Origin of the sequence: Streptomyces sp. WAC07094, assembly GCF_036320405.1 — a bacterium.
GTDB classification, from domain to species: Bacteria; Actinomycetota; Actinomycetes; order Streptomycetales; family Streptomycetaceae; genus Streptomyces; species Streptomyces lannensis.
The window spans coordinates 8,000,252-8,055,904 of sequence record NZ_JAVMJZ010000001.1 but is presented as its reverse complement, the minus strand read 5'-3'; the positions used below and the strand labels follow the sequence as shown (position 1 = coordinate 8,055,904).

The following is a 55,653-nucleotide window of genomic DNA, read 5'->3' as shown; positions in this document are numbered from 1 at the left end:
GACAGTAGCGGCACTCCAGAACGTGCTGTTGGACTTCCGGAAGCAGGGCGCTGCCGCGGCGCATGGGGACGTCGAGCAGCCGGTTGTGATAGCGGCAATCGTCGGTGGGGGCGAGTTCACGGTGCGAGCGCACACAGGCCGCCCGGAATTGCTCGCGCGCCTGTTCCAGTGCGGCCGCCGCGCTCTCGGAGTCCATGCCCAACAGGACGGCCGGCACGGATATGTGCTCGGCCTCGACCTCCCCGTGCCACAACAGACACCGGGCAAGTCCGGGCAGCGATTGGAAAGAGCGTTCGGCGAGGGCCCGATTTTCCCGTGTCAGCGACTTCGCGGTGCGCATCCCGCGGCCCCCCGCGGGTTTTCTCAACGCGGGCACCACGCCGGATATCCGGTCCTCCGTCGACCATTCCCGGACGGTGTCCCGTACCGCCACGAGGAGTTGGGGACGCAGCGCGGCCGCGGAACCGGAGCGCTGGAGATGGCCGAGTATGCGGTGGAAGGCGGTGGCGGTGACCATCGAGGCGGCATCCGACGTGGAGGCGAGGCAGATGGCTGCGTAGTCGTGAGCCGCCTGCCAGTGCCGCGCCATCAGCAGCGCGACGGGCTGGGTGTCCTCGCCCACGGGACGGCCTCTGAGCCGAGTGGCCAGGGTCTCGTCGGATTCCCCGGGTGGCATGCCGGGACGGGGAGGATGAAGCGGACGTGGCGGGTGGGGGGTGTGCACTGAGCGGTTTCCTTCCAAGGCGCAAGGTGGCACACGGAGTTCTGCGTTCGCCAAAAAGGAGCGGTATTGGTGCGGACCTTTTTGACGGGCGCGGGAAAGAGCCGCGTGCGAGGGCCGCGCGACGACCGTCGGAGCGTGAGCCTTTTGAGCCCGCCGACGATCCGTAATGACGAGCAGCGGTTCGGACCCGGCCATTGCCCATGCCTGGGAAGGCTCACCCTTGCACACGTCACTCATGACCAACAAGGCACTTGGACAACATCGGTGCCCAAGGGAAATTCGGTTAGACACCACGTCAACTACGGTCCTTCGCACCGGCATTCGAAATTTCCCGCGCCGCCTGGCCGGCCTGCGCACTCGGGCGCCACTCGCGTACATCCGAACATGTACGCGACCGCGATGGCGCGGGCGAATCGCGCGTCGGCCGAGCTGTCCGACCAGTCCGTGGTCACCGACCTCTCCGCCGGGTGCGAGCGGTACCGCAAGTGTCGCCGCGGCCCCTCGGGCAAGTACCGCCGCGGCGGCCGGCGCCCGGCTCCGCGACCCACGGAGGCAACCGGCGGGTGAGATCTGCGTCACGTCGGGCCGTGTCGTGTCACATTCGGCCCCCTTCCGGGAGTCGCACTGGAGGAGCGCACCTCAGGGAGGACCGTCATGCCCGAAAGGACCGATCACCCGGCAGGCGACCAGGCCGGCACCGCGACCCAGGTGTTCGTCGACCATCGCGAACTCGTCTTCGCGATCGTCTACAACATGCTCGGCAGCGTCGCCGACACCGAAGACGTTCTTCAGGAAACCTGGCTGTCGTGGACCGGCCGCACGGCTCACGCCCAAGCCGACCGCATCGACAACCCACGCGCCTATCTGGTCCGCATCGCGGTCAACCACGCGCTCGCGCGACGTGCCGCCATCGCGCGCCGCCGCGAGACCTATGTGGGCCCCTGGCTCCCCGAGCCCCTGCTCGACGAGGCGGCACCCGACGAATCGGCCGAGCGTGCGGTGCGCTCGGAGTCGGTCTCGATGGCGCTGCTCGTGGTGCTGGAGTCCCTGACCCCTTTGGAACGGGCGGTGTTCGTCCTCCACGAGGTGTTCGGGTACGCCCATACGGAGATCGCGAACGTCCTGGACCGCAGTCCCGCTGCCGTTCGCCAGCTCGCGCACCGCGCCCGAGCACACGTCCACGCCCGGCGCCCGCGCTACCGGGCGCATCCACGAGTGCGTCAAGAGGCGACCGAGCGCTTCGTCCGGGCCTCGCTCGGCGGGGACATCGTCGCGCTGATGGAGATCCTGGCACCGGACGTCACCGTATGGGCGGACGGCGGCGGTAAGGCGGCGGCCGGCCTGCGGCCCGTGCGCGGCCGCGACAAGGCCGCACGTCTGCTGGCGGGTTACGCCACCCGGCGCGGGTCGGGCCTCGACATCCGCTACCGCCGGGTCAACGGCGACGACTCCGCGGTGGTGTTCGACGGAGACGCCCCGTACGCGGTGATGGTCATGGATCTGACGCCCGACGGCGAACAGATCTCGGACGTCTTCATCGTCACCAACCCCGACAAGCTCACGCACGTACGACGTGACGCGGGTACCACGGCCGAGGAGGTGTCGGCATGACGACAGACGGACGACGGTCCGCACCTGCCTCCTCCGGGCAGCGCGTCGCGGACTGGTTCGACGGGCGGCTCGGCATCCACTCGCTGGGCCGGAAGTACCTGCGCAAGGTCTTCCCCGACCACTGGTCGTTCCTGCTCGGCGAGATATGCCTCTACAGCTTCGTGGTGCTGGTGCTCACCGGCATCTATCTCACGCTCTTCTTCCACCCGTCGACCACCGAGGTGACCTACCACGGCGGTTATGTGCCGTTGAACGGCATCCGCATGTCCGACGCGTACGCCTCGACACTCCACATCAGCTTCGACGTGCGCGGCGGTCTGCTGATCCGGCAGATCCACCACTGGGCGGCACTGATCTTCGTGGCGGCGATGCTGACGCACATGATGCGTCACTTCTTCACCGGCTCGTTCCGCAAGCCGCGCGAGGTGAACTGGCTGTTCGGCTGGCTGCTGCTCGTCCTCGGCATCTTCGAGGGGCTGTTCGGCTACTCCCTGCCCGACGACGCTCTGTCGGGGTCCGGACTGCGGTTCGTCAACGGCGCCCTGCTGTCGGTGCCGATCGTGGGCACGTATCTGTCGATGTTCGTCTTCGGCGGGCAGTTCCCCGGCCACGACATCGTCTCCCGCTTCTACTCCCTCCATGTGCTGCTCGTCCCGGGGATCATGGCGGCACTCGTCGTCACCCACGTACTGCTGGTCGTCTACCACAAGCACACGCAGTTCGCCGGTCCTGGGAAGACGGAACGCAACGTCGTGGGCGCCCCCTTCTTCCCGGTCTACCTGGCGAAGGCGGGCGGCTTCTTCTTCCTGGTCTTCGGGGTGATCGCGCTCGTCTCCGCGGTGGCCACGATCAATCCCGTCTGGACCTACGGGCCCTTCCGCACCGACCAGGTGTCCACGGGGGCCCAGCCGGACTGGTATCTGGGCTTCGCCGAGGGGCTGGTCCGCATCATGCCCGGCTGGGAGATCACCGTGGGCGGACACACGCTGATCCTCGGCGTTCTGATCCCGGTGGTGGTGTTCCCCCTGTTGCTGGTCCTCATCGGGGTCTACCCGTTCGTGGAGGCATGGGTCGCCAAGGACACACGCGAACACCATCTGCTGGACGGGCCGCGCAACCGGCCCCTCCGCACGGCGCTGGGCACCGCATGGCTCAGCATCTATCTGATCCTTCTCGCGGGTGGCGGCAACGACATCCTGGCCACGCATCTGCATCTGTCCATCAATGCGCTGACGTGGACCATCAGGATCGCGGTACTGGTCGTCCCGGTCCTGGTCTTCGTCGTGACCCGGCGTATCTGTCTGGCACTCCAGGCCCAGGACCGCGAGCTGGTGGAGCACGGACGCGAGACCGGCATGGTCAAGCGGCTGCCCCACGGCGAGTACGTCGAGGTACGGCAGCCGCTCTCCCCTGCCCGGCGGTACACGCTCACCGCGCACCGTCGTGACGGTGCGTCAGCCGACGGGCACCTCCAGCCTGCTGATGCGCACCGCGCCGTCGGAGGCACCAGGGTGGGCGCTGGTGAGGAGGAGACGGACGCGTGAACCGCGGACCGCGTCGAAAGTGATCACGGTGGGCGAGTCGGACGCCGTGGCCCAGTCCACGACCGCACCCTCGACGGGTGTGTACCGCCTGCCGTCCCAGACCGACACCTCGACCGAGGCGGGAAGGCCGTGGGTCGCGTCGAGCGTGAAGGACACCTCGACGCGGTCGAAGCGCCGGGTCCGGCCCCAGTCCACCGAGACCCAGTCCTTCGCCCGGGCACCGTTGAACGCGGGCAGCAGGGCGGTGGCCGACTTGGCGAAGGCGTTGGACCAGCCGGTGGCCGGGTTGCCGTCGAGCATGGCGGCGGGCAGCGTGTCGGTGCGGCCCGAGTAACCGGCGTCCGCCAGGGGGTAGGTGGCGGCCGCCGGGTGGTCGGGCTCGAACACGGGCGCCGGGGTGGTCGCCCTCGAGGAGGCGCTGGTGGTGCGTACGGTGGTGGTGGCCGTACGCAGCCCGTCGGCACGGGCCGTCACCTTCAGCCGGCCCTCCTCGGTGCCGGTCCGCACGATGGCAAGTGCCTTGCCGTGGAAAGCGGTTCGGGTACTCGCCTGGTACCGCTCGGCGCTCTCCTCCCGTCCGTTGTCCAGGCCCGCGAGGGATCCGCCGGTGACCTCGAAGCTGATCAGCTGCTCGGCGTCGGGCACCACCACGCCATGGGCGTCGACGACTTCGGCCGTCACGAAGAGGAGCGAGCGGCCGTCGGCGGCGAGCGACGAACGGTCGGGCGTGAGGCGAAGTGCGTGCGCGGCACCCGCCGTTCGCAGGACGTCGGTGGCGACGACCTTGCCCTTGCGTCGCCCCACGGCCTTCAACTCTCCGGGCCTGTAGGGCACTTTCCAGGTGAGGTGGAGCTTGCCCGCACCGCCGTTGGGGCTCGTGTAGCTGCCGGGGTGGGGACCGTCCGTGAAGGTCTTGTCGTCGCCGGTCTCCTCGGTGGTCTCCAGGTACGTCCGCCCGTCCGTGGTCGTCTTCGTGTCGAACGTCCGCGTCCCCAGCGACTTTCCGTTCAGGAACAGTTCGACGGTGTCGACGTTCGCGTACGCCCACACCTCGACGGTTTCGCCCGCCTCGTGGTTCCAGCTCATCGGCACCAGATGGACCATGGGCTCACTCGTCCACTGGCTCCGGAACAGGTGGTACATGTCCTTGGGGAATCCCGCCGTGTCGACGGCACCGAAGAAGGAGGCCTTGACCGGGAAGACGTTGTACGGCGTGGGCTCGCCGATGTAGTCGATGCCCGACCACAGGAACTGGCCGGCGAACCACTTGCGGTCCCGGTCCTTCTTGTGCCCGTACTCACCGCTCATCGTCCAGGAGGCGAGGTTGTTGTCGTAGGAGGAGGTCTCACGTCTGCCGGGCGTGTGGTTCTCGCCGGTGTTGAGGTGCTCGGGCTCCTGGTAGGCGCCCCGGGTCGAGGTCTCCGACGACGACTCCGACTCGAAGAGGAACAGGTGCGGATAGGCGGCGTGCAGTGCGTCCACGGACTTGGCGGTGTTGTAGTTCAGGCCGAGCCCGTCGAGCTTGGCGAGCATCAGATCGGCTGCCGAGCCCTTGGCCGGAAGGCTCCGGTATTTGTCCGAGCCGATGACAAGGGGCCGGGTGTCGTCCGCCGCGCGGATGGCGGTGATGATCCGGTCGGCCATGGCGAGCCCGGCGGTGGAGGTGGAATCGGGGACCTCGTTGCCGATCGACCACAGCACCACGGCCGGGGAATTGCGGGCCGCCAGCACCATCTCGGTGGCGTCCCTCTCGCACCAGTCGTCGAAGAACCGGTGGTAGTCGTAGGTCGTCTTGCCGGTGTGCCAGCAGTCGAAGGCCTCCACCATCATGACGATGCCCAGCTCCTCGCAGACCTGGATCATCTCCGGTGAGGGCGGGTTGTGCGAGGTGCGGAAGGCGTTGACGCCCATCGACTTCATGATGGTCATCTGCCGGCGTACGGCGTCGATGCTGATCGCGGCGCCGAGGGCGCCCAGGTCGTGGTGGAGGTCGACGCCCTTGATCTTGGCGTGGGCTCCGTTGAGGTGGAAGCCCTCGTCGGGGTCGAAGCGGTAGGAGCGGATGCCGAAGGTGGTGCGGTAGGTGTCCGTGCTCGTGCGGCCCACCCGCAGCTCGGTCTCCAGGGTGTAGCGCCGCGGGGTCGAGAAGTCCCACAACCGGGGCTTCGGGACGGTCAGTTCATGGGTCTCGGTCGTCGTGCCGGTGACGGACACCGTGGACGACGTACGGGCGACGGTACGGCCGTCGGGGTCCGTGATCCTTGATCGGACCTCCACCTCCTTGGCGGCGCCCGAGTCGTTGACCACCGAGGTCCGCACCCGCACGACCGCCCGCGACGCGGTGATCTCCGGTGTCGTCACATAGGTGCCCCAGCGTGCGATGTGCACGGGCTCGGTGATCACGAGACGGGCCTCGCGGTAGATGCCGCTGCCCGAGTACCAGCGGCTGCTGGGCAGCTGGTTCTGGACCTTGACCGCGATGACGTTCTCGGTGGTGCCGTCGGTGTGCACCAGATCGGTCAGGTCGAGGGCGAAGCCCGTGTAGCCGTACGGGTGCCTGCCGGCCTCGGTGCCGTTGCAGTAGACGTACGAGTCCATGTAGACGCCGTCGAACTCCACCGAGATCCGTTTGCCGGCCGAGCCGGGCGGCAGAGTGAAGGCGATGCGGTACCAGCCGAGGCCGCCGGGAAAGAAGCCCGTGCCGCTGGTGGTGCCGTGTTCCGTGGTGGGTGTCTGCTCGGTGCTCCAGTCGTGCGGCACGGCGACCTGGCGCCACCCCGAGTCGTCGTAACCGGGGGCGGCGGCGTCCGCGTACGCGCCCGTCGGGTCGGTGACACCGCCCGGGTCCACCAGCGCGAACCGCCAGCCGTCGCGCAGCGCGACGATCCGGCGGCCCGGTGTGCCCGTGGCCGCCGCGGCCTCCTCGACGGCGGCTCCTGGAAATGCGCCGGCTGCCGGGGCTGCCGTACCGGCGATCAATATCGATCTGCGAGTGACCGTCATGGCGGCTCTCCCTCATCAGGGCCCAGAAGTACTCACAACTGATCGTGACCAAACAGATTCTGACGGTGGGGCACAGTCGTGCGTCAAGGGTCCGTCCCCACACTTCTGGCGCGCGGGTCACATCCGCTCGGTACGAAATCCGGCCACGCACTACGCTGGAAACACGAGTGATGCGCTTGGTCACTGGGAGTTCGCTCAAGGGAGTGGGGTCGATGAGCCCGGTCCATCCCTCAGGCGAGGCGGCCACGGCTCGGGCAGTCGTCGACGACAACGGCATCCTGGCTCAGTGGAACGAGCACGCCCGCCGGCTGCTCGGCTATGAGCAGGACGAGCCTGTGGGCCGTCCCGCCGCCGAGCTGCTCGTCCCGGGCAGCCCCGTGCCGCCGCACCCGCCGGGCGGAGTCCGGTGGAGCGGCACGGTCGAGCTGCGGCATCGGGACGGCCACAGTTTGTCGGTGTGGCTGCTCGCCAATCACCGCCCACCCGAGCGAGACGGCGGCTGGCTCGTGGTCGCACCGCTGGACGACGGAGCGCGTCCCGCGCAGGATGCGCTGGTCCGAAGTGCGATGACGTACCTGCCGTGTGCCATCGCGGTCTGTGACCACGACCTGCGTCTGTGCGGCGTCAACGAGGCGATGTCCGGTGTGATCGGGCTGCCCTCGGAGCGCATCCGCGGTCTTCGGATCTCCGAGGTCAGTCCTACGCCCGAGATCGAGTCCCTCGAGGACCGGGCGCGCGAGGTCCTGGAGAGCGGGCAGGGACGCGATGTGCAGACCTACCTGCGCTCGAGCGGCGAGGACAGCGCACACGCCTGGCTGGTTCGGTACGCCCCTCTGACGGACGGTGACGGCCGGGTGCTCGGTGTGTGCATCGCCTCGCACGACTTCACCGAGCACTACCTGGCACGCGAGCGACTCCAGCTGGTCAACGAGGCGAGCGTGCGCATCGGCACCACGCTCGACGTGACCCGCACGGCCCAGGAGCTCGCCGACGTCTGTGTGCCCGCTCTCGCGGACTTCGTGGCCGTGGATCTGCTGGATCCGCCGACCGACGGGTCCGAGACCTATCCGAGTTCGCTCACCGCACCGATCGCTCTGCGCCGGGCCGCCCATCAGTCCGTGACCCCCGGCTCTCCCGAGGTACTGGTCGAGCCGGGTGGGATCGGCGTCTACCCCGAGGGCTCACCGCAGACTGAGTCACTGATGGCCCGTCGGACGACGGTCGTGGCCGACGCGGCCACCATGCTCACCAAGTGGCTCGACTGGGACCCTGCCCGTCGCCGATGGGTGCGCGAGTTCGGTGTGCACTCGACCATGTCGGTGCCGGTCCTCGCCCGTGGCGGGACGCTCGGCGTGGCCGTGCTCACGCGCTACCGCCGACTGGACCCCTTCACCCCCGACGACGTGCTCCTCGCCGAGGAGATCACGGCTCGTGCCGCCGTCTGCATCGACAACGCCCGCCGCTTCTCGCGCGAACGCAGAACGGCGCTCGCTCTTCAGCGCAGCCTGCTGCCGCGCAGCCTGCCACGGACCGCCGCGCTGGAGGCGGCCTCCCGCTATCTGCCGGCCGCACGCGCCGGAGTGGGGGGCGACTGGTTCGATCTGATCCCGCTGTCCGGGATGCGGGTCGCCATGGTCGTGGGCGACGTCGTCGGCCACGGCATCCAGGCCTCGGCGACGATGGGACGGCTGCGCACCGCGGTGCGGACGCTCGCCGACATCGATCTGGCACCGGACGAGCTGCTCACCCATCTCGACGACCTGGTCGTGCAGCTCTCCAAGGAGGCGGGACAGGACAGTACGACAGGCGAAGTGGGTGCCACCTGCCTGTATGCGGTGTACGACCCGGTCTCACGCCGGTGCACGCTCGCGCGTGCCGGCCACCCCTCGCCGGTGATGATGGCGCCGGGCCAGTCGCCCCGGGACATCAAGCTGCCCGGCGGCCCCCCGCTGGGCCTCGGCGGGCAGCCGTTCGAGTCGGCAGAGATCGTCCTGCCCGAGGGCACCGTGCTCGGCCTGTACACCGACGGGCTGATCGAGACCCGCGACCATGACGTCGACGCCGGGCGCCTGCTGCTGTACGGGGCGCTCTCCGGGGCACCGGCGGACCAGGAGGCCGCATCGGCCGCGGACTCGCTGGATGACGCCTGCGACCGGATCCTGCGCGCCCTGCTGCCCGTCGACGGGACGGCCGACGATGTGGCGCTGCTGGTCGCCCGCACCCGGGAGCTGTCCGCCGAACGGGTCGCGACCTGGTCTGTGCCCTCACAGCCGTCACGCATCGCGGCGATCCGCAAGGAGGTGGTCGGCCGGCTCGCGGCATGGGGGCTGAGCGAGGCCCTGTTCACGGCCGAGCTGGTGGTCAGCGAACTGGTCACCAACGCCGTCCGGTACGGCGAGCAGCCGATCCGGCTCCGGCTGATCCATGACACCGCCACGCTGATCTGCGAGGTTTCGGACGGCAGCCACACCGCCCCGCATCTGCGAAGGGCCAGGACCTACGACGAGGGCGGTCGCGGCCTGCTCCTGGTCGCCCAGCTCACCCAGCGCTGGGGCAGCCGCCACACCCCGGATGGCAAGACGATCTGGGCGGAGCTGAACCTGCTCGAGGAGTGACGTCGCGGGACGCGCGGCTCAGTGGTGACGGCCCCAGCCCCGGTACGACCCCCGGCCGTCGTGGTCTCCGTCTCCCCACTCCCCGTGATCGCCCTGATCGCCCTGATCGCCCTGGTCGCCCTGGTCGCCCTGGTCGCCCGGCGCACAGTCCCCTGCGGGGCACGTGTCCCGTCCCGGGTCGGAGGACGGATCCACCCCCGCGGCGGACCCGGGTGGGGTGGTCGGCTCCGTCCCGATCCTGGTCATGTCCGAGGGCGCGGCGAAGGGGTCACCGCGCACGGCGGCGGAGGCCGCCGGGTCGAGCGACTGCATCTGCTGCGCGCTCGGGGTGTCGACCGCCCACCGCTGGGTGCCGTCCTGCGTGCGCGCCTTGGCCACCAACCCCACGTCGGCCGTGGGCGCCGCCGGGGCCAGGGCGAGGCCCTGGTTCCAGCGCGGCACGATGACGCCCTGGAGGGTGATGTCGTAGCGCACGTTCTTCGCCTCGGCCTGCGACTCGTCCGCGCACGCGGCGAGTTGGACCGCATAGCCGAGGTGCGAGTCCAGACACAGGCCGGGGTCGGTGGCGCTGCGCAGCAGACCGTCTGCCTCGTACGACCACTGCTGGGCCTCAGGCGAGGTGCAGGAGACGAGCACGGCCTCCGCGCCGACAACCGCTCCCTGCTGGTCGAGGCCGATGCACAGGCCGCTGTCCTGGTGGCGGAGCCGGCCCGTGAAGGCACCGGTGGGCACATCGGCGGCGGCACCGACCCAGGAGGGTGAAGCCGAGGCGCCTTCGGGCGCGTGACCCGGGTCGCCGGACGGTGCGCCCGCGCCCGTCGCGGCCTGCCCGTCCGCTCTCGAGCCGGACCACACCGCCAGCGGTATGAGGACGAGGGCGCTGACAGCGGCCACGGCGAGTGCGATCTGCCGGCGGTGCGGCGAGGGACGGGAAGCCTTGTGCGCGGCCGCGGAACGGGCGCGCACAACGGCCGCAGCGGCACCGGAGAAGCGCCGCAGTCCGCCGCCCGGGGCGTCGGGTGCCACGACGGCGGGTGCGGGCGGCTCGGGGACCGAGGTCGCGTGGACTTGGTCGATCAGCGGCTCTCCCCCCACCGGCCCGGGAGCGGACGCAGTCGCCGCCCGGGCCTGAGCGCTCTTGGCGTCCAGATAGGCCTGTGCACCCCAGCCCAGCACACCCTCGGCAAGCAGAAGCGCGAGCCGCTTGTGGAAGCCGTCCAGTTGTTCGGCGGCGTTGTGGCAGTGCGCACAGCCGTCCATGTGCAGCCGCAGATCGGGATCGAGCGGGGTGCCGTTCCGGCGCAGCGAGACGTCCAGCAGCCGGGCGTAGCGGCGGCAGCCCTCGTCGGGGGCGGACTCACGGTGGATGTCCAGACAGACCTCGCGCAGCAGTTCACGCGCCCGCTCGAGCCTCATCACCGCGTCGAGCGGGTCGATCCCCAACAGGGCGGCGGGCACGGCCGGTTCCTCGCACTCGACCTCGACGTGCCACAGCAGACAGCGGGCGGGCTCGGGAAGCCGCTGAAAGGCGCGGGACACGAGCCGCCGGTTCTCGGACGGCAGCAGGCGCAGCGCGGCGCGCTCGGCGCTGTCGGGCCGGGACCGCAGGTCCGGGTGGAGGAGCGAGCGGCGGTGGTCGGTGTCCCATTGGCCGGCCAGTCGCCGTACCGTCACGAGTAGTTGGGGCCGCCATGCGGCCGTGGGTCCGCCCTGGCCCGCCGAGTCCTCGAACAGCCGGGTGAACGCCGCCGTGGTGAGCATTCCGGCGGGATGGGCGCCGTCTGTGCACAACCGGGCGTAGACGTAGGCGGACTCCCAGTGCCGGTCGAGCAGTTCACCGACGGGATGGTGCACGGGTCTCTTCCCGGCCGACTTCTTCAGCTCGGCGGCCAGCTGTTCGTCGGTCGGGCCGTACGAAGGAACGGGGCCGGGGGAATTTTCCTGGACCCCCACGTGCACGTCCACGATCCTCCAAAGCCCACGCGGAAGTTCTTCGGTACAGACCTGAACAGGCACGGCCCGACCGCCCATGCGGGAAGTGCCCATGAGGTCATCAGCATTTCGAACATCCGCCCCGCAGAGTTGCCTCGAAGGGGGCGGCGAACGACAACGCCGGTATGCGCAGCGGAAATGGTCGAGGTCCACGCGCCGACGGTGACACCTTTTCACAGATCGGCTTGCCCCAACAAGAGACCCCCTCTCTTTCCCATTCCCACTTCCCCGGCACCTACTTGACAAAGAGTCAGTCAAACTCGGCGCCCTGAATTCCGGGACCGTCCGTCCGGTCCTCCCGGGAATTCACCTGCCGGCGCCTCGGCTCGGGACCGGTACGCATCGGCTGGGGTTCCGAAGCACTGACGGAAGAGCCTGCCGAAGTGGAACGGGCCGGCGAATCCCGAGGCACCGGGCACGCGGTCGACCGGTGGACCGGTCTCCTCCAACAGCCCCGCGGCATGCCGCAGTCGGGCCTCGCGCAACACGTTGATCGATGAGCGACCGAGCCGTTCCGTGAAAAGGTGCGCAAAACGCTACCGGGAGGCGCACCGTCGCCCGACCGGCACACGTCGGCAAGCAACCGCCAAAACGCCCGCTCGATACGGTTCCGCCCGTGCCCCGCAGCCACGGCGTACAGCCGGTCGCCCTTGCCGTACGGTGCAAGCCGGGCGCCCAGGAACCCCGGTCCCCGCAGTGCACCCACCAGAACCCGCGCGGCTCTCAGTTCACGGCCGCGGAGCCGCCCGCACCGACCCCCCTCAGGCGGTGAAGCCGAGGACGGTCTCCGCGACCGCCCTGGGGTTCTCCAGCAGCATGGCGTGCGTGGCGTCGACAGCGGCCACGGTCAGCTGGTGCCGCTCCTCGGCCAGCGCACCGAGGTCCCGTGCCAGCCCCTTGGCGTAGGCGGCCATCATCGGTTCGAACCAGCCGAGGCCGGACACGGCCGGCTCCACCCGCTGGGCGCGGACCAGCAGCAGCGGTACGGGCATCGCGCGGAACAGGGCGAAGAGGTCGAGGGAGTCGATCTCCGCGAGCATCTGCACCGCCTCGCCCCGGCCGGGCCGTACCTCCAGAACCCCGTCCTCGCGTTCGTGCACGGAGCGCAGAACGCCCGCCTCCAGCAGTTCGTAGGGAACGCCCAGCCGGTCGGACATCGCACGCTGCTCGGCGAGAAGCTCCTTCAGCCCGTCCGCGGACAGTTCCCTGCCCAGTCCCTCGGCGTTCAGTGCCCGCACCAGGCCCAGATGCCGCAGGACGTAGTCCGGATCAAGACCCATGTACTGGTCGGGGCGCCCCCAGCCGAATCCGTCGAGGTTCACGGCCCCGGGCGTCACCTCCGGGTGCTCCAGCGCGTAGAGCACGGCGAGCACACCGCCCAGCGAGTGCCCGACGGGGACGGCTGCGGGGATCCCGTGCGCCGCCAGTGCACGCTCGAGGTCCCCCAGCACCGCGGGCAGACGCCATGGCCCGGACGGGGAGCGGCCGTGGCCGCGCAGATCGACGGCCAGCACACGGTGGCGCGTCAGCAGCAGGGGTGCGACGGCGGCCCAGTCCGCGAGCGTGCGTCCGGCGCCGTGCAGGAGCAGCAGGGGCGGACCCTCGCCCCCGTGATCGTGAACGGCCAGCTCGAAACGGTCTCCGGTCATGGAACGACACTAAAGCGTCCAGTCCTGACAGATGGGATATACAGGGCGAGAGGCCCCATGGCGCCGCTGCGGCGACCGTATGCCGCGGCGGCGCCGGGTGGGACGCCCACCGCCCCTCGGGTCACCTCAGCGGCGTGAGCAGATCGAGGGCACGCTCCCACCCGAAGTCCGGGCGCCCGCCCTTCTTGTCCGTGCCCCCGGCGTAGGGCGCGCCGAACCGGACCCCCATGCCGCCCAGCCGTTCGAGGCTGGCACGGTAGGCGGGATGGGCCGCGAGCGCCTCGCTCACACAGGGCAGCGCCGCGATCGGGACGCCGAGGCCGTACGCCTCGCACAAGGTGCCCAGCGCAAGGGTGTCCGCCAGGCCGGCGGCCCACTTGTTGACCGTGTTGAAGGTGGCCGGTGCGACGACGATCGCGTCCGGAGCCGGGAACGGCCGCGTTTCGCCCGGCGTGCGCCAGGCGGACCGGATCGGGCGGCCCGTCAGTGTCTCGACCGTGCCGGTGTCGAAGAAGCGGAGCGCGAGGGGGGTGGCGACGACGCCGACCTCCCAGCCCCGCTCCTGTGCGGCCGTGATCAGTTTGCTGATGTCCTCGGCGATGCCCGAGGCGCAGACGACGACGTACAGAAAGGGCTTCGAAGCGACTTCGGTCACCCGAGCACTCTAGGGGGTGCCGGACCCTTCCCGCCGGGCCCTGAACGATCTCGGGTCCGGAATGACTGCTACGGTAGAGAACGTCGGTTCTCCCCGAGGGCGCCCAGGAGGGCTCGTACATGGACAGCGAAGTCGCCCGGGACCGCGCCCTGGACGCCGCGGAGAAGCTGTTCTACGGCCGGGGCATACACAGCGTCGGGATGGACGACATCCGCAGTACGTCCGGGTTGTCGCTGAAGCGGCTGTACCAGCTGTTCCCGGCCAAGGAGCAGTTGGTCGAGGCCTATCTGGAGCGGCGCGACGTGGCCTGGCGGCAGCGGCTGGCCACCCACGTGGACCGATGCACGGACCCTCGCGAGCGGATCCTGTCGGTGTTCGACTGGCTTCGGCTGTGGTTCCTGGAGCCCGACTTCCGCGGCTGCGCGTGGATCAACTCGTACGGGGAGCTGGGTGCCACGTCCCCCCGGGTGCTCGCCCAGGTGCGCGCCCACAAGGAGGCGTTCAGGGCCTATGTGGCCGGCCTGGTGGCCGACGCGGAACTGCCCGAGCCGCTGGGCGGCCAGCTGTGTCTGCTGGCCGAGGGTGCCATGGTGACGGCCGGCATAGAGGGCAGCGCGGAACCCGCCGTGCAGGCGGGGCTGGCGGCCGGTCTCCTGCTGGAGGCCTACCGGTAGAGCGGGACCGGTGCACGGCCCGCCAGTTCGATCACCCGGTCCCGGGCCGCCGCGAACGAGGCCTCCGCCGACTCACGGAACCGGGCCAGTGCGGGAACGATCCCGGCGAGGGCCATCTCCGCCTGTACGAAGTGCAGGTTCTCCTCGGCGACGCCGTACTCGGTGAAATACGCGCGCAGATAGGGCCGCTGGAAGTCGAAGCCCTCCCGTGGCGTTCCCGGCCCGTACGCACCGCCGCGTGCCATGACCACCACGACCCTGGTGTCCCGCAGCACGCTGCCGCCCGTATCCGCGTCGAGGAAGGCGCCGGGGAAGGTGACACGGTCGATCCAGGCCTTCAGCGCGGCCGGCACCGAGAAGTTGTACATCGGCACACCGAGCAGCACCGTGTCCGCGGACCTCAGGTCGCGGACCAGGGGCAGGGTCAGATCCCACTCGCGCCGCTCTTCGGCGGTCCCGGTCAGCCGCCCGACCGCTTCCGGGGGCACCACCCCCACTCGTTCCAGCCTCCTGCCGAGGGCCACATGGGCGGGCCCCACCGGGGGCACCGGGTCGGCGGCCAGATCGCGGTGCCGGTAACCGTCCGCGCCGTGGTGGGTGCGCCAGGTTTCCGCGAACTGCGCGGTGAGCCGGCGGGTCAGGGACTCGTCGGCGGGGCCGGCGCTGCAGTCCAGGTGCAACAGCCGGAGCCGTTCGTGGGCCATGGGGTCTCTCCTGTCACTTCGTCCCGGTCGGGTACGTCAGAAGGGTGACGGCGCACGGCGAGGAAAGGTGACCCATGAACGGGCAGGACGAGTTGGCCGGGCGGTTCGAGGAACAGCGCGGCCGGTTGCGCGCGGTCGCGTACCGGATGCTCGGCTCGCTCGGAGAGGCGGAGGACGCCGTTCAGGAGGCCTGGCTGCGGCTGGCACGGGTCGACGCCGCAGAGGTGGAGAACCTCGGCGGATGGCTGCGGACGGTGGTCGCGCGGATCTGCCTGGACATGCTGCGGGCGCGTGCGTCCCGGCGTGAGGAACTGTTCGGCCCGCAGGCACCCGCCGAGGTCCATGCCGATGGCGGCGGGCCCGGGCCCGAGGACGAGGCGCTGCTCGTGGATGCGATCGGGCCGGCCCTCCTCGTGGTGCTCGACAGGCTCTCCCCCGCCGAGCGGATCGCGTTCGTGCTGCACGACTCGTTCGCCGTGCCGTTCGAGGAGATCGCGCCCGTCGTCGGCCGCTCGACCGCGGCGGCCAAGAAGCTCGCGAGCCGGGCCCGGCACAAGGTGCGCGGCAACCCGGTGCTGGCTCCTGCCGAACTGGACGGGCACCGGCGGGTCGTCGAGGCCTTCCTGGTGGCTGCGCGCGGCGGTGATCTGGACGGTCTGCTCGCTGTGCCGGCCCCCGATGCCGTACGGCGGGCGGACGCCGCGGCGCTGCCACCGGGCGGGGCACCGGAGCTGCGTGGGGCCGGGAGCGTGGCCGAGCAGACGGTGCTGTTGCGCGCGAGGGCCCGATTCGCCCGGGTGGCGCTCGGGGACGGGGTCGTGGGCGTTGTCGTGGCCCCTCGCGGGCGGTTGCTCCTGGTGCTCAGGGTCACGGTCGAGGACGGCAGCGTCACCTCGTACGAGGCGATCGGTGATCCCGTACGACTGCGGCGGCTCTCCCTGGCCGTCCTCGACGCGTGAGCGAACTCGACTCAGTGTGCGGGAGAGGTCTCGGCCCCCTTCTCGGTGACGGTGATGGCGCTCACCGGGCAGGCGCGCGCGGCCTCCCGCACCAGCGGGTCACCGCCGCCGTCCTCCTTGCCTGGCAGCAGTTCGCTGTAGCCGTCGTCGTCCTGGGTGAAGACGCCGGGCGCGGCGAGGGCACACTGGCCCGCACCGATGCAGACGTCCCTGTCGATCGTGATGGAGATGTCGCCGGTCATGGAGTCAAGCCTCTTACCAGGTCACGGGGAGTTCCAGCATCCCCTGGATCGTGTCGCCGGGTTTGAAGGGGATCTGCTCCGCCGGGGCCGCGAGCCGCAGGCCGGGCAGCGTCTCGAAGAGGGTGTGCAGGGCGATCTCCAGCTCGGCCCGGGCCAGGTTCTGACCGAGGCACTGGTGGATCCCGAACCCGAAGGCGACGTGGTGGCGGGCCGGGCGATGCCAGTCCAGCGTGTCCGGCCGGGCAAAGGCCGCGGTGTCCCGGTTGATGACGGACGTGGAGAAGAGCACGCCCTCGTCGGCCCGGATGGTCGCACCCGCGAACTCGATGTCCTCGGTGGCCACCCGCAGCAGCCCGTCGGCGATGGACAAGAAGCGCAGCAGTTCCTCCACCGCGCCCGAGATCAGCTCCGGCTCGCCACGCAGTTCGGCGAGCTGCTCCGGATGGCGCAGCAGGGTGAACGTGCCCAGCGAGATCATGTTGGCGGTCGTCTCGTGCCCGGCGACCAGCAGCAGCGTGGCCAGGGAGACCAGCTGGGCCCGGTCCAGCGCGCCGTCGCGCAACTGCTCCTGGATCAGCTCGTCCAGCAGCCCGTCCCCCGGCTCAGCGCGTTTTTTGTCGATCAGGTCCCCGAGATATCCGTCGAGCTGGTCGCGGGCGTCCTGGGTGTCGGCCGCGGACGGGCCGCGCAGCACCCGGCGGGACTGCTCCTCGAAGAACTCGTGGTCGGCGTAGGGGACGCCGAGCAGGTCACAGATCACCATCGACGGCAGGGGCAGTGCGAACGCGCGCACCAGCTCGGCCGGCGGCCCCACGGTCACCATGTCCGACAGCAGCCGGTCGACCGTTTCCTGGATGCGCGGGCGCATCGCGGTGACCCTCTTGACGGTGAAGCTGGGCACCAGCATGCGGCGCTGGTCGTGGTGCTCGGGGTCGTCGACTCCGAGCAGCGTGAGCCTGCGGTCGCGGGAGCGGGCGAAGCGCTCGTTGGTCATCGGGAACGCGGCGCGGGTCCGATCGGAGGACAGCCGGGGGTCGGCGAGGAGCTGACGGGCGGCCGAGTGCCCGGTGACCACCCACACGTCCCGTCCGTCGTAGAGGGTGACCCGGCTCAGGGGCCTTCCCTCGCGCAACGGATCGTAGGCGGTCGGCGGGTGGTATGGGCAGGTGCGGTCCTGGGGGAATGTGACCGGTTCTGACGCGGTTGTAGCGGGTTTCATCATGAATGACCTCGCACGCGAAGATTCACCTCTTGCCGAGCTCCATTAGATGCCCAAGGCATCTACAGGGCCACCCGAAGTTCGGTCGAATGCCGCCGGATGCCCTGGGGGCCGAAACGTGTCCTCGGTCGGCCGGCTCGTGGCGCCGCGGCGCCGGGACGCGCCGCGTGCTTGCGCAAGTGCCATCGTAAACCGCTTGCCCGGGCCTTCGTCGTTCGCCAAGATCTGCGCATGCCGACGTTCGAAGCCCTGCTGCCGCCGACCTCCGCCGCCGTCTGCCCGGTGGGACGCCGACAGCAGCCCGGCCGTCCGCGGAGGCACTCGCTCTCACCATCATGACCGGCGCGCTCGTCGCGGGGCTGGTCGCGGGCTACGGCATCGCCGTGCCCGTCGGAGCCGTGGGCGCCTACCTCGTCTCCCTCACGGCCCGCACGTCCCTGCGGACCGGCGCGTGTGCCGCACTCGGCGTCGCCAGCGCCGACGGGATCTACGCCCTGGTCGCGACCGCCGGCGGCGCCGCGCTCGCCGCAGCCCTGCAACCGGTACTGGAGCCCCTGCGCTGGGCCTCGGCCCTGGTGCTTGCCGCCCTCGCCCTGCACGCGGCCGTGACCGGTCTGCGCAGGTACCGCTCCGCGGGAGACGCCGCCGCGGTCCCCGCGGCACCTCCGGGACCCGCGCGCGCCTTTCTGGGGCTGCTGGGCGTCACGCTGCTCAATCCGACCACCGTGATCTACTTCGCGGCGCTGGTCCTCGGAAGTCGTACGACCGATTCCGCAGGGCCGCTGGAGCAGGGGCTCTTCGTCCTCGCGGCCTTCGCCGCGTCCGCCAGTTGGCAGCTGACGCTGGCCGGGAGCGGCGCGCTGCTCGGCAGGGCGCTGACCGGGCCGCGCGGACGGCTGATGACGGCGTTCGCCTCCAGCGCGGTGATGGCGGCGCTCGCGGTGCGCATGCTGGTGACGCCGAGTTGACCGAAATCGCGCCCCGGCCACCGGGAGCGCCTGGCCGATCCCTGTCGGGGCTGCCGTGTCGGACACGCGGTGCGGATGAAACCGTGAGCGGCTGGTGTTGAATTTCGAGACGTGTGGTCCCAGGTATGGAACGCCCGTACCAGGACACCACGGACGTGACAGCAGTCGTACACGACGATGGGACGGATGCCATGCCTCTTGAGGGCGAGTACGAACCCAGCCCGACTCAGTGGGTGCGCGATCAGGTGGAGTTGTACGAGAGCTCCGGCGGCACTCGGGGGACGACGCTCCAGGACACGGGCTTGCCGGTGATCATCCTCACGACCCTGGGATCCAAGAGCGGCAAGATCCGGAAGACTCCGCTGATGCGCGTCGAGCACGAGGGCCGTTACGCCGCGGTCGCCTCGCTGGGCGGCGCGCCCAAGCACCCCGTCTGGTACTACAACGTCACGGACCACCCCACGGTGATGCTCCAGGACGGTCCAGAGCGCCGGGAGATGACGGCCCGTGAGGTCACGGGCGAGGAGAAGGCCGCGTGGTGGGAGCGGGCGGTCGCGGCCTACCCGCCGTACGCCGACTACCAGAAGAAGACCGACCGTGAGATCCCCCTCTTCGTGCTGGAGCCGGCCGGGAAGTGAGCACACTCACGGCGAAGGGCCGCACGGGTGCTCCCGTGCGGCCCTTCGCCGTCGCCGGAAAGGTCAGGCGGGCAAGGGCTGTTCGGCCCAGATCGTCTTTCCCTCGTTGGTCTGCCGGCTCCCCCATCGCTGGGTGAGCTGGGCGACCAGCAGCAGACCGCGGCCCCCTTCGTCGAAGGCGTGCGCACGGCGCAGATGGGGTGAGGTGGAACTACCGTCGGTCACCTCGCAGATCAGCGAGCGGTCGCGGATCAGCCGCAGCTGGATGGGCGCCCCGCCGTAGCGGATCGCGTTGGTCACCAGTTCGCTGACGACCAGTTCGGTGACGAAGGCGACCTCGCCGAGGCCCCATTCGGCCAGTTGCTCGATGGCGCACTGACGTGTGATGGCGACCTGGGCCGGGTCCGGGGGCACGTCCCAGGTCGCCACCTGGTCGGCGCCCAGCGCCCGGGTACGGGCCAGCAGCAACGCGACGTCGTCGCCCGGCTCGTCGGACAGCACCGACTTCACGACCTTGTCGCACAGGTCGTCCAGGGAGCCGCGCGAGGTCTGCAAGGCACGGCACAGCTCGGTGGCGCCGCGGTCGAGATCGCGGTCGCGCCCCTCGATCAGCCCATTGGTGTACAGGGCGATCAAGGAGCCCTCCGGCAGCTCCAGTTCCGTCTCCTCGAAGGGCAGTCCGCCGACGCCGAGCGGCGGCCCGGCGGACATGGCGACGAGCCGGGCATCGCCGTCGGGCTGCAGGACGACCGGCGCCGGATGGCCCGCGGCCGCCAGCGCGAGGCGCCGCGAGACGGGGTCGTAGACCGCGTACAGGCAGGTGGCGCCCAGCTCGCCGACCTCCTCCTCACCGCTCTCGTCGGCCGCCAGGTGCGTGACGAGGTCGTCGAGGTGGGTGAGGAGCTCGTCCGGCGGCAGGTCGACGTCGGCGAGGGTCCGTACGGCCGTGCGCAGCCGGCCCATGGTGGCGGAGGAGCGGATGCCGTGCCCCACCACGTCGCCGACGACAAGGGCGACCCGCCCCCCGGACAGCGGGATCACATCGAACCAGTCGCCCCCGATCCCGGCCTGTGATCCGGAGGGAAGGTAGCGGTGGGCGACTTCGAGCGCGGCCTGTTCGGCCAGCCCGCGCGGCAGCAGGCTGTGCTGCAGGGCCAGCGCGGTCGACCGTTCACGGGTGAAGCGGCGGGCGTTGTCGAAACAGACGGCGGCCCGGCTCGCCAGCTCCTCGGCGAGGACGGCGTCGTCGGCCGCGTAGGGGTCCGGGGTGGCGATGCGCACGAACACCACCACACCGAGGGTGGTGCCGCGGGCCCGCAACGGCACGGTCACCATGGAATGGGCGCCCCTGCGAAAGGCGGGATCACCGATGGCCTGGGCGTTGCGCTGCTGCACCCAGCGGTCGAAGTCGGGTTCCCCGGCCCTGCGCAGCACCGCCCGTCCCTCGCGCAGCGCCCTGACGGGAGGGGAGAGCGGGTGATAGCTGTCCGCGTCCCCCAGCCTGACCGCCGCTTCCGGGATGCCCTCGGTGACCGAGAGGTGGGCGATACGGCGGAGCACGATGTCGTCGCCGGCCGACTTCGGGGGTTCGTCCTTGTCGAGGACCCAGTCGATCAGGTCCACGCTGGCGAAGTCGGCGAACCGGGGAATGGCCACCTCCAGCAGCTCCTCGGCGGTCCGCACCACGTCCAGCGTGGTGCCGATCGCGGTGGCGGCCTCGTTCAGCAGCATCAACCGCTGGCGCGCCCAGTGCTGCTCGCTGTTGTCCGAGGCCGAGATGGCGACGGCGGTCACCTGGTCCGAGGTGGTGTACACCGGCCACATGTCGATGGTCCAGGCCCGCTTGCGAAGGTGCGAGGGGCTGTGGCGAAAGCTCTCGTAGTGCACAGGGAGGCCGCTCTCCGCGACCTGGCGCAGATGGCTCTGGAACCGCTGGTTGTGATCGTCGCACGGATCCGCGGTGTCAGGGAAGTACTGTCCGGCGAGGCCGTCCGGATCGACCTCCATGAGCTCCCCGGCCCTGTCGTTGGCCCTGAGGAAGCGCTGCGCCGTGTCGAAGACGGACAGCGCCACCGGCGCCTGCTGGAACGCCTGGGCCACCAGGAGGTTCTCCTCGGACGCGGAAGCGGTGACCACCACGAAACCGACCGGGTCGCCGTCCGGGCCGGTCATGGGGACGGCGCTCAGGTGCAGCGGCAGGGGCTGCCCGTCCCGATGCCGCACCACGACCGTGCCGGTCAGAGCGGTCAGCGCCGGAGGTACCGTGCCCTCTGCGAGGAGATCCTGCGCCGCGCGTCCCACGACCTCCTCGGGCGGGTAACCCGTCAGCCGCTGGGCACCTTCGCTCCATCCCGTCACCGTGCCCCGGGCGTCGACGATCGCCGCTGCGGCGACTTCCTCCATATGGTCCAGAATGATCCCTCGGATGCGTTACCTCAACCTGGCCCCCGCCTACCGGCCACTGCCCGCCCGGGGCGGAATCCGGACGGCGCCGTGTTCGATCAGGCTCTCGGCGCAGTCCAGCACCGTCTGCCGCGCGGGACGGGGCTGCCAGCCGAGGACCCGGTGTGCCTTCTCGGTGGTGTGGCGGTTGCGCCGGCCGAGGGAGGGCGTGATCTCCCGCAGTGACGGGTCCCGGAACCTGGCCAGGAGCCGTACGACCACGTCCGGCACCTGCCGCGTGGACACCTGACGGCCCTCGGCGCCGAGGCCGTCGCGCAGGGCGTGCGCCATCTGCGACATCCACAGGAACTCACCCGTGGCGAGGAAGCGCTCCCCCGCGGCCTGCGGTGCGGTCATCGCCCGGACATGGACGTCGACGAGGTCCCGGACGTCCACGATCTCCAGGCCGATCCTCGGAATGCCGCGCATCTCCCCGGTCAGCATCCTGCCGACGATGCCGACGGATCCGATGTTGCCCGTCGTGAGAACGGGTCCGAAGACCGCGCCCGGAAGCACCGTGGTCAGTTCGGTGGGACCGTCGTGCTCCCGCATGAAGTCCCAGGCGGCTCGCTCGGCGACGGTCTTCGAGCGGCGGTAGGGGATCAGGGTCGGGTCGTCGGGGTCGGTCCACAGCGTCTCGTCGGTCACGCCCTGCGTGGCATAGGACGAAGGGCTCGCGGCGTTCGCCGCCGACGTCATCACCACACGCTTCACCCCGGCCGCGGTCGCGGCGCGCAGGACCCGCAGTGTGCCGCCGCGGGCGGTGGCCACCAGGGTGCCCGGGTCGTTGGAGGCCGTGCCGAGCGGCGAGGCGACGTGGAGCACTCGGTCGACGCCCTTGAGCGCGGCGTCCCAGCCGTCGTCGTGTGTGAGGTCGGCGACGGCGAAGCTCAGCCGGCCTGCCGGGTCGACGACGGTCGAGACCGCGTCGGTGACGGCCTGCTCCCGGTCCCGGCCGCGCACCGTGGTCCGTACCTCGTAACCGCGCCGGAGGAGTTCGGCGACGCACCAACCGGCGATGTAGCCGCTTCCCCCGGTGACCAGGACCAATTCGGGCATGACTGTTCCTCCACGGTGTGGGTGGGATGTGCCAAAATGAAGCGGAGGCCCCTCCGCTATGCCCATCAACGTACCGGAGGACCCTCCGCTTAGCAATCGCACCGGACGGACGACTGACACCCGTGAACTCGCTGCCTTCGAAACCGACCCGCAAGGACGCCCTGGACAACCGGGACCGGATCCTGACCGTCGCCCGGGAGGCGTTCGCCTCCTCGACCTCCGCCTCGCTCACGGGGATCGCGAAGAAGGCCGGCGTCGGGATCGGCACGCTCTACCGCCACTTCCCCACCCGGGAAGCGCTGATCCTCGAGCTGTACCGGCACGACATCCAGCAGCTCATCGACCTCGCCCCAGCACTCCTCGCGAAGAACCCGCCCCTCACCGCCCTCCGGCTCTGGTTCGACGAAGTGGCCCGGTACGGACGGCTCAAGTACGGCGTCGCCGAGGTCATCCACGCCGCCACCAACGCCGGAGTGGACGACGAGTACTACGGGCCCTTCGTCGCCGCCATCGGCGTACTAGTCGACGCGGGCGCGGCCGAGGGCTCGCTCAAGCCCGACCTCGACCCGGAGGACGTCCTACTGCAGCTCAGTGTTCTGTGGCGCATCGATCCGGCACGGGACGGCGAGGCGAGAGCCACACGCGTGCTCGGCCTCATCATCGACGGCCTGCGGGCCGCGCCCCCGTCGTCCGGCTGACCCCTCGCGCGATTCCGCGCGGCCACCGCACCGGCGGGCGGGCCGAGTGAGGAACGAGCCGGGATCACGGACGACCGGGGCATGATCCGCCCCCGCCGGGGCAACCGTCCGTCAGGCCCCGCCGCGCTCCCCCGTCGCGGCGGGGCCCGTCGTGTCGCCGTTCGCACGGCGGCCCGCCGCATGGATGGATGCGTCGGTGATGTCGAGGAAGATCTGGTCCGCCTCCGGCACGGCGTGCATGAGGGAGTGCCGGATGCGCAGCGAGATCTCCTCGACCTCCTCGCTGTCGAGGCCGGGCATCACATCGACGCGGGCGGCGACCAGGACGGAGTCGAGGCCCAGCTGCATGGTGAGCAGTTCCTCCACGCTGTCGATCTCCGGCTGCACCTCCAGCAGCTGCCGGATGTGGTCGCTCAGCTCCGGATCGGCGGCCTGTCCGATCAACTGGTCGCGTGCGTCCCGGCCGAGGCGGTAGGCGACGTACACCAGAAGGGCGCCGATCGCGAGCGAGGCAGATGCCTCCCACACCACGTTCCCGGTGACCATGTGCAGCGCCATGCCGACCATCGCCAGCACCACGCCCAGCACCGCCGTACTGTCCTCGGCGACCACCGTGCGAAGCGCCGGGTCGCGCAGCCCCTGCGCGGCCGTACCGCCCTGCCGGTGCACCTGATGGAGGGCCCGCACCAGGGAGACGCCCTCCGACACCAGCGCGACCGCCAGGACGACGAGGCCCGCGACATAACCCTCGTGCGACTCCTTCGCGCCGCCCTGCAGTGCCTCGAAGCCCTGGAAGAAGGAGAAGCAGCCACCCATCACGAAGATGCCGACGGCCGCCAGCAGTGACCAGAAGAACCGCTCCTTGCCGTAGCCGAAGGGGTGTCGCCGGTCGGCCGGGCGGCGGCTGCGGCGCAGGGCGGCCAGCAGGAAGACCTCGTTCACGCTGTCCGCCACGGAGTGCGCCGCCTCCGACAACAGGGCGGGCGACCCGGCGAACAGGCCGCCGACGGCCTTGGCGACGGCGATCAGCAGATTCGCGCCGAGGGCCACGAGCACCGTGACCCGTGTCTTTCGGTCCGAGGAGCCGTGGCGCGCGGGAGGCCCGGGCCGGGGCTCGTCGCCGCGCCGGGGCTTGCGCCCGGGGGAAGTCGTGTCCAGCCGTTTCGCGTCCGAGGAAGTACCACTCACTTCGCCCGATTGCCCCTCTTCGCGCGTCTCACACGATGCTCAACACACCGGCGGGGGAACCGATCGGCGCGGAGTCGGCACGTTCGCGGCCAGGGGGCTCCATCAACGACACGAGCCGCATGTTCCGGCCGTGGTGAGGATGATCCGCCGGTTCGCGCCCCGGCCCCGGCGGCCGCGACGGGCTCACCGCACGCCCCCTACCCGGCGTCCGATTTCGGTGACACCGTCGACTTCGACCGTATCGGGGGCACCTGTAGGGGGCGCGGCGAGAATCGCAGTCGGCAGAGGAGAGATACGTGGCGAGGAACAAGAAGACCAAGGCGAAGCTTCCGCTCGTCTACCGGCCCGTCGGGTTCGCGCTCGGCTGGGTCGGCGGAACCCTAGCGGGAATGGCCTTCCGCAGGACCTGGAAGGCGATACGCCACGAGGACGATGCGCCGGACGCCCTGGACAGGGACCGCGGCTGGGGCGAGGTGCTGCTCGCCGCGGCGATCCAGGGCGCACTCTTCGCCGTGGCCCGCAGTGCCGCGGACCGGACGGGCGCGAAGGCGATCGAGCGGTCGACCGGCGTGTGGCCGACCGTGGGGAAGGGCGGCCGGGACTGACACCCCCTCCGGGCCCCGGGCGGCCCGCCGCTGTGCAACGACGGGCCGCCTGGGGCCTGTCCGCCCCGTTCGGGTCGGCCGAGAGAGACTGCGCTCTTCAGCCGACCCGAACGGGGCGTGGGAGGGCGGGCAGGCGGAGCGTCGGCAACCGACGCCAGCCTGATCCGGACGGCAGGCCTTAGCCCTGCTTCGGCGCCGTGTCGCGCCTGAGGCGCAGGGTGAAGGAGTGCCCGGCGGGGTCGCAGCAGCCACGCTCCTCGTACGGCCCCGCCGCGTCCTTGGCCTCCAGCGGCCGGCCCCCCAGGGCGACCACCTTGCGCTCGGCCTCGTCGAGGTCCTCGACGAGGAAGTCCAGGTGGGCCTGGAGGGAGTTCTCCGGGCGTGGCCAACTCGGCGGGGTGGCGTTCACATCCCGGCGGAACGCCAACCGCACCCCGTCGACGGCCCGTATCTCCACTCGGTTCGCGGTCGCGTCGACCTCCTCCGCATCGAGCAACTCCCTGTAGAAGACAGCGAGTTTCTCGGGTTCGGCACAGTCAAGGACCACGACGGACGCCACCACCACTGTCATGCTTCCTCCGTTGGGAATCCGGGGCGGGCGAGCCTCCGCCCGCATACGTTCCCCGGGTATCCCGGTCGCCCCGGTTCAGTCGAGGACGAGCCACTCGCCGTCCCGCATCAGATCGCGCCCGGCCAGTTCGTTCGCCTCGCGCCACGCCTGGACGCGCCGCGGCGTGATCCTGAAGTACCGGTAGACCGTGTCGAGTCGGCGGGGATCGAACCCCGTCTTCGCCGCGAAGGAGTCACCGACCTCCTCGGTCAGTTCGGCGGGTTCCAGCGCCTGCACCGCGCCGTCGATCATCACGACGTCCCGGGTGGGCCCGATCCCCAGGCGCACGGTGCCGGTCTTGAGCAGGTTGCGCCCGGTGGGGCTCTCCGCGGGGGTGGCGACCAGCAGGGTGCTGCCGTCCCAGCGGTAGGAGAGCGGGACGAGGTAGGGGCCGCCCCCGGCGGTGTCGGCGGTGGCGATCCAGGCGTCGACGTCGTGCTCCAGCCGGTGCAGGGTGTCGTGCGTGCGCTGCCGGGCGGTGCGGGCGGGCGGGTTCATCTCGGTGCGGCCTCCTCATCGCGGTCGTCACGGGAACGACGTACGGGAGCCTGCCCGTGTGACATCCGGCCCGGGCGTCAACTCCTGAACGCCGCGCCGCTATAGTGCTCCGGTCATCTTCCTGGACACCTGTCCAGGAAGTCAGTGAACCTCGGGTGGGGACGTCGACATATGGAGATTCTGGCGAACGTGCTGGTCGGACTGGTGGCCGCCCTGCACATGTACATCCTGGTGATGGAGATTTTCCTCTGGGAGAGGAAGCCCGGACGCGGACTGCACGGCTTCGAACCGGAGTTGGCCCGCACCACCGCGCCGATGGCCGCCAACCAGGGTCTCTACAACGGCTTTCTGGCGGCCGGTCTGGTGTGGGGGCTGATCGCCGGTGATCCGACCGGCTTCCGTGTGCAGGTCTTCTTCCTGGTGTGCGTGGTGATCGCCGGCGTGTTCGGTGCCGTCACGGCCAACCGCCGGATCCTGTTCGCCCAGGCGCTGCCCGGCGCCCTGGCCCTGGCGGCCGTGCTCGCCGCGGGATGAGTGTGGTTCCCGCACAGGACCCTCGAGCGGCCCGCACCCGCACACGGCTGCGGGAGGCACTGCTGCTCGAATGCTCCGAGCGTCCGCTGGAGAAGGTCGGGGTGGCCGCCGTAGTACGGCGGGCGGGAGTCGGCCGTGCCACGTTCTATCTGCACTACGCGGACCTGGAGGCGCTGGCGGTCGACGCCTGCGCCGACGTCGTACGGGAGGCGGTGGACGCGCTGCACGCCTGGAGCGGCCGCCCCGATCCGGTGCACGCCCCGCCGGCGCTGCACGCCTTCTTCGCCGGACTCACCCCGCACAGGGCCCTCTACCGAGCCCTCCTCGCTCCGGGTGGCGGCGGTCCGCTCGGCCGCGTCCTGCACCGGGATCTGCGCGCCCGCGGCCTCACCGAGCGTGAACGGGCGGGAGCGGTCGACGCGCCCCTGGTCGCGTCCGCCGTGGCCGCCGCCTTCACGGGCGTGCTGGCCGACTGGCTGCACGGGCTCATCGAGGCGACCCCGGACCGGATCGCCGACCACTCCTGGCAGTTGCTGGTCGCCCTGCACCGCAGCAGGTGAGCGGCGGTCGTCAGCGGGCCGCCTGGAAGGTGCGCCGGTAGGCCTGCGGTGACACGCCGATGGCCGCATGCAGATGCTGGCGCAGGGAGGCTCCCGTCGCGAAGCCGACCTCGCCCGCGATCTGGTCCACCGGCAGATCGGTGGACTCCAGCAGATGGCGGGCCCTGGTCACGCGCTGCTGAATGAGCCAGCGGCCGGGGCTCATGCCCACCTCCTCGCCGAAGCGGCGGGCGAAGGTGCGCCGGCTCATCCCGGCATGACCGGCGAGGTCGGCCAGTGCGAGCGGCTCTCCGAGGCGTTCCAGCGCCCACTCCCGGGTGGCGGCCGTCCCGGCGGCCGAGGACTGCGGCACGGGCCGTTCGATGTACTGGGCCTGGCCGCCGTCCCGCCACGGCGGCACCACGCAGCGCCTGGCCACCTTGTTGGCCAGTTCGCTGCCGTGGTCCTTGCGGACGACGTGCAGGCAGACATCGACACCGGATGCGGCTCCGGCGGAGCTGAGGACCCTGCCGTCGTCGACGAAGAGCACGTCCGGGTCCAGGGCGATGTGCGGGAACATGCGCCGGAAGTCCTCGGCGAGCTGCCAGTGCGTGGTCGCCTTCCGGCCGTCCAGGAACCCCGCGGCGGCGAGGACGAAGGCGCCGGTGCACACGGAGACGATCCGCGTCTCGGGACGGATGTGCGCCAGGGCGGCGAGCACCTCGACAGGGAGCTCAGCGGTGATGTGGGGTGGCGCTATGGCCGCGACCACCACGGTGTCCGCCGTGGCGAGCACCTCGGGTCCGTGCTCGACCGCGATCGTGAAATCCGCGTTCGTACGCACGGGCCGCCCGTCCACCGAGCAGGTCAGCACCTCGTACCGGTCGTCGGCGGCACCGAAGATCCGGCTGGGGATGCCCAGCTCGAAGGGGTACACGCCGTCAAGTGCCAGGACGACGACTCGCTCTGCTCGCTGCATGGCACGATCTTATCGAAGCTTGGCAATTGTGCCATTTCTCCGGAGGGCGGGCACGGGCACGCTGGGACACCATGAGCACTGTGAACACCATGCGAGCCGTAAGCCAGGACGTCCTCGGCGGTCCCGAGGTCCTGAAGGTGGTAGAGGTGGAACGCCCCGCACCGCGCACGAACGAGGTGCTGATCCGGGTGCGCGCCGCCGGACTCAACCCCACCGACTGGAAGCACCGCGCCACCGGCGGATTCCTCGGCAAGCCTCCGTTCGTCCTCGGCTGGGACGTCTCGGGCGTGGTCGAGGAGACCGGAATCGGTGTCGCCACCTTCAAGCCCGGCGACGAGGTCTTCGGTCTGCTGTCCTATCCCTTCGGGCACGGCTCGCACGCCGAGTACGTGTCCGCCCCGGCCCGGGCCTTCACGCACAAGCCGTCGTCGATCGACCACGTCCAGGCGGGCGCCCTGCCCCTGGTCTCCCTGACCGCCTGGCAGGCCCTGGTCGAGACGGCGGGTCTGCAGCGCGGGCAGAAGGTGCTGATCCATGCGGCCGCGGGCGGAGTGGGGCACGTGGCCGTGCAGATCGCCAAGGCACGCGGCGCCCATGTGATCGGCACGGCGAGCGCCGGCAAGCACGATTTTGTGCGCGGACTGGGCGCGGACGAGCTGATCGACTATCACGACACCGACTTCGCCGAAGCGGTGCGGGACGTCGACGTGGTCCTGGACACGGTCGGCGGCGACTACGTCCAGCGTTCGCTGCGGACGCTGCGCAAGGGCGGAATCCTGGTCACGATCCTGCCGCGGGGCTCGAAGGAGCTGGCCGGGCAGGCGGAGGCACTCGGTGTGCGCGCCACCGAGATGCTGGTCGACGCCGACCGCCACGGCATGAGGACGGTCGCGGAACTCGTCGAGGCCGGGAAGCTGCGCGCCACGATCGCCGGGACCTTCCCGCTGGCCGAGGCCGCCAAGGCGCATGAGCTGGGCGACACCGGCCGGACGACGGGCAAGTTGGTGCTGCTGATGGACTGACGACCGGGGCGCCGAGGGCACGTCGCCGACGTCGGTGTGTCCGCGGCGTCCGTCCGGCGTCGTAGTGCCGCCACGCACTTCATCGGACGCCCCGCCCGCATTTCGAAGACATATGTCAATCGAACATGCTGAAATTCACTCTAGCGAGGGTAACTTGCAGGGGGGCGAGGAGTCGGTTGGAGGCGATGTCGACGTGCATCACGACCCTGCACCGCTCACCCGGCACCTGCGCATCCATCGGGACGGCGGTCATCTGGTGCTCGAGTTCCACGGTGAGATCGACGTCGTCGCGGCGTCCGAGATCACACCCTTCCTCGACTCCGCGACCGGCCGTCCCGCGCCGCGGGTCGTCATCGATCTCCGCCCGGTGGAGTTCTTCGACTGCTCCGGATTACGTCTGCTCTTCCGGGCGCGGCGCCGTGTGCTCGCACAGGGCGGCACGCTGCACCTGGTCTGCACCGAGCCGCTGACCCTGCGGATCCTGCGGATCACCGGACTGACCCAGGTGCTGCCGCCGTCGGCGTCGGTGGCGGAGGCCCTCAGCCGGCCGGAGGCCGCGGGTTCCGTGGAAACGGGCTGAGCCTGCGGGAGCGGGTTCGCGGGCGCGGCAGAGGCGCACACACCCGCACACGCACAGACACGAAGGCGACGGGCCTGTCGGCAGGCCCGTCGCCTTCGTTCGTGCCGTACCAGGACGGCGTCAGACGGAACGGCGTCCGATGCGGCGCAGGAGCAGCAGGCCCATGATCACCAGGACTCCGCCGATCGCCGCAGGCCACAGCTGCGCGCCGGTCTCGGCCAGTCCGCCCGTGACCGCCTGAGGCTCGGTCTGCGCCGGAGGGACGGATGTGTCCCCGCCGCCGGCCGGTGTCGCGGCCGCCGCGGTGGCGTCACCCGTGACCGGAGCCTGCCCCGTGTTGTCGTCGCCCGAGGCGCCCTGGGGCGCTGCGGACTCGTCGTTCGGCGCGGACTTGGGGGTCGTGTCGACCTTGGGGGTGGCGCCGCCGTGGTCGACGTGCGAGCCGCCGCCCGCGCCTTCGCCGCCCGGGGTGGCGTCAGGTGCGGTGCCGGGGGTGTCCACCGGGGGCTGCTCGGTCTGGTTGCCGCCGCCGCTGTTGCTCCCGCCGCCGTTTCCGTGGCCGCCGTTGTCGTCACCGGTACCGCCGCCGTTGCCGCCGGCACCGTTGTCGTCACCGGTACCGCCGCCGTTGCCGGGGGCGCTTCCGTTGTCCCCGCCGGAGGAGGGCTGGTCGGACGGTGCGGACGTGGCCGGCGGCTGGTCGTCGGCGCCGCCGCCGCACTGCCGGCCGTCGTTGATGCAGCCGACCACCTGGTTCATCAGATCGTCGGTCATGACGTTGATGAAGTCGTCGTGGTCGGTGATCGGCTTGTGCAGCTGCTCCGGGAAGCCGTCCACCGCATAGGCGTTCTTGACCTGGCCGTTGTCGATGCTCGGCTGCGGTGCGTCGTACACCAGACGCATCGTCAGCTGAGGGATCGCCTTGAAGCCGTTCTGGCAGTTGCCGCCCGCGTCCGCGAAGGCCACATGCGTACGGTGGTTGGCGCTGTCGATGTTCTGGCCGTCCCAGCAGCTCTGGAACGCGAACGACCGCACCACCTGGCTGCCCTGCGGGCAGATCGGGTACTTGTCGGTCAGCTGCACCTTGTCCTCGAAGCCGGTGCAGCTCCAGTGCGCGTTGGCGTTCGCCGGACCGTTGGTGAACGCCTTGGCGTCACCGGTGATGATCCGCAGGAACCGCGGCATACCGACGACCTCACCGGTCGGGCTGCCGACGAACTTGATCTCGGCCTGCTTGGCCACCAGGATCCGGCCGACGTTGCCTTCCTTGCCGCCGCCGTCGGCATCCTGGTCGAAGTCCTGGGTCCCGTCCTGCACACGCAGCACCGGCCAGTAGTACGACGACTTGTCGCCCTGGTCGTCGCAGCTCGTCTCGGCGGCCGCGAAGGTGTCGTTGGTGGCGAAGGCGTCGTTGGACTGGTTGCCGACGTAGTCGTGCAGGTGGTGTGCGCCGTTCTTCACGCCGGGGGCCACGATGACGTTGTCGGTGTTGTGCTTGCCGTTCTCGTTCACACCGCACTTGGTGACGAACTCACCGGTCGACGCCCCGGCCTGCGGTGCGGGCTTGCGCACGTCGGGCTGCACGGTCGTGATGTCCACGAAGTCGGAGGCGACGGGTCCGCTCACGGCCTGACCGCCGTCACCCTGCTGCTGGCCGGCGTCCTGGCCGCCGCTGCCGTTCTGCTGATCGCCTCCCCCCTCGCCGTTCTGGCCGTCGGCGGGGGGCTGGCCCTGGTCTGCCGCCATTCCCGTACAGGCCGCCATGCCGTCGACGGCGCCCGGTGCGGTCCCGCCGGCCTTCTGGTAGTCGGCCTTGATGCGGTCGATCACCGCGGAGCGGTTGTCCTTGAGCGGGCCGAGAATCTCGTTCTGCACGTAGTTCGCGTCGTCGGCCTGCGCCTGACGCGTCGAGGCCAGCCGCTCGTAGGCCTCGGTGATCTGCTTGTCGAGGGTCGACAGCTCCGTGTCGACGTTCTGCTTCGCGGCGTTCGGCACATCGGTCAGCTTCTGGCCGACGTCCGGGCAGTCGATCGTGACGGTCCCCGACTTCACCTGGTCGGTGCCGTTCTGGTTCGCTCCCCCGCCCCAGTTTTCGCTCGCCGAGGCGTAGACGTTCGCCGCTACCAGTCCCCCTCCGCCCAAGATCAGCGCGACCGCTGCAAAGGTCGCGCGCCGTGCGCCTGTCGGGCGTCTGCGCGAGTTGCGTCCCACGGGAGTACTCCTACACGTCATGGCGGTCCGGGCATGAAACATCCCCCTCCCTGTACGCAGACGCGTGCGGCCGTGTTCAAACACATCGCCAATTCACAGCCGCCTCAAAGGCGATACGGCCCATCACCCCAGTTCACGGGTCACACACACCACTTCAGAATCTTGACAACTCCCCTACGCTGCGGGGCTCGTGAAGACCCGGATTCGCCGTGTTGCCGCGTCGACGGCTTCGGATGCCTCGGGATTCTCATGCTGCCGCTCGGTCCACCGCTTCCGAGCCGTCCTCGGCACTGCGCCGAGTGCGCCCGGACTGAGGGGCGGTCACCGCACTAGACGCTCCGCGGCTCGTCGAACAGGGCACTGACGGACTCGCCGTTGTGGATGCGGCGCACCGCCTCGGCCAGGGCGGGCGCGATGGACAGGATCTTCAGCTTCCCGGTGCGCTCCTCGACCGGGATGGGGACGGTGTCCGTGCACACGATCTCCAGGACGTCCGGCTGCTCGCTCAGCCGCTTGAGGGCACCGGCCGCGAACAGGCCGTGGGTGCACGCGAGGCGGATCGATCGCGGCCCCGACTCACGCAGCCGCTCGAGGAGTTCGAGCACCGTACTGCCCTTGGCGATCTCGTCGTCCAGCACGATCACGTCCCGCCCGGCGACATCACCGATGACGGCGCTGATGCTCACCCGGTCGTCCGCGTAGCGCTGCTTCGCGCCGGCCGCCACCTGTGCCCCGATCATCCGGGCGAAGGCCGCCGCCTCCTTGGCGTTGCCGAGGTCCGGGGACACGACGGTCGCCCGGGAGAGGTCGTACTTGCGGAAGTGCGCGGCCAGCTCGCGCCGGGCGTGCAGATGGTCGACCGGCACCGAGAAGAAGCCGTGCACCTGCGGTGAGTGCAGCGTCATGGCGAGGACCCGGCCGGCTCCCGCGGCGACCATCAGATCGGCCACCAGCCGTCCGCCGATCGAGATCCGCGGGGCGTCCTTCTTGTCCGAGCGGGCGTAGGAATAGTGCGGCATGACCACGGTGATCCTGCCCGCGGAGGCGCCACGCGCCGCGTCACACATCAGCAACAGTTCGACGAGGTGTTCCTGCACCGGAGTGACCAGCGGCTGCACGAGAAAGACGTCTCGTTCACGGCAGTTGGCCTGGAGCTGCACCTCCAGGCAGTCGTTGGCGAACCGGCTGACCCGCACCGGACTGAGCGGCACCCCGAGGTGCGTGCAGACATCCGCAGCCAGCCGGGGATGGGCACTGCCGCTGAAGACGGCGATGTCACGCACGATCCGCTCCTCGCACGATCGGTCCTCGTGATCCGGTCCTGTCACAACCCGATCGCGGCACGTTTCGGCGTGACCATGATCGGAAATGGGTCTGCCGCCACATGCTACTGACCACCTCCCGAGGCCGCCTCCGGAGATCGCCCACCGGACCCTTCGACGCACCGGACACCGCAGGTCGTCCGGGTCTTCGGGGGAACCGCGGCGGCGGTGTCCTCGTCTGATCATCGCACCCTTACCGTCGACCTCTGCGAGCCCCAACACCGTGTTCCTGCAAGGGACATGGCGGGCACCCGGAATACAGAAAGGAGGACTGTCGACATGACGACGTCCACGAAGCAGGCCCCCGAACCGACGTCCGTGAAACGCCCGATGTCCGGGTGGACCAAGGCGGTCATCGCCATCGTCGCGGTACTCGCGGTGCTGTTCGCCGGGCTGCGGCTGAGCGTGCTGCCGGGGCTGCGTGACCTGTTCGGCACGGAGACGCACGACCGGTCGGGCCCCACGCTGCTGAGGTCCATACAGGACATGAGCCGCTACGAGGCGGCGTCCGGGAACTTCCAGGTGGTCGTGGATCTGGAGAAGGACTCCAGGTTCCTGCCGTCGGCGATCCGTGGTACCCGCACGCTCTACGTGGGTGCCGGAACCGTCGACGCCTACGTCGACCTCGGCAAGGTCGGCGAGAAGGATGTGTCGGTCAACGACGACCGGACGTCCGCCACGCTCCGGCTGCCCCACGCCGCGCTGGGCAAGCCCGCCCTCGACGCCGACCGCTCCTACGCCGTCTCCAAGCAGCGCGGTCTGCTGAACCGCCTCGGCGACCTCTTCTCGGACAACCCCAACAGCGAACGCGCCGTGCAGAAGCTGGCCGTCCAGCACATCGGCGAGGCCGCCAAGGACAGCGAGCTGACCGACCGCGCCGAGACGAACACCACCAGCATGCTGGAGGGACTGCTGAAGTCCCTGGGCTTCAAGGAGGTGAAGGTGTCCTACGGCACCTGAGCGATGCTCGGGGCGCTCTCAGCCCGCCGGGAGTCCCGGCAGGACGAGCGCCCCGAGCAGTGCCGCGCCCGCCAGCACCCACGCCACGTAGTCCCCGATGTGCCCGGACTGCATTCGGCGCAGGGGCAGCGTCCACCCCCGCTCGCCCAGCGGTTCCTGGCGGGTGACGGCGAGCGCGGCCAGCCCGACCGCGAGGGCCGTGGAGAGCAGTCCCAGCAGGACTCCGGGCACGGCCCAGTGGGGTGCGGCGGGCGCACCGCCGGACCCCGTCTCGTTGACTGCGTGCGCCACGGACCCGGCGAAGCCCGGGACCACGCCCACCGCGAGGGACGCGGCCAGCAGCAGGGCGGGAACGGCGGTCATGGTGTCCGGGATCCGGCTCAGCCGGTGCCGGGTCTCGGGCTCCTCACCGGTCCCCGTGGTCTCGTAGGAGGTGCCGCCGTGCGGCTTGGGCCCGAGCCCGTAGAAAACCCGTGCGGCCACCCTCAGCACGGCGCCGGCCGTCACCGCGGACACCAGGACGTACAGCACGGTCAGCGGCACTCCCACCGCCTCCTCGATGACCGACTTGCCCAGGGACGTGCCGAACGGTGGAAGTCCGGCGAGCGCCAGTCCGCCGATCACGTACATCACCGCCACCCCGCGCAGCGGCCGGGCGCGGCCGTGCAGCGCGAGCTCGTCGACCGAGCCGAACCGGTCGAGGAGTACGCCGGTGCAGGCGAACAGGGCGGCCTTCACGCCCGCATGGCCGAGCACGTACAGAGCCGCCCCGTCGTCGGACTCGGGTCGCAGGGTGCCGACGGCGATGAGGAAGAGGCCCGTGTGCGCGACGGTCGAGCAGGCGAGCAGGCGTTTGACATGCCGTTGGTACCAGCACATGACGGCGCCGACGACCCCCGTCAGGACGCCGAGCACGACCAGTGCCCGTTCCAGGTCGGGGACCGGGATACCGCCGGGTCCCGAGAAGATGGTCCCGTACACGCGCCAGACGCCGTAGACGCCGAGTTCGACCATGACACCGGACAGCAGCATGCACACCGGGGTGGGGGCGACGGCGTGCGCGTCGGGCAGCCAGAAGTGGAAGGGCACGGCCGCGGCCTTGACCAGCAGACCGGTCAGTACGAGGACGAAGGCGGCGAGGGTCAGTGCGTCGGGGCCGCCGTGGGCGTCGAGCCCGCGGCCGATCTGCGTCATGGCGAGTTCGCCGGTGCGCGCGTACAGCAGCGCGATGCCCATGAGCATGGCGTACGCGCCGAGGGAGTTGACCACGCCGAAGGTCAGCGCGCCCTGGACCGCCTTGGCCTCCTCGACGCGGGTGCCGGTCAGGGCGTAGGCGACGGCACTCATCAACTCGAAGAAGACGAAGGCGTTGAACAGGTCGCCCGTGATCGCGAAGCCGCACATACCGCCCTGGAACAGCAGCATGAGAGCGGGGAAGGAGCCCGCGTGCCGTCGTGGCGACACGTCGAAGTAGTGCCAGGAGTAGGCGAGCGCGGCCACCGTGAGCAGGGACGCGAGCGCGGCAAGTCCGAGCCCCGGTCCGTCCCCGACGAGGACGATGCCGACGCTGCGGCCGTTGACCGGCGTCCAGGCGCCGACCCATTCGATCAGAGGCGGCGAGGAGTCGAAGCACAGCCATACGGCCAGGCCCGCGGTGCCCGCCGAGACGGCGCACCCGATGCTCTCGGCGGCCACCCGCGGCAGCCGGCGTCCGCAGGCGATCAGCAGGGCGGCGCCGAGGACCGGAGCCGCGACAAGGAGCGGCAGCAGATGGTTCATCAGCCGCGCAACTCCCGCAGCTCGTCGGGGTCGACCGTGCCATGGCGTTTGGACACCTGCATGACGAGGGCGAGCAGCAGCGCGGTGACCGTGGCGCCGACCACGACGTCGGTGAGGGTGAGGGCCTGCACGACCGGGTCGACGACGGGACGGGAGCCGGGCTTGATGTCGGAGTAGACGGGCGCGGTGCCGCCGTCGCGGTAGCCGACGGCGAGCAGCAGGACATAGGTAGCGGACTGGCAGACCGCGAGGCAGCCGACCGCGTGGATCAGGTTGCGGCTGGTCGCGAGGCCGTAGCAGCCGATCAGAAAGATCCAGACGGCCACCAGGTACGGCAGTACGGTCATCGTTCCCCGTTCTCCTTCTCGATCTCGACCGCCTGGTCGAGGAAGCGCGCGAGCAGGACCACGGCCGCGCAGGCGACCTCCATGCCGATGGCGGCGTTCAGCAGCGGCACGGTGCCCCCGGACGCCAGGGTGTTGAAGGTGCCGTATGGAAGAAGGGTGTTGGCGAGGAACGCCGTGCCCGCGAGGACGGCCGCAAGTCCCGTGACCACGTAGGCGGAGGCCGCGAGCGCGTCTCCGACCTCGAACAGGCCCACCGGCCGGACGCGTTCGAGCGCTCGGTAGTCGGCGCCGAGGTAGAGCAGATGCAGGGCGGTCGCGGCGACGACTCCTCCCTGGAAGCCGCCGCCGGGGCTCAGCTGGCCGTGGGCGATCACGTACAGGCCGCTCAGGACGGCGACGGGCAGGACGATCAGGGCGTAGCGGCGGACGGGGAGCGCGACCTCCTCCGGTTCCGGCTTCCCGCGCTTCTCGTCGCGGGTCTGGCGGAGCAGGACGACCGTCCCGACGACGGAGGCGAAGAGGATGCTCATCTCTCCGAGGGTGTCGAAGGCGCGCTGGTCGAAGTTGACGGAGGCGATGGCGTTGGCGGTCCTGCGGGACAGCGAGGCCTCGACGGCCCGGTCGCCGTACGGGTGCCAGGTGCCGCCGAAGCCGGGCAGGTCGAGACACGCGGCGACGAGCAGGGCCGCGAGACCCGCACCGCCGAGGGCCAGAACGATCAGCCGGACGCCGCGCGTCATCGTGCCTTCCCCTTCCGGCCCTTCTCTCTCCGTCTGACCCTGTGCACCGAGAGCATCAGCAGGAGGGGGGTCAGGACGGAGCCCACGGCGAGCTGCGAGAGACCGACGTCGGGCGCCTGCAGCACGGTGAACAACAGGGCGAGGGCGACGCCCAGCACCGCGAGGACGAGGGCCTGGTGGACGGGGTCGCGGACGGCGACGGCAGCCGTCGCCGAGGCGGCGACCAGCAGCAGTACGACGACGATCAACGGCTCATCCACGGCGGCTCGCGGCGAATCCGCCGGACAGGGCCCGGGAGGCCACGAGGTTGCCGCCGATCAACAGCGCCCCGATGACGAGGAGTTTGGCCATCGTCCGGCCCGGCCCGGTCACGGCGCACAGGACCAGGACGACCACGGCCCCGTAGCCCGCGACGGCCAGGGTGACCGCGCGGGCGTGGGGCGGGTCCGCGGCCAGGTCGTCGGCGAGCAGCCGGGCGAAGACGAGGGTGCCGGCGGGGCCGAGCAGTGCGAGGAGCAGGGCCAGGTCGAGGTATGCCGGACGCCCGAAACCCTGGGAGAGCAGCAGCAGTCCGGGGCAGGCGACCGCACTGGACATGTTCTGGGCGACGACCCGGCGGCGCAGCGGTCCGGTCGCGACACCCCACACCGTGGCTCCGACGCCTGCGCCGAGCCCCACGGTGGCCGTCAGGATCCAGCCGTTCACCGGGCGCCCACCGCCCGTCGTGCGGCCCGCGCCGCGAGGGCGCCCACGAGCGCGGCGGACGCTCCGACGACCCACTCCAGGGTGTCCGCGGTGCTGATGAACACCTGCCAGAGCAGGGTGAGGCCGGCCCACCAGCCGAGGACCTCGAGTACGACCCGGCCCGTCGTACGCGCGTTCATGCACTGCCTCCGTCCACCGCGGTCCCGATATGCCTGGTATGTCATCCAAGCACTGCGCGAAGCCCGTGGAGCTGCGGCGCGCGAGCGGCTGCCGCCCGGAGTGCCCAGCCCGCGGGAAGGGAAACCGACGGCGGCGCATCCCGCCCTCACCGCCGGCGATCGACTTGGGCCGACCGCCCGTTGATCCGGCATCAGAGGCCCTTTCGGGGGTAGGCCCAATTACCCAGAGGGAAGACGAAAACGGGAGGGCTGGATGGCACGTACAGCGATAGGCGCCCGAAGCGCGAAGTCCGCACGCCGCCGGACTTCTGCGACCCCACGCAAGCGCCGACCGCTCCCGCTCCCCCTTCGGTTGCTGGCCATGGCGCTCGCCTTCGCGGCGATGGTGGCGTTCGCCGTGGCACTGGCCCGGATGACGCTCGAGCCGTCACCCGCGTCCCAGGAGCTCATCCACAGCAATCTGCGTCCGGGCAGCTCCCTGCGCGCCTACCTGGACCAACCGGCCACGCGGGACGCCGTCAAGCAGATCGGGGGAAACATCCTGCTGGGGGTGCCGTTCGGCATCATCCTGCCGGTCCTCGCCCCGAAGACCCGGGGCATCCTGCGGGTCGGCGCGGTCACCGCGATCGTCATGCTGACGGTGGAACTCGTCCAGGGTGCGGTCATCACGGGCCGCGCCTTCGACATCGACGACGTCATCCTCAACACCGCGGGCGCACTGCTCGGTTACCTGCTCCTCGGGAAGCGGCTCGGCCGGGCCGTGCACGCCCGCGAGCGCAGCCGGGCCTGAGCCGGCCCCGGCGCGGGGCCGTTCGACAAGTCCGGCTGTTGGTCCGTACCAGGTTCTTGACGTTCCCTTACTTCACCTCTTGAATCAAGAGGCGAAACAGCGCCCCACGGAACCCATCCGGCGCGGTCTGCGACCGCGGCCGCGCCGGCACCCCCCACCTCAGTCGGCCCACCCGTGCCCCGGGTGGCCGTGGAAGGGAGCGTCATGAACTCCCCGCGTCTGCTCCGCAGATGTCTGCTCGCCGCACTCTCCGCGGTACTCGCCGCATCGGCCTTCACCGCCGCCCCGGCCCATGCGGCACCGGAGGCGGCGGATGCGACCGTCTTCTCCGACACCTTCGACGGCTCCGCCGGATCGGCCGTCGACTCCTCCAAGTGGCAGATCGAGACCGGCGACAACGTCAACAACCACGAGCGGCAGTACTACACATCGGGCAACAAGAACGCCGCTCTGGACGGGCAGGGCCATCTGGTCATCACGGCCCGCCGCGAAAACCCCGCGAACTACCAGTGCTGGTACGGCACCTGCCAGTACACCTCCGCCCGGCTCAACACCTCCGGCAAGTTCACGGCGCAGTACGGCCATGTCGAGGCTCGGATGAAGATCCCGCGCGGGCAGGGCATGTGGCCCGCGTTCTGGATGCTGGGCAACGACATCGGGCAGGTCGGCTGGCCCAACAGCGGTGAGATCGACGTGATGGAGAACGTCGGCTTCGAGCCCTCCACCGTCCACGGCACCATCCACGGTCCCGGATACTCGGGCTCGGGCGGCATAGGCGCCGGGTACTCACTGCCGAACGGCCAGGCCTTCGCCGACGCGTTCCACACCTTCGCCGTGGACTGGGCGCCCGACTCGATCACCTGGTCCGTCGACGGCAACGTCTACCAGCGGCGCACCCCTGCGGATCTGGGCGGGAAGGCCTGGGCGTTCAACAAGCCGTTCTTCCTCATCCTCAACCTCGCCGTCGGCGGCTACTGGCCGGGCGACCCCGACGGTTCCACCGCGTTCCCGCAGCAACTCGTCGTGGACTCGGTGACCGTGACGACGAGCAACACCTCCGGCGGCACCGGTTCGCCGATCACCGGGCTCGCGGGCAAGTGCGTGGACGTGGCGGGCGCGAACCCCGCGAACGGCACTGCGGTCCAGCTCTACGACTGCAACGGAACCACCGCCCAGAAGTGGACGGTCGGTTCGGACGGCACGGTGCGCGCCCTCGGCAAGTGCCTGGACGTCGTCGGCAACGGCACCGCGGACGGCTCCAAGGTCCAGTTGTGGGACTGCACCGGCGGACCCAACCAGAAATGGACGGTCACCGGGGCCCGCGACATCGTCAACCCCCAGGCGAACAAGTGCCTGGACGTGACGGACAACAACTCCGCCAACGGCACCCGGCTGCAGATCTGGTCCTGTTCGGGTGGCGCCAACCAGAAGTGGACGGTCGGCTGATCGTCCTGGCACGACCACGATGAAAATCCCGTCCGCCCGTGATCGCCGCGGGCGGACGGAGTCGTCTCGACCGCCCGACACGGGCCGGCCGGACAAGGGCGCCGCCGGCCTACGGCCGCTCCACGACGCACCGCGCCGCTCCGTGCGCCCGGCACGGGACAAGTGCCTAGTGCACGTACCAGGTCAGCTTGTCGCCGCCCACCCAGCGGATCACCTCGGGGTCGTCCAGATCGTGGACCGGGACTCCGGCCTCCGAGGCCACGTCCAGCACGTCGACGAGCGACCTCGCCCGGCCAACCATCTCGCCGTCGACCTCCACGATCCGGAACGGAGGTGTGCCGGGCTGGACCCCGAGCACGGTGATGCGTGGATGGGAGATGTGCGGGCTTGCTATTTCTGTCATGCAAAAAGGGTAGAACGCATCGCGGCACCTCAGCGGCTCAGGGGGTGGGTTACCGCACGTCGGGGCGGCCCCGCCCCGCCAGGCAGGCCGTCCGGGGCCTTGACCCACCCGGGTGAAGCCGCCCCCGGACCCCCTCGTCGTGCGCGCCGCACGACGCTGGGCAACGCTGGGGTGAGGAGGTGCCGATGGAGCCCGTCGAAGCCCTGGACCGGATCGCGTTCCTGCTGGAGCGGGCCGGGGCCCCGACCTATCGCGTACGGGCCTTCCGCACGGCCGCAGAGGTGCTGTCCGCGCTGCCCCGGCACGACGTCGCGGAGCGCGCCGCCGCCGGGACGCTGGAGGCCCTCAAGGGCATCGGCCCGACGACCGCCCAGGTGGTGCGGGAGGCGCTGGCCGGGCAGACCCCCGGCTACCTGGAGAAGCTGGAGCCCGAGGCCGCTGCGCCCCTCGCGCACGGCGGCGAACGCCTGCGGGCTCTGCTGCGCGGCGACTGCCATCTCCACTCCGACTGGTCCGACGGCGGCAGCCCGATCGAGCTGATGGGCCGGACCGCCGCACGGCTCGGTCACGAGTGGGCCGTGCTCACCGACCACTCCCCCCGGCTCACCGTGGCCCGCGGGCTGTCCGCCGAGCGGCTGCGGGAGCAGTTGGAGGCGGTGGCCGCGCTCAACACGCGATGGGCGCCGTTCCGCCTGCTCACGGGCATCGAGTGCGACATCCTCGACGACGGCTCGCTGGACCAGGAGCCGGCTCTCCTGGAACGGCTCGACGTCGTGGTGGTCTCGGTCCACTCCAAGCTCCGCATGGACGCGCGGTCGATGACCCGGCGGATGATCGCGGCCGTGCGCAACCCGCACGCCGACGTGCTCGGTCACTGCACGGGTCGGCTGGTGACCGGGCGGGGGCGGCCCGAGTCCGAGTTCGACGCCGAGGCGGTGTTCGCCGCGTGCGCCGAGTCCGGTACGGCGGTGGAGATCAACAGCCGGCCCGAGCGGCTGGATCCGCCGCGGCGGCTGCTGCGGCAGGCGGTCGAGGCCGGGACGCTGTTCTCGATCGACACCGACGCGCACGCTCCGGGCCAGCTGGACTGGCAGATCCACGGCTGCGCCCGGGCCGAGGAGTGCGGGGTGCCCCCCGAGCGTGTGATCACGACCTGGACGGCCGAGGAGTTGCTGGCCTGGACGCGCGAGCGGACGGCGCCCACACGTGTGGCGGGGCCCTGACGTGGTACCCGACCCCCCACACGAGGGAGGACTGGGCATGGGACGGGCGGCCGTGTTCGACGTCGACGGCACCCTCGTCGACACCAATCATCTGCACGTCACGACGTGGTGGGAGGCGTTCCGTCAGGCCGGTCACCGGGTGTCGATGCACGCCATCCACCGGTCGGTGGGCCTCGGCTCGGAGGATCTGATCGCACACCTGCTGGGCCGCCGGAACCGCGACGAGGTAGACCTGCTCGTCTCCGCGCACACCGCGCTGTACGGCACGTTCTTCGACCGTCTGCCGCCCCTCAAGGACGCCGGGCGGCTGCTGCGCAGACTCGACCAGGACGGCTGGAACGTCGTGCTCGCCACCTCGGCCGGCGGCCGGGAGCTGTCGGCGCTGCGCCAGGCCATCGCCGCGGACGACGCCATCGCGGCGACGGCGAGCGCCGACGACGTGGAGGCCGGCAAGCCCTCGCCCGAGCCCGTCGAACACGCCCTGGAACTGGCCGGTGTCCCACCCGAGGCAGCGGTGTTCGTGGGCGACACCGTATGGGACATGCAAGCCGGGACGCGGGCCGGGGTCACCTGCATCGGCCTGCTGTCGGGCGGAATACCGAAGGCGGACCTGCGGGAGGCAGGAGCCCGGGCCATCTACCGGGACCCGTCGCACCTGCTCGCCATGCTGGCGGACAGCCCACTGGCGCCGGACACCTAGGAGTTCTGGTCACCAAGGGCGGTGAGGCAGATCACAGGGACATCACGGGTTTCCCGGAACACCGATCGATAGTTTCCCGTTGAACCAGGCGTGGGAGCGGACGGAACAGTGTCCCCGGGCCTCATCTCTCGCCCACAGGGAAGATCGTTCGGCTGAAGCCCTGTGGAGCCTTTCGCCGAGAGGCGACCGCCGTCCGCACCCACCATCGGCTGCCCCGACCGTGATTCCCCCGTCGCGGTCGGGGCTTCTTCCTGCCCGTGCTCCACAGGGGTGACCCGGGCTTGACTTCGAGCGCCCTCGAATTCGTAGCGTGCGCCGTATGAGCACTGCACAGCACAAGATCGGATCCGGTTTCGGTGCCCGGAGCACCGCGGACGAGGTACTTCAGGGGATCGACCTCTCCGGCAGCCTCGCGGTGGTGACGGGCGGCTACTCCGGACTGGGTCTGGAGACGACCCGGGCACTCAGCAAGGCGGGCGCCCGGGTGCTGTCCCCGCTCGGCGCCGCGCCGCCGCCGAGGAGGCACTCGCGGGCCTCGAGCGGGTCGAGGTGGACGAACTCGACCTCGGTGACCTGCAGAGCGTGCGGGCCTTCGCCGAGCGGTTCCTGACCTCCGACCGCGCGATCGACATCGTGATCAACAACGCCGGCGTCATGGCGTGCCCGGAGACCCGGGTGGGACCGGGCTGGGAGGCCCAGTTCGCCACCAACCACCTCGGGCACTACGCGCTGGTCAACCACCTGTGGCCGGCGATGCGGCAGGGCGGGGCGCGGGTCGTGTCGGTGTCGTCCACCGGCCACCACAACTCCGGGATCCGCTGGGAGGACCCGCACTGGCGGCAGGGGTACGACAAGTGGGGGGCGTACGGTCAGGCGAAGACGGCGAACGTCCTGTTCGCCGTGCACCTCGACAAGCTCGGCCGGGAGCACGGTGTCCGCGCCTTCGCCCTCCATCCCGGCGGAATCCTCACGCCGTTGCAGCGTCACCTCGCCAAGGAGGAGATGATCGAGCGCGGCTGGATCGACGAGACCGGCGCCCTGGTGGACCCCGACGCCTTCAAGACACCGCAGCAGGGTGCGGCCACCCAGGTGTGGGCCGCCACCTCCCCCCGGCTCGCGGGCCTCGGCGGGGTGTACTGCGAGGACTGCGAGATCGCGGAGCCCGCTGCGCCCGACGGCTCGCGCACCGGCGTCAAGGACTGGGCGACCGACCCGGAGCAGGCGGCGCGCCTGTGGGCCCTGTCCGCCGAACTCACCGGCGTCGACGCGTTCGCGTCCCGTTCCTGAGGGACCGGGGCCGGCCGCGCCCCGGCCGGCCCCTCACTCCCCCGCCATGAACTCCCGGATGTCCGCGACGAGTCGGTCGGCAAGGGTGAGGACGGGCGGGTCGAACTCGGCGATCATTCGCAGCGGTAACCCGCCTCGGCCGGCTGCACCATCTGGTACTCCCACATCTCCGTGCCCAGATAGGTACTGCTCACGAAGACGACCACGGGTCCGTCGGCCGGACCGTAGTCGACGTGATGGAGCCGCGTGCCGTCGGCCGGGCTTTCGAAGTACGGCATGAAACGTCCTTACGCAGTCGGATCGTGCGGACGTCCTCCATGCTCGTGTGCGCCGCGTCGGCGGTCGGTCACCTCACACGTCATGACTGCGGGGGTTTCAGGCGGCGAAGCCCACGTTGGTCACGTACTCGTACTGGCCCCACTGCGAACCCAGATCGACGATCTGGTCGGTCCAGGCGTCGTCGAGGGCCTGGAGGTCGCCCTCTGTCCAGGCGCGGACGATGGCGTCCCAGTGCCGGACGTTGAGGGTGCGGAACTCCACGAACCGCTGGCGGGGGCGGGGGACCTGGGACTGGTTCAGCGGATGCAGTTCGACCCGGGTGCCGCGGCCCTCACGGTTGAGCCGGCCGAGGAGATAGCGGGCGACGTTGTGGCGGCGGACCGCACGGTACGCCGTCTCGATCCGCTCGAGATTGGGCCGCGACGGACTGCGCCCGCCCGCCAGCCATGCCTTGAGCGTGCGATCGGTGACCGTCAGCCCTGCCTCGCGGGCCGCGGCACGCGCGTGCTCCGTGCGTGTGAGGTAGTGCAGCCGGGCCAGCAGGCCACGCCGCGTCGTCACCGGGGTCGCGATCCCGCCCGCGAGCGTGTCCAGTTGGCGGGCCACCGCCTCGCTGCCCTTGACGCCCCGGGCGCCGTACGCGCCGAAGTCGCCGGTGTGCTGCGGCACTCGCGCTCCTCTCCCCTTCAGTCGCCGTGTTCGTCCGCGGCGACGGGATCAGTGTCGCAGCCCACGGTGTACGTGTCCTTGACCTTCACCTCGGAAACGCCGCGCCCTTCCGGGAAGACACGCCGCCACTCCCCGAGCACATGGAGTTCGTCCGTGCCCATCGCGCGGACGACGACCAGCCCCTCCTCATGGGCCTTGTACGCCTTCATCCAGAGGTTGGCGAAGGCCTGGGAGCGGATCAGATGCATCCAGTCGGGGCGGTACAGCTCCCGGTTGTAGTTCGACTCGCCCATCGTGGACACGAACTTGGAGTACATGGCCTTCACATACTCCACCGTCACCTCGTCCTCCTCGGCGATGGCCCGCTCCCGGGCCTCCTTGAGCGCGACGCGGAACTTCTCCAGCAGGTTCTCGGTCGCGCCGGAGGTGAACGACTCATGGATCTCGGGCGGATCGCACAGTGCGTACTTCGGACCGGACAGCCGCAACAGCAGCCGCAGGGTCGGCTCGGTGACCCACAACGGACCCGGCTCGTCGCGGTTGCCGAGAGGATTGGGCAGCACCGCGTCGTGCTCCCACACCGGCGGCGTGATCAGGTGGACGCCTGCTCGCCTGCGGTCGTGGCCGAAGCCGCTGGAGTGCTCCAACTGGCCGATGGGCAGGTGGGTCTTGAGGGCGGACAGGTAGGCGCCGTTGATGTCGAGGGCCGTCACCTGGTGCCGGCCGGTGGGCAGTTCGGGCCGTGCCCACTTGGGTCGGGCCTCCCAGATCCGGTCCGGGCCGCGTGCGGTCTGCTTGCGCAGGATGTCCGGGATCCAGGGGTGCGCCACGATGTCGTAGCGGCCGCCCCTGCGTGTCCCGTCCAGCAACGCCATCGCGTCGGGGATGGCTCGTGCGACCAGGGCCGCCGTCGCCGCCTCCACATCTCCGAAGTGTGCGGCCAGCGCGGCCGCGACGGCCTCACGGATCGGGTCGGGAGACTCGTCGGCCGTCCGGACACGGCGGCCGGCGGGCACCACCCTCACGGTCCCGGCGGACTCGCTGCCAGTCCGCGCGTCGCTCTCCCCGGTCGGCGCGGTGCCGCACTCCCCCGGGTCCAGATGCTGGGGGAATCCCGCGACCTGATGACGCGCGGGCCGACCGCACAGTACGCACGGCTGCTCTCTGTGCAGCGCCTCGCCGTCGTCGCCGTCGCCGTCGCCGTCGTGCGGGGACGCCTGCGGACCGCCCTCCTCGTCCTCGGCCGTCGGCGGCTCGTGCCCGGCCGGCCGGGCCGTGGCCCGCTCCGCCAGCTTCGTACGGGCGCCTTCGAGGAAGTACGCGTACTTGTCACGTACCTCGCCGCTCGGGTCGCGGCCGGCTTCCCAGCCCCCGACCGTGGACGGGCCCACGCCGAGTGCCTGGGCCACCTGCGCCTGGGACAGATTCAACTCCTCGCGCAGCGCGCGCCGTTCACCGGCGGGCGGCAGCGGCGCCTCTTCCCGGGCACCGGCCAGCAGGGCGTCGATCGCCTCGAAGTCCGTCATCGGGCCACCGCCTTCGGACCGGTGCCGCACCGGTCCCGGCCGGGCCCGCAGCCGTGCGCACGGGCAGGCATGAGCGCGGTGGCCGTCGCGCCCGGCCGTTCTCCCTTGAACCATCCCACCCGGTCAGCCTATCCAGGGTGACCGGGTGATCCCGCGCGCGGCATGTCGGTCGCTCGCATGGGCTCGCCGCCCGCTCCGCGCGATCGGGAGCGGCGTTTACGCCGCCGCTCCCCGCACGGGTCAGCCGGAGGGCTCGTCCGGTTCCGGGTGGTCGGGGTGGACCGTGCGGGAACGGGGACCACCCCGCCGGCCGGTGCCCGCCTCGTCCGTGTCGGGCACGTCGTCGGCGCGTTCGTCCTCGGCGTTCTTCCCGGGGCCCCGTCCTGGACGGGCGTCCCAGGGGTCCTCCTCCTCGCGGGCCTGCTGGTCCGGCATGTCCCGCGGGATGGGCCCGGAGCGTTCCCCGGGGCCTTCCTGCCGCCGATCGGTCACGGCGTCCTCCTCTTCCTCGCCCCGAGAGGGGGGTCGCGAACCCACGCGGCCCCCTTGCCGGGCGAGGCCGCGAGTACCGCGAGGGGCATCGACCAAACCCCTGGGAGGCAACCGTGATCACCGCATCGGCACGGTCCGGCCGGTCAGCGCGGCGACCGCTCCTCCAGTGCCGTCCGCCATGCGGGCGGCCGCCCTTCGGTCGCGGGCTCCGCGCGACGGCCGCCACGCGCGAAGAAGTCGGCGAGCGGCAGGATGGCCGCGCCGACCGTCACGGCGTCCGGACCGAGCCTGCCGAGGTCGATGGAGACCCGCTCCGCCGGATACCGCAGGGCGTACGACGTCGCGTAGCGGCGCACTGCGGCAAGGAACCGGGCCCCCAGCTGGAGGCCGGCCCAGCCGCCGATCAGGATCCGCTCGGGCTGGAAGAGGTTGATCAGATCCGACAGTCCCGCGCCCAGGTACTCGGCGGTCTCCTCCAGAACAGCGAGCGCGACCGGGTCGGCCTCGGTGCCTTCGGGCGGGTAGGCCGCGGCCAGCATGGCGGTCAGCGCGGTCTCCTCGTCCGTGTTCTGCGGCGGCCGCCCGCCCTGCTCGCGCCAGCGGTCCAGGAGCGCCTCCGCACCCGCGTAGGCCTCCAGACAGCCGAGGGCACCGCAGCGGCATCGGCGCCCCCGGACCCGTACCGTCAGATGGCCCCACTCCACGGCCCGGCCACTGCCCACTTCCTCGGTGACGAGGCACGCGCCGACACCGGAGCCGAAGAGGACCACGACCGCGTTGTGGGCGCCGCGTCCGGCCCCGAACCACATCTCGGCCTGACCCAGGGTCTTGGCACCGTTGTCGATGAAGAAGGGGACGGAGTCCGGGAGCCGGCAGGTGGAGCGGAGCAGGGATTCGACCGGGACGGCGTCCCAGCCGATGGTCTGGCCGTGCACGACGGCCCCCAGGTCCTGAGTGCCGGCCACTATGCCGGGCACACCGATGCCCACGCCGAGGAGCCGCTCGGGGGCGATGTCGGCCGTGGCCAGGACCTCGTCGATCCCGTCGCGGATGTGGCCGACGACGACTTCGACGTCGTACCGCTGATGCTCCAGGGGGCGTTCGGTGCGGGCCAGTTCCGTCAGGGCCAGGTCGAACAGTTCGACACGGACACGGGTCTCGCCGACGTCGACGCCTATCATGTGGCCGCTGGTGGGAGCGACCCGCAGCAGGGTGCGCGGACGGCCGCCGTCGGAGTCGACGCTGCCGGCCTCCTCGACCAGTCCGTCCGCGACGAGCTCGGCGACCACATTGCTGATCGAACCGGAACTCAGACCAGTCGCCGGGCCGAGTTCGAAACGGCTCATCGGGCCGTCGAAATACAGCCGCTGCAGTACCTCGGCGCGATTGCCCCGGCGCAGATCGCGCACGGTGCGCCCGTTCCGCCCGCCCATGTGGCTCCCTCCGACCCTTCCCGACCTGCACGATACCCCTGCGCCGGGCTGGAACACGCGTTCCTCGCCGTCTTAAATCAGACCCTAATTTAAGACATGAGGACGATGGGGTGCGGATGGGTGCACGTGTCACCGGTCACCATGCCGCTGCGCCGTTCCGGCCCCGCCGGGACTCCGGGCCCACTTGTCGCCGTCCACGCGGGCCCCCGCTCACGTCGGGAGTCACTCTGCCAGGTGAGCCTTCGCCCACATACTCCCTTGTCCGTGCTCACAGGTTCACGCGGCCGGGTGGTTCGACCCTAGGGCCGACCGGTCGATCTCGGTGCCGGGCGTGCGGGTCGAGAGGCCGGTCCCGTCGACCCGGGCCTAGTATCCGGGGCCGTGGCGACGACCTTTGAAGAACTCGTGGAGATGCGGCGTGCGGCGAACGACGCGCAGTCGAAGGCCGACGAACTGCGCGACAAATACGGTCCGCCCACCGCCACCCCCTGGACCAAGCAGCAGACCGATCTGTACGAGACCGCACTGCGGGCCTGGCGGGACCTCGACCGCGACCTTCAGATCGCGATCACCGAGTATGCCAAGGAGCAGGGCAGGCCGCTTCGTGAGATCGAGGCGGAGGTGAACGCCGGGGCGGGGCAGCCCACCGAGGGCTTCTGACCGTCCCTGCGCTCGACGGGCGGCGGCTTCAGGGGCGGCCGAGATCGATCCGCCAGTCGTTGGACGTGATCCAGTGCCCCTTCGGGTACTCGACCGCGACCGGTCCGAGCAGATCGAAACCGACTCTTCTGCACACGGCGTTCGACGCGTCGTTCCCGACGTCGGGAAAGGCGTGCAGATACCGGTGCGTCCCGCTGTCCCTCGCCGCTTGGACGATCTCACGGGCCGCCCGCGCGGCGAGGCCCCGCCCCTGGAACTCGGGCAGTACCCCCCACCCGGTCTCCCACACGGTCGTGTCCCGCCAGGCCCTCTCCCAGAATCCCGTGGACCCCACCGTCTCACCGGTCTGCGCGAGCGCGACCCGGTACATCCGTCCGGCTCCCGGCGTGAGATAGCGCCGATGGCGTACCTCGAGTTGCTCCTCGGTCTCGGGGCCGCCGAGGTGCTCCGTCATCTCCGCGGAGTTGGTCCTGCGCAGCAGCCAGAAGTCGCCCTCCGCCCAGGGCTCGAGCCTGACCCGCAGCGTGTCAGTGGTGTCCATGCCTGCCACCCTAGGGCGGGGGTGTGACAGCGGCCGGCGTCGCGCCGGTACCGACGGATCCCGCCTGGGCACCGGCCGGGTCGCCTTCCGGGGCGGGGACGGCGGTGGCGGCGGCAGGCCGTTCCGTCTCCGCCGTCCCGGCGCCCGCGGGCGCCCCGAAGCGGGCCAGGCAGTGCCACACCATCTTCAGGTCCTGCACCTCGTACCGGCCCGTGCGCGCGGCGTCTCCGATGATCCGGGGATCGAGATGCCCGAACTCGGCGATGCGCTCCCCCAGCTCGACGTACTCCGCGCCGCGGTAGTCCGCGTGGCGGCGCAGTTCCGCGACGGACAGCCGGTATCCGGGGTGCCACCGAACCGGGCACGGGAGCCGCCGGGCCGCGGTCTCGACCGGGGTGCCTCGGTAGCCGGCGTCCAGGACCAGTGCCTCCACGTCCCGCTCGAGCACGACGGGTCCGTGCACCTGGGCCTCGATGTAGTCGTTGAGGGCGTCCTGGTCGTCGGCCTCGGCCGGCTCGATCAGGCTCATTCCGGCGGCCACCCCGAAATGGGCCGGCTCGGCCGCGCTGTCCGGGTAGCAGAACGTGGCCCTGTCGAGCACCGCGGCGGTCAGCCGGAAGTGGGAGGAGCCGAAGCGGGGCGCCGCGCCGACCACTTGACGACGGAAGTTCAGTGCTCCGTACACGGGGCGCTCGTGAGCGGGCGCGTCGTCGTAGGCCTGCCCGAAGATCCGGCTCTCCCAGCGCCAGCGGTCCCCGCCGGGGTGGGCGGTGAGCCCGCCGTTGCTGATGCCGGTGACGAACTGCGAGCGGTACACGCCGTCCTCCGCCATGGCGTGGAGAATCGGCCGCCCGCGCACGATCCGGTCGGGGTGGAAGTTGAGCGTCAGCCGCAGGCTTCTGTTCACCCCGGGCCCCGAGGACCTGGCCGCGACATGGCGCAGGGCCCGCCGTGCGGCCGCATCGAGTGCCCCGTCGTACGAGAAATCCACTCGCTCTCCCCCCATGGAGCTAGGTAGCCTAGCTGTAAACCTAATGCCTCTAGGTTCCTGTAACGGCCCCAGGAGGAATCCCCATGAGACCACTCTCCGAGCAGGACATCCGCAACTCCTTCATCAACTGCTCGAAGGGCGATGCAAGTCGTCTGCCGATACCCCGCGACCTCGACGAACGCCCCTGGGCCGACCTGGACTTCCTGGGCTGGCGCGACCTCGGTGCACCTGGTCGCAGCTATCTGGTCACCGAGCACGCCGACCGGCTCGTCGGCGTCGCACTGCGCTCTGCGTCGTCGCAACGCGGCTTTCTGCACCGGAGCATGTGCTCGCTCTGCCTGACGACCCACCCCGGAAGCGGCGTCTCCTTGATGACGGCGCGCAAGGCGGGAGCGGCTGGGCGCGAGGGCAACTCGGTGGGCGTCTACATGTGCACCGACCTGACGTGCTCCCTCTATGTACGCGGCAAGAAGGTGCCCGAGGCCGGGCTGCGGTTCGAGGAGACCCTCGGCATGCGCGAGCAGATCGACCGGATGGTGGCCAATCTGTCCGCCTTCCTCGGCGGCCTGTACGCCTGAGGGTGAAGTCCCGGCCCGGCACGGACGCCGCTGAGCAGGGCGGGCGCTCCCCCGGACGACGTTCGAACGTGTTCTTTGTGTTCATGGTTACGTTCGTCGCCCGGGTGGAACGGGAAGGCCCCTAGGGATGCGTGATGTGCGTGATGCGTGGGCGATGGTCTGCGCCCGGATCGAAAGGTGGCGCCGGCAGCCCGAGGTCGTCCAGGCGGTGCGCTCGACTGCCGCCGCGACCCTCGCGTATGTGATCGCGCTGTACCTCAGCCCCGAGGCGGCGCCCCTGACGGCGCCGCTGACAGCCCTGCTGGTCGTGCAGGTGACCCTCTACGCGACGATCACCAACGGTGTGCGCCGGGTGAACTCGGTGGTCGCAGGCGTTGTCATCGCCATCGGCTTCAGCATCCTGGTGGGCCTCACCTGGTGGAGTCTGGCCCTGATCATCCTGGCCTCGCTGGCCGTGGGCCATCTGGTGAGGGTCGAGGAGTACGTGCCCGAAGTGGCCATCAGCGCCATGCTGATCCTCGGAGTGACCCAGGTGGGCAGCACGGCGTGGGCGCGGGTCCTGGAGACCTTGATCGGCGCCGTGGTCGGCCTGGGGATCAATCTGCTCATCGCTCCTCCCGTATGGGTCTCGGCCGCCGGGGAGGAGATCGAGGCGATGGCGCGGCGCGTACGGCAGCTGATGCTGCGGGTCGGGGAGGAGGCCGCGGGACGTGTGTCCGCCTCGCTGGCGACCGCACGGTTGTACGAGGCGCGCCGCCTCGACCACGAGATCGTCGGCGTGGACGCCGCGCTGCGGCAGGCCGAGGACAGCCTGAAGCTCAACCCCCGGGTCCGCGAGGGACTGCTCCACCGCATCGTGCTGCGCACCGGCCTCGACACGCTCGAGATCGTCACGGTGGTGCTGCGGGTGATCGCGCGCACCCTCGCGGATCTCGCGAAGGAACGGGAGGCCGAGCCGCTGTTCGAGCCCGAGATCGGGGCGACGTTGGAGCGGCTGCTGTCCGAGATCGCCGACGCCGTGGTCAGTTTCGCGGTGCTGGTCACCACCGACGTCAGCCGCAGCGCCGAGTCGGCGGAGACCCGGCTGGCGGAGGAGCTGATCACGGCGGGTGCGACCCGCGACAAGCTGGCCCAGCTGCTGCTGGAGGAGGTCCAACGGGACACCCGTCAGTGGCAGTTCCACGGCGCGATCCTGACCGAGGTCAACCGGATCCTGGACGAGATGGACACCGAGCACCGCACCCGTCGGCTGCTGGAGGAGCTGGACCGCGGCGCCCGGGAGCAGCGTGAGCGCAATCCGCGCCTGGCCAGACTGCGGGACCGTGCGCGCGGCCCTCGCTCGGCCCGGTTGCGTGGTCTTTTCACGGACCGGAACCGTCCGGGCGCGCCCCGGCGTTCTAGGTGAGGACGAACGATCCGGCGGGGAAGGGGAGTGCGCATGGAATCGGTGCGGATCGACGGGGACTCCCTGGTGCTGCCGGGCGGTGTACGGGTCCGCTTCATGCGGACGCTGCGCCTGCCGGAGACGGGCACGCACGCGCTGCCTCCGGGCCTCGGCCAGTTCCCCGTCCGCCGGGTCGAGGACTACCCGCAGACGGTGCCGGCCGAGTGGCGTGCACGCGGCGGTGTGATGCTGCCGGTCTATCTGCGCGAGGCGATGTGGCTGGGCTTCGGCGCCACCGAGCCCGCCGCGCTCCAAGTGGGCGCGGGCAAGGTGTGCGCGGTCTCGGGCAGGCCGTGGAGCTCCCGGCTGAGTCGCCGCCCGCAGAACTACGTCGTGCTGCCGCGCCAGCCGTGGCTCGACGGGATCAATTCCGGCAAGGGGACGGTCCGCCAGTTCGTGGCGGTGCCGCTCGGTCTGGGCGCCACGGTCGAGGGCCAGGTCACCGGCGAGGAGGTGTGGGGCGGCGTCCAGCTCCAGACCTTCCCGCTCCAGGAGGCGCCGCTCGCCAAGTGGCGGGACGAGGAGCGGCGCAGGCAAGAACGGGCGCTCAGGACCCGTTCGGCGTCCGGACCGTACGGAGGGCCTCCGCCCGCTCCGGGTGCCGTACCGGCGCCCGCGGCCATGGCCGCCCCCGGCGGAGGCCCGCGCCGCGCCGCCGCCATGGGCCTCGGGGTCGGTGGGTCCATGCGGCAGGAGGTCTACAAGGACGACCGGCCTGCCGGAAGCTGGGCGGAGGAGCCGGCGGGGCGGGTGTTCGTCCATCTGGTGACACCGCCGGAGTGGCGGCGGATCACGGGCGAGGCGCCCCCGCCGTCTCCGGTGGACCGCGCGGCGTACACACGTGCGGGGCTGCCGTGGTTCGATTACTACGACCAGGACGGCGAGGACCTCGCGCCCACGGACGCGCTCGGTGAGGTCAAGCCGGTCGGCGACTGGCTCGGCGACGACCACGAGCCGTGGCAGGAGCCGTCACCGCAGCAGGTGAAGCCGCTGGGCGACGCACCGGGCAAGCCCGTCGGGGACGGCGACTGGTAGTCGGGCTTGTTGCACCGCACGCAATGCCGGTTGCCCGTCTTGCACCTGACGGTCGTTACGCGCCATGGTGGCTGTGTCGGCTGAGGCCATCGACTCCCGAGGGGCGGCATGGACAGGCGTGCGGAACCGGCGCAAAGCTCGCTCGGCGGAGGCTGGAGCAGGCGTCGCTTCCTCGGTGCCGCCGCGGCCGCCACCGCGGTCACGACGATCCCGGCGCCGGTCGCGCCCCGGCAGTCGTCGCCGCCCGAACCAGGCGCGGCCCCGGCCGAGCGGCACTCACCGCCGCGCCGCCCCCCAGGTCCCCGGCCGCTCTACGTCGGCACGTACACCTCCGTCGAGGGCGGCGGCAAGGGCATCGGCCTCGCCACGTACGACCCGGGGACGGGCGGGATCACCGGCACGGGCACACTGAGCGGGGTCGCCGATCCGTCGTATCTGGCGGTGCACCCGGACGGGCACACGCTCTATGCCGTCGACGAGCGGGAGGCCGGCGCAGTGACGGCCGTGGGCCTGCCCGATCACCGGATCCTGGGCTCCCGCGGCACCGGCGGAGCGGGGCCCTGTCATCTGTCCGTGCACCCGAGCGGGCGCTGGCTGCTGAGCGCCAACTACGGCTCGGGCAGCGTCGCCGTGCATCGTGTCGAGACCTCGGGCGCGCTCGGTGAACTCACCGACGTCGTCACGCACTCCAGCCCACCGCCCGGGCCCGGCCAGCAAGGACCGCACGCCCATCAGGTCGTCACCAGCCCAGACGGCGGCCATGTGCTCGCCGTCGACCTGGGAACCGACACCGTCTACACCTACCGTCTCGACCCGTCCGGGGGAACGCTCACCGAGGTCTCCCAGGCGCACACCCGGCCGGGTGCCGGCCCCCGGCATCTGACCTTCCACCCGAACGGCCGCTTCGCCTATCTGGCCAACGAGGTCGACGACACGGCCGTCGTGTGCGCCTACGACCCGGCGAGCGGGCGCCTCGTCCCGGGCGACCCGCAGTCCACGGGTACCGGCAAGGGCACGAACTATCCGGCGCAGTTCGTGGTGAGCGCGGACGGGGCGTACGCCTACCTCGCCAACCGCGGCCACAACACCTTGACGCGGTACGCGATCGAGGCGGGCGGCGCCCGGTTGCGGCTGCTCGACTCGGTGCCGGTGGGCGGGGACTTCCCGCGTCACATCGCGCTGTCCCCCGACGGCGGACTGCTGTTCGCCGCGAACCAGCGGTCGGGCACGGTCACCGTGTTCCATCTGGACCGCGCGAGCGGGGAACTGCGGCTCGCGGGAGAGCCGTTCGCGTCACCGGTCGCCGTGTGTGCGCTGCCTCTGTAGTGCACGGGGACAGGCCCGGGACGCGTGGATGAGCAGGGCGTGCATCCGTTCGGTCAGCTGTGCGAGATCGTCGGCGGGCCGGTGGAAGGTCAGCCGTACGTCTCCGTGGTCACGGGCGCGCTCGATGCGCAGGGTCAGCCCGTGGCGGTCGACGGCCAGCGGACGGACACGCACGGCACCGTGCAGGCCGTCCGGCTCGACCAGGCGGGTGAGGCGCTCGACGGCGTCCGGATGGGCGTCGGCCAGATGAGTGAGCAGCCCCGCCTCGGCGGTGGCCAGCGGATCGGGCGCGGCGGCCGCGTACTCGTCCGGATCCACGACGACCACACCGTTCACCCTGCGCAGCGCGATGCGCGTCGGCCGGAACTCCAGATGACCTTCGGCCGGCACGCACGAGCCCGCCAGCCAGAGCCGGGCACGGATCCGTGACCGCACCGGCACGGGTGCGACATCGGCGAACTCCAGTACTGTGGACGGCTCTCCGCGCGGGGCGCAGATCGCGGCGGTCAGCAGCGCGCTGTCCTCGGGCAGGCGCAGCAGGACCCGGCCGTCGGCGGTGACGGTGTGCGCGCCGACCGCCTCCTCCCTGCCGGTCTCCGTGGTCACCGCGCAGGAGCCCGCTGCGGCCAGAACCGA

55 protein-coding genes and 1 pseudogene (2 of these 56 only partly in view) are annotated in these 55,653 nt (G+C 70.9%); 24 read left to right on the top strand and 32 right to left on the bottom strand.

All coding sequences use genetic code 11. The annotated features are described in order from the left end of the window. Positions 1–676, bottom strand: partial view of an RICIN domain-containing protein gene (locus RCR19_RS36135; protein WP_331268960.1) — the start only. The gene continues 932 nt to the left of window position 1, outside the view; 676 of the gene's 1,608 nt are visible here — the first part of the coding sequence; the start codon lies at positions 674–676; its stop codon lies off the left edge, out of view. Positions 677–1,378: 702 nt separating this feature from the next. On the opposite strand from RCR19_RS36135, the gene sigJ reads away from it, so the two are divergent. Both sigJ and RCR19_RS36125 read left to right on the top strand, forming a co-directional pair. Then, positions 1,379–2,335, top strand: a complete 957-nt coding sequence (gene sigJ, locus RCR19_RS36130) for an RNA polymerase sigma factor SigJ (RefSeq protein ID WP_331268959.1) — start codon at positions 1,379–1,381, stop codon at positions 2,333–2,335. Further along, complete coding sequence (locus RCR19_RS36125) at positions 2,332–3,879, top strand: cytochrome bc complex cytochrome b subunit (RefSeq protein WP_331268958.1); 1,548 nt, start codon at positions 2,332–2,334, stop codon at positions 3,877–3,879. The genes sigJ and RCR19_RS36125 overlap by 4 nt, the downstream gene beginning before the upstream one ends. Here the strand turns inward: RCR19_RS36125 and RCR19_RS36120 are convergent. Further along, complete coding sequence (locus tag RCR19_RS36120; RefSeq protein WP_331268957.1) at positions 3,790–6,882, bottom strand: glycoside hydrolase family 2 TIM barrel-domain containing protein; 3,093 nt, start codon at positions 6,880–6,882, stop codon at positions 3,790–3,792. The genes RCR19_RS36125 and RCR19_RS36120 overlap by 90 nt on opposite strands. Positions 6,883–7,094: 212 nt before the next feature. Here RCR19_RS36120 and RCR19_RS36115 point away from each other — a divergent pair, with 212 nt between their 5' ends. Then, positions 7,095–9,497 (top strand): SpoIIE family protein phosphatase, encoded by a 2,403-nt coding sequence (locus RCR19_RS36115; protein WP_331268956.1) that lies wholly within the window; start codon positions 7,095–7,097, stop codon positions 9,495–9,497. An 18-nt stretch (positions 9,498–9,515) separates the two neighbouring features. Here the strand turns inward: RCR19_RS36115 and RCR19_RS36110 are convergent, their stop codons facing one another. The 4 genes from RCR19_RS36110 to RCR19_RS36095 form a co-directional block, all read right to left on the bottom strand. After that, on the bottom strand, positions 9,516–11,462 hold the full coding sequence (locus tag RCR19_RS36110) for a ricin-type beta-trefoil lectin domain protein (RefSeq protein WP_331268955.1): 1,947 nt from the start codon (positions 11,460–11,462) through the stop codon (positions 9,516–9,518). Positions 11,463–11,743: 281 nt separating this feature from the next. Then, complete coding sequence (locus tag RCR19_RS36105) at positions 11,744–11,977, bottom strand: helix-turn-helix domain-containing protein (protein WP_331268954.1); 234 nt, start codon at positions 11,975–11,977, stop codon at positions 11,744–11,746. Between the two features lie 273 nt (positions 11,978–12,250). Continuing rightward, positions 12,251–13,138, bottom strand: a complete 888-nt coding sequence (locus tag RCR19_RS36100) for an alpha/beta hydrolase (RefSeq protein WP_331268953.1) — start codon at positions 13,136–13,138, stop codon at positions 12,251–12,253. A gap of 121 nt (positions 13,139–13,259) precedes the next feature. After that, positions 13,260–13,793, bottom strand: coding sequence for a flavoprotein (locus RCR19_RS36095; RefSeq protein WP_331268952.1), 534 nt, complete (start codon positions 13,791–13,793; stop codon positions 13,260–13,262). 119 nt (positions 13,794–13,912) lie between these two features. On the opposite strand from RCR19_RS36095, the gene RCR19_RS36090 reads away from it, so the two are divergent. Further along, entirely contained in the window at positions 13,913–14,467 is a 555-nt protein-coding gene (locus tag RCR19_RS36090) for a helix-turn-helix domain-containing protein (RefSeq protein WP_331268951.1), read from the top strand. Here RCR19_RS36090 and RCR19_RS36085 read toward each other — a convergent pair. Next, positions 14,458–15,171 carry an NAD(P)H-dependent oxidoreductase gene (locus RCR19_RS36085; protein ID WP_331268950.1) on the bottom strand — a complete coding sequence of 238 codons (714 nt, stop codon included), beginning with the start codon at positions 15,169–15,171 and terminating at the stop codon, positions 14,458–14,460. The genes RCR19_RS36090 and RCR19_RS36085 overlap by 10 nt on opposite strands. A 74-nt stretch (positions 15,172–15,245) precedes the next feature. Between RCR19_RS36085 and RCR19_RS36080 the strand changes: the two genes are divergently transcribed. Then, positions 15,246–16,130, top strand: a complete 885-nt coding sequence (locus RCR19_RS36080; protein ID WP_331268949.1) for a sigma-70 family RNA polymerase sigma factor — start codon at positions 15,246–15,248, stop codon at positions 16,128–16,130. An 11-nt stretch (positions 16,131–16,141) separates the two neighbouring features. Here the strand turns inward: RCR19_RS36080 and RCR19_RS36075 are convergent, their stop codons facing one another. Both RCR19_RS36075 and RCR19_RS36070 read right to left on the bottom strand, forming a co-directional pair. Beyond that, on the bottom strand, positions 16,142–16,360 hold the full coding sequence (locus RCR19_RS36075; protein WP_059129761.1) for a ferredoxin: 219 nt from the start codon (positions 16,358–16,360) through the stop codon (positions 16,142–16,144). Between the two features lie 25 nt (positions 16,361–16,385). After that, positions 16,386–17,594 (bottom strand): cytochrome P450, encoded by a 1,209-nt coding sequence (locus tag RCR19_RS36070; RefSeq protein ID WP_331268948.1) that lies wholly within the window; start codon positions 17,592–17,594, stop codon positions 16,386–16,388. 332 nt (positions 17,595–17,926) lie between these two features. Between RCR19_RS36070 and RCR19_RS36065 the strand changes: the two genes are divergently transcribed. Beyond that, the gene (locus RCR19_RS36065; RefSeq protein WP_331268947.1) at positions 17,927–18,559 is read left to right on the top strand and encodes a LysE family transporter; all 633 of its coding nucleotides are present in this window, start codon (positions 17,927–17,929) and stop codon (positions 18,557–18,559) included. Between the two features lie 191 nt (positions 18,560–18,750). Further along, positions 18,751–19,197, top strand: coding sequence for a nitroreductase family deazaflavin-dependent oxidoreductase (locus RCR19_RS36060; protein ID WP_331269649.1), 447 nt, complete (start codon positions 18,751–18,753; stop codon positions 19,195–19,197). Between the two features lie 63 nt (positions 19,198–19,260). On the opposite strand, the gene RCR19_RS36055 is transcribed toward RCR19_RS36060, so the two are convergent. Both RCR19_RS36055 and RCR19_RS36050 read right to left on the bottom strand, forming a co-directional pair. Further along, positions 19,261–21,600: a SpoIIE family protein phosphatase gene (locus RCR19_RS36055; protein WP_331268946.1), complete on the bottom strand. Its 2,340-nt coding sequence runs from the start codon at positions 21,598–21,600 to the stop codon at positions 19,261–19,263. A gap of 48 nt (positions 21,601–21,648) precedes the next feature. Continuing rightward, on the bottom strand, positions 21,649–22,698 hold the full coding sequence (locus RCR19_RS36050) for an NAD-dependent epimerase/dehydratase family protein (protein ID WP_331268945.1): 1,050 nt from the start codon (positions 22,696–22,698) through the stop codon (positions 21,649–21,651). 122 nt (positions 22,699–22,820) lie between these two features. Here RCR19_RS36050 and RCR19_RS36045 point away from each other — a divergent pair, with 122 nt between their 5' ends. Continuing rightward, positions 22,821–23,396 carry a TetR/AcrR family transcriptional regulator gene (locus RCR19_RS36045; RefSeq protein WP_331268944.1) on the top strand — a complete coding sequence of 192 codons (576 nt, stop codon included), beginning with the start codon at positions 22,821–22,823 and terminating at the stop codon, positions 23,394–23,396. A gap of 111 nt (positions 23,397–23,507) precedes the next feature. On the opposite strand, the gene RCR19_RS36040 is transcribed toward RCR19_RS36045, so the two are convergent. Beyond that, positions 23,508–24,452 carry a cation diffusion facilitator family transporter gene (locus tag RCR19_RS36040; RefSeq protein WP_331269648.1) on the bottom strand — a complete coding sequence of 315 codons (945 nt, stop codon included), beginning with the start codon at positions 24,450–24,452 and terminating at the stop codon, positions 23,508–23,510. 428 nt (positions 24,453–24,880) lie between these two features. Here RCR19_RS36040 and RCR19_RS36035 point away from each other — a divergent pair, with 428 nt between their 5' ends. Continuing rightward, on the top strand, positions 24,881–25,189 hold the full coding sequence (locus RCR19_RS36035) for a DUF4235 domain-containing protein (RefSeq protein ID WP_331268943.1): 309 nt from the start codon (positions 24,881–24,883) through the stop codon (positions 25,187–25,189). 178 nt (positions 25,190–25,367) lie between these two features. Here the strand turns inward: RCR19_RS36035 and RCR19_RS36030 are convergent, their stop codons facing one another. Then, positions 25,368–25,760 (bottom strand): VOC family protein, encoded by a 393-nt coding sequence (locus RCR19_RS36030; protein ID WP_331268942.1) that lies wholly within the window; start codon positions 25,758–25,760, stop codon positions 25,368–25,370. A 75-nt stretch (positions 25,761–25,835) separates the two neighbouring features. Beyond that, positions 25,836–26,297 (bottom strand): pyridoxamine 5'-phosphate oxidase family protein, encoded by a 462-nt coding sequence (locus RCR19_RS36025; RefSeq protein WP_331268941.1) that lies wholly within the window; start codon positions 26,295–26,297, stop codon positions 25,836–25,838. A gap of 171 nt (positions 26,298–26,468) precedes the next feature. On the opposite strand from RCR19_RS36025, the gene RCR19_RS36020 reads away from it, so the two are divergent. After that, entirely contained in the window at positions 26,469–26,831 is a 363-nt protein-coding gene (locus RCR19_RS36020; protein WP_331268940.1) for a DUF1304 domain-containing protein, read from the top strand. Beyond that, positions 26,828–27,391, top strand: coding sequence for a TetR/AcrR family transcriptional regulator (locus RCR19_RS36015; RefSeq protein WP_331268939.1), 564 nt, complete (start codon positions 26,828–26,830; stop codon positions 27,389–27,391). Before RCR19_RS36020 ends, RCR19_RS36015 begins: the two co-directional genes overlap by 4 nt. Positions 27,392–27,401: 10 nt before the next feature. Here RCR19_RS36015 and RCR19_RS36010 read toward each other — a convergent pair whose 3' ends face one another. Then, the gene (locus RCR19_RS36010) at positions 27,402–28,349 is read right to left on the bottom strand and encodes a helix-turn-helix domain-containing protein (RefSeq protein ID WP_331268938.1); all 948 of its coding nucleotides are present in this window, start codon (positions 28,347–28,349) and stop codon (positions 27,402–27,404) included. Positions 28,350–28,420: 71 nt separating this feature from the next. On the opposite strand from RCR19_RS36010, the gene RCR19_RS36005 reads away from it, so the two are divergent. Beyond that, a complete protein-coding gene (locus RCR19_RS36005; RefSeq protein ID WP_331268937.1) occupies positions 28,421–29,371 on the top strand; it encodes an NADP-dependent oxidoreductase in 951 nt (316 codons plus the stop codon). 193 nt (positions 29,372–29,564) lie between these two features. Continuing rightward, a complete protein-coding gene (locus RCR19_RS36000) occupies positions 29,565–29,951 on the top strand; it encodes an anti-sigma factor antagonist (RefSeq protein ID WP_331268936.1) in 387 nt (128 codons plus the stop codon). Between the two features lie 120 nt (positions 29,952–30,071). On the opposite strand, the gene RCR19_RS35995 is transcribed toward RCR19_RS36000, so the two are convergent. Both RCR19_RS35995 and RCR19_RS35990 read right to left on the bottom strand, forming a co-directional pair. Then, positions 30,072–32,204, bottom strand: coding sequence for a DUF1996 domain-containing protein (locus tag RCR19_RS35995; protein WP_331268935.1), 2,133 nt, complete (start codon positions 32,202–32,204; stop codon positions 30,072–30,074). Between the two features lie 287 nt (positions 32,205–32,491). Then, the gene (locus RCR19_RS35990; protein WP_331268934.1) at positions 32,492–33,445 is read right to left on the bottom strand and encodes a ribose-phosphate pyrophosphokinase; all 954 of its coding nucleotides are present in this window, start codon (positions 33,443–33,445) and stop codon (positions 32,492–32,494) included. A gap of 318 nt (positions 33,446–33,763) precedes the next feature. Here RCR19_RS35990 and RCR19_RS35985 point away from each other — a divergent pair, with 318 nt between their 5' ends. Beyond that, entirely contained in the window at positions 33,764–34,444 is a 681-nt protein-coding gene (locus tag RCR19_RS35985) for a DUF4230 domain-containing protein (RefSeq protein WP_059129718.1), read from the top strand. A gap of 18 nt (positions 34,445–34,462) precedes the next feature. Here RCR19_RS35985 and RCR19_RS35980 read toward each other — a convergent pair whose 3' ends face one another. The 6 genes from RCR19_RS35980 to RCR19_RS35955 are packed head-to-tail and all read right to left on the bottom strand — an operon-like array spanning position 34,463 to position 38,194. Continuing rightward, a complete protein-coding gene (locus RCR19_RS35980) occupies positions 34,463–36,223 on the bottom strand; it encodes a complex I subunit 5 family protein (protein ID WP_331268933.1) in 1,761 nt (586 codons plus the stop codon). Next, complete coding sequence (locus RCR19_RS35975; protein WP_059129716.1) at positions 36,223–36,570, bottom strand: sodium:proton antiporter; 348 nt, start codon at positions 36,568–36,570, stop codon at positions 36,223–36,225. The genes RCR19_RS35980 and RCR19_RS35975 overlap by 1 nt, the downstream gene beginning before the upstream one ends. Then, entirely contained in the window at positions 36,567–37,310 is a 744-nt protein-coding gene (locus RCR19_RS35970; RefSeq protein WP_331268932.1) for an MnhB domain-containing protein, read from the bottom strand. The genes RCR19_RS35975 and RCR19_RS35970 overlap by 4 nt, the downstream gene beginning before the upstream one ends. After that, positions 37,307–37,570 (bottom strand): DUF4040 domain-containing protein, encoded by a 264-nt coding sequence (locus RCR19_RS35965; protein WP_331268931.1) that lies wholly within the window; start codon positions 37,568–37,570, stop codon positions 37,307–37,309. Before RCR19_RS35965 ends, RCR19_RS35970 begins: the two co-directional genes overlap by 4 nt. After that, a complete protein-coding gene (locus RCR19_RS35960; RefSeq protein ID WP_331268930.1) occupies positions 37,563–38,015 on the bottom strand; it encodes a monovalent cation/H+ antiporter complex subunit F in 453 nt (150 codons plus the stop codon). Before RCR19_RS35960 ends, RCR19_RS35965 begins: the two co-directional genes overlap by 8 nt. Continuing rightward, positions 38,012–38,194 (bottom strand): hypothetical protein, encoded by a 183-nt coding sequence (locus RCR19_RS35955; RefSeq protein ID WP_331268929.1) that lies wholly within the window; start codon positions 38,192–38,194, stop codon positions 38,012–38,014. Before RCR19_RS35955 ends, RCR19_RS35960 begins: the two co-directional genes overlap by 4 nt. A 253-nt stretch (positions 38,195–38,447) precedes the next feature. On the opposite strand from RCR19_RS35955, the gene RCR19_RS35950 reads away from it, so the two are divergent. Together RCR19_RS35950 and RCR19_RS35945 are read left to right on the top strand one after the other, a co-directional pair. Then, complete coding sequence (locus RCR19_RS35950; protein ID WP_331268928.1) at positions 38,448–38,984, top strand: VanZ family protein; 537 nt, start codon at positions 38,448–38,450, stop codon at positions 38,982–38,984. A 204-nt stretch (positions 38,985–39,188) separates the two neighbouring features. After that, positions 39,189–40,430 carry a family 16 glycosylhydrolase gene (locus tag RCR19_RS35945; protein ID WP_331268927.1) on the top strand — a complete coding sequence of 414 codons (1,242 nt, stop codon included), beginning with the start codon at positions 39,189–39,191 and terminating at the stop codon, positions 40,428–40,430. A 166-nt stretch (positions 40,431–40,596) separates the two neighbouring features. On the opposite strand, the gene RCR19_RS35940 is transcribed toward RCR19_RS35945, so the two are convergent. Further along, a complete protein-coding gene (locus RCR19_RS35940) occupies positions 40,597–40,833 on the bottom strand; it encodes a hypothetical protein (protein ID WP_059129709.1) in 237 nt (78 codons plus the stop codon). 185 nt (positions 40,834–41,018) lie between these two features. Between RCR19_RS35940 and RCR19_RS35935 the strand changes: the two genes are divergently transcribed. From RCR19_RS35935 to RCR19_RS35925, 3 genes and pseudogenes are all read left to right on the top strand, one after another. Then, entirely contained in the window at positions 41,019–42,056 is a 1,038-nt protein-coding gene (locus RCR19_RS35935) for a PHP domain-containing protein (RefSeq protein ID WP_331268926.1), read from the top strand. A 37-nt stretch (positions 42,057–42,093) separates the two neighbouring features. Further along, positions 42,094–42,756 (top strand): HAD family hydrolase, encoded by a 663-nt coding sequence (locus RCR19_RS35930; protein WP_059129707.1) that lies wholly within the window; start codon positions 42,094–42,096, stop codon positions 42,754–42,756. Positions 42,757–43,075: 319 nt separating this feature from the next. Then, positions 43,076–44,043 (top strand): annotated as a pseudogene (locus RCR19_RS35925) (SDR family NAD(P)-dependent oxidoreductase). Between the two features lie 113 nt (positions 44,044–44,156). On the opposite strand, the gene RCR19_RS35920 reads toward RCR19_RS35925, so the two are convergent. From RCR19_RS35920 to RCR19_RS35900, 5 genes are all read right to left on the bottom strand, one after another. Next, the gene (locus RCR19_RS35920) at positions 44,157–44,321 is read right to left on the bottom strand and encodes a hypothetical protein (RefSeq protein ID WP_331268925.1); all 165 of its coding nucleotides are present in this window, start codon (positions 44,319–44,321) and stop codon (positions 44,157–44,159) included. Positions 44,322–44,418: 97 nt separating this feature from the next. Next, positions 44,419–44,991: a transcriptional regulator gene (locus RCR19_RS35915; protein WP_331268924.1), complete on the bottom strand. Its 573-nt coding sequence runs from the start codon at positions 44,989–44,991 to the stop codon at positions 44,419–44,421. A gap of 17 nt (positions 44,992–45,008) precedes the next feature. Further along, positions 45,009–46,517, bottom strand: a complete 1,509-nt coding sequence (locus RCR19_RS35910) for a helix-turn-helix transcriptional regulator (protein ID WP_331268923.1) — start codon at positions 46,515–46,517, stop codon at positions 45,009–45,011. A gap of 240 nt (positions 46,518–46,757) precedes the next feature. Further along, on the bottom strand, positions 46,758–47,009 hold the full coding sequence (locus RCR19_RS35905; RefSeq protein WP_331268922.1) for a hypothetical protein: 252 nt from the start codon (positions 47,007–47,009) through the stop codon (positions 46,758–46,760). A 143-nt stretch (positions 47,010–47,152) separates the two neighbouring features. Next, complete coding sequence (locus tag RCR19_RS35900) at positions 47,153–48,442, bottom strand: ROK family transcriptional regulator (RefSeq protein ID WP_331268921.1); 1,290 nt, start codon at positions 48,440–48,442, stop codon at positions 47,153–47,155. Positions 48,443–48,823: 381 nt separating this feature from the next. On the opposite strand from RCR19_RS35900, the gene RCR19_RS35895 reads away from it, so the two are divergent. Next, on the top strand, positions 48,824–49,102 hold the full coding sequence (locus RCR19_RS35895) for a hypothetical protein (RefSeq protein ID WP_331268920.1): 279 nt from the start codon (positions 48,824–48,826) through the stop codon (positions 49,100–49,102). Positions 49,103–49,130: 28 nt separating this feature from the next. Here RCR19_RS35895 and RCR19_RS35890 read toward each other — a convergent pair whose 3' ends face one another. Both RCR19_RS35890 and RCR19_RS35885 read right to left on the bottom strand, forming a co-directional pair. Further along, positions 49,131–49,643 carry a GNAT family protein gene (locus tag RCR19_RS35890; RefSeq protein WP_331268919.1) on the bottom strand — a complete coding sequence of 171 codons (513 nt, stop codon included), beginning with the start codon at positions 49,641–49,643 and terminating at the stop codon, positions 49,131–49,133. Positions 49,644–49,653: 10 nt separating this feature from the next. Further along, positions 49,654–50,649, bottom strand: coding sequence for a DUF3626 domain-containing protein (locus RCR19_RS35885; RefSeq protein ID WP_331268918.1), 996 nt, complete (start codon positions 50,647–50,649; stop codon positions 49,654–49,656). Between the two features lie 68 nt (positions 50,650–50,717). Between RCR19_RS35885 and RCR19_RS35880 the strand changes: the two genes are divergently transcribed. From RCR19_RS35880 to RCR19_RS35865, 4 genes are all read left to right on the top strand, one after another. Further along, the gene (locus RCR19_RS35880) at positions 50,718–51,212 is read left to right on the top strand and encodes an FBP domain-containing protein (RefSeq protein ID WP_331268917.1); all 495 of its coding nucleotides are present in this window, start codon (positions 50,718–50,720) and stop codon (positions 51,210–51,212) included. Positions 51,213–51,339: 127 nt separating this feature from the next. Continuing rightward, positions 51,340–52,617, top strand: coding sequence for an FUSC family protein (locus RCR19_RS35875; RefSeq protein WP_059129700.1), 1,278 nt, complete (start codon positions 51,340–51,342; stop codon positions 52,615–52,617). Positions 52,618–52,644: 27 nt separating this feature from the next. Beyond that, positions 52,645–53,691 carry a hypothetical protein gene (locus RCR19_RS35870; RefSeq protein ID WP_331268916.1) on the top strand — a complete coding sequence of 349 codons (1,047 nt, stop codon included), beginning with the start codon at positions 52,645–52,647 and terminating at the stop codon, positions 53,689–53,691. 108 nt (positions 53,692–53,799) lie between these two features. Beyond that, entirely contained in the window at positions 53,800–55,017 is a 1,218-nt protein-coding gene (locus RCR19_RS35865) for a lactonase family protein (protein ID WP_331268915.1), read from the top strand. Here the strand turns inward: RCR19_RS35865 and RCR19_RS35860 are convergent. Further along, positions 54,985–55,653, bottom strand: partial view of a DUF2470 domain-containing protein gene (locus RCR19_RS35860; RefSeq protein WP_331268914.1) — the 3' portion only. Its footprint extends 54 nt past the window's final position; 669 of the gene's 723 nt are visible here — the last part of the coding sequence; the start codon falls outside the window, past its right edge; the stop codon is at positions 54,985–54,987. The genes RCR19_RS35865 and RCR19_RS35860 overlap by 33 nt on opposite strands.

Bases quoted from the DNA above. Each gene is read 5' to 3' on its own strand.
- sigJ (WP_331268959.1), top strand. From the start codon at position 1,379: ATGCCCGAAAGGACCGATCACCCGGCAGGCGACCAGGCCGGCACCGCG.
- RCR19_RS36125 (WP_331268958.1), top strand. From the start codon at position 2,332: ATGACGACAGACGGACGACGGTCCGCACCTGCCTCCTCCGGGCAGCGC.
- RCR19_RS36120 (WP_331268957.1), bottom strand. From the start codon at position 6,882: ATGACGGTCACTCGCAGATCGATATTGATCGCCGGTACGGCAGCCCCG.
- RCR19_RS36115 (WP_331268956.1), top strand. From the start codon at position 7,095: ATGAGCCCGGTCCATCCCTCAGGCGAGGCGGCCACGGCTCGGGCAGTC.
- RCR19_RS36100 (WP_331268953.1), bottom strand. From the start codon at position 13,138: ATGACCGGAGACCGTTTCGAGCTGGCCGTTCACGATCACGGGGGCGAG.
- RCR19_RS36090 (WP_331268951.1), top strand. From the start codon at position 13,913: ATGGACAGCGAAGTCGCCCGGGACCGCGCCCTGGACGCCGCGGAGAAG.
- RCR19_RS36085 (WP_331268950.1), bottom strand. From the start codon at position 15,171: ATGGCCCACGAACGGCTCCGGCTGTTGCACCTGGACTGCAGCGCCGGC.
- RCR19_RS36080 (WP_331268949.1), top strand. From the start codon at position 15,246: ATGAACGGGCAGGACGAGTTGGCCGGGCGGTTCGAGGAACAGCGCGGC.
- RCR19_RS36070 (WP_331268948.1), bottom strand. From the start codon at position 17,594: ATGATGAAACCCGCTACAACCGCGTCAGAACCGGTCACATTCCCCCAG.
- RCR19_RS36065 (WP_331268947.1), top strand. From the start codon at position 17,927: ATGACCGGCGCGCTCGTCGCGGGGCTGGTCGCGGGCTACGGCATCGCC.
- RCR19_RS36060 (WP_331269649.1), top strand. From the start codon at position 18,751: ATGCCTCTTGAGGGCGAGTACGAACCCAGCCCGACTCAGTGGGTGCGC.
- RCR19_RS36055 (WP_331268946.1), bottom strand. From the start codon at position 21,600: ATGGAGGAAGTCGCCGCAGCGGCGATCGTCGACGCCCGGGGCACGGTG.
- RCR19_RS36050 (WP_331268945.1), bottom strand. From the start codon at position 22,698: ATGCCCGAATTGGTCCTGGTCACCGGGGGAAGCGGCTACATCGCCGGT.
- RCR19_RS36030 (WP_331268942.1), bottom strand. From the start codon at position 25,760: ATGACAGTGGTGGTGGCGTCCGTCGTGGTCCTTGACTGTGCCGAACCC.
- RCR19_RS36025 (WP_331268941.1), bottom strand. From the start codon at position 26,297: ATGAACCCGCCCGCCCGCACCGCCCGGCAGCGCACGCACGACACCCTG.
- RCR19_RS36020 (WP_331268940.1), top strand. From the start codon at position 26,469: ATGGAGATTCTGGCGAACGTGCTGGTCGGACTGGTGGCCGCCCTGCAC.
- RCR19_RS36015 (WP_331268939.1), top strand. From the start codon at position 26,828: ATGAGTGTGGTTCCCGCACAGGACCCTCGAGCGGCCCGCACCCGCACA.
- RCR19_RS36010 (WP_331268938.1), bottom strand. From the start codon at position 28,349: ATGCAGCGAGCAGAGCGAGTCGTCGTCCTGGCACTTGACGGCGTGTAC.
- RCR19_RS36005 (WP_331268937.1), top strand. From the start codon at position 28,421: ATGAGCACTGTGAACACCATGCGAGCCGTAAGCCAGGACGTCCTCGGC.
- RCR19_RS35995 (WP_331268935.1), bottom strand. From the start codon at position 32,204: ATGTTTCATGCCCGGACCGCCATGACGTGTAGGAGTACTCCCGTGGGA.
- RCR19_RS35985 (WP_059129718.1), top strand. From the start codon at position 33,764: ATGACGACGTCCACGAAGCAGGCCCCCGAACCGACGTCCGTGAAACGC.
- RCR19_RS35980 (WP_331268933.1), bottom strand. From the start codon at position 36,223: ATGAACCATCTGCTGCCGCTCCTTGTCGCGGCTCCGGTCCTCGGCGCC.
- RCR19_RS35975 (WP_059129716.1), bottom strand. From the start codon at position 36,570: ATGACCGTACTGCCGTACCTGGTGGCCGTCTGGATCTTTCTGATCGGC.
- RCR19_RS35970 (WP_331268932.1), bottom strand. From the start codon at position 37,310: ATGACGCGCGGCGTCCGGCTGATCGTTCTGGCCCTCGGCGGTGCGGGT.
- RCR19_RS35955 (WP_331268929.1), bottom strand. From the start codon at position 38,194: ATGAACGCGCGTACGACGGGCCGGGTCGTACTCGAGGTCCTCGGCTGG.
- RCR19_RS35950 (WP_331268928.1), top strand. From the start codon at position 38,448: ATGGCACGTACAGCGATAGGCGCCCGAAGCGCGAAGTCCGCACGCCGC.
- RCR19_RS35945 (WP_331268927.1), top strand. From the start codon at position 39,189: ATGAACTCCCCGCGTCTGCTCCGCAGATGTCTGCTCGCCGCACTCTCC.
- RCR19_RS35940 (WP_059129709.1), bottom strand. From the start codon at position 40,833: ATGACAGAAATAGCAAGCCCGCACATCTCCCATCCACGCATCACCGTG.
- RCR19_RS35935 (WP_331268926.1), top strand. From the start codon at position 41,019: ATGGAGCCCGTCGAAGCCCTGGACCGGATCGCGTTCCTGCTGGAGCGG.
- RCR19_RS35930 (WP_059129707.1), top strand. From the start codon at position 42,094: ATGGGACGGGCGGCCGTGTTCGACGTCGACGGCACCCTCGTCGACACC.
- RCR19_RS35920 (WP_331268925.1), bottom strand. From the start codon at position 44,321: ATGCCGTACTTCGAAAGCCCGGCCGACGGCACGCGGCTCCATCACGTC.
- RCR19_RS35910 (WP_331268923.1), bottom strand. From the start codon at position 46,517: ATGACGGACTTCGAGGCGATCGACGCCCTGCTGGCCGGTGCCCGGGAA.
- RCR19_RS35900 (WP_331268921.1), bottom strand. From the start codon at position 48,442: ATGGGCGGGCGGAACGGGCGCACCGTGCGCGATCTGCGCCGGGGCAAT.
- RCR19_RS35890 (WP_331268919.1), bottom strand. From the start codon at position 49,643: ATGGACACCACTGACACGCTGCGGGTCAGGCTCGAGCCCTGGGCGGAG.
- RCR19_RS35885 (WP_331268918.1), bottom strand. From the start codon at position 50,649: ATGGGGGGAGAGCGAGTGGATTTCTCGTACGACGGGGCACTCGATGCG.
- RCR19_RS35880 (WP_331268917.1), top strand. From the start codon at position 50,718: ATGAGACCACTCTCCGAGCAGGACATCCGCAACTCCTTCATCAACTGC.
- RCR19_RS35875 (WP_059129700.1), top strand. From the start codon at position 51,340: ATGCGTGATGTGCGTGATGCGTGGGCGATGGTCTGCGCCCGGATCGAA.
- RCR19_RS35865 (WP_331268915.1), top strand. From the start codon at position 53,800: ATGGACAGGCGTGCGGAACCGGCGCAAAGCTCGCTCGGCGGAGGCTGG.